The 56159-nt window shown below is 68.9% G+C and carries 54 protein-coding genes and 1 pseudogene (1 of these 55 running past the window's edge); 30 read left to right on the top strand and 25 right to left on the bottom strand.

The window, feature by feature from the left end; genetic code table 11:
* Positions 1-565, bottom strand: the 5' portion of a protein-coding gene (locus tag EV644_RS29620; RefSeq protein WP_241998971.1) for a TetR/AcrR family transcriptional regulator. Its footprint begins 194 nt before the window's first position; only the first 565 of its 759 coding nucleotides appear in the window; the start codon lies at positions 563-565; the stop codon falls past the left edge of the window.
* A 72-nt stretch (positions 566-637) separates the two neighbouring features.
* On the opposite strand from EV644_RS29620, the gene EV644_RS29615 reads away from it, so the two are divergent.
* From EV644_RS29615 to EV644_RS29595, 5 genes are read left to right on the top strand one after another with little or no spacing between them, the layout of a single operon-like run.
* Positions 638-1522, top strand: coding sequence for an SDR family oxidoreductase (locus tag EV644_RS29615; RefSeq protein ID WP_132192262.1), 885 nt, complete (start codon positions 638-640; stop codon positions 1520-1522).
* The gene (locus EV644_RS29610) at positions 1519-2691 is read left to right on the top strand and encodes a saccharopine dehydrogenase family protein (protein ID WP_132192261.1); all 1173 of its coding nucleotides are present in this window, start codon (positions 1519-1521) and stop codon (positions 2689-2691) included. The genes EV644_RS29615 and EV644_RS29610 overlap by 4 nt, the downstream gene beginning before the upstream one ends.
* Positions 2692-2694: 3 nt before the next feature.
* On the top strand, positions 2695-3066 hold the full coding sequence (locus EV644_RS29605; protein ID WP_241998969.1) for a hypothetical protein: 372 nt from the start codon (positions 2695-2697) through the stop codon (positions 3064-3066).
* Between the two features lie 60 nt (positions 3067-3126).
* On the top strand, positions 3127-3519 hold the full coding sequence (locus EV644_RS29600) for a YccF domain-containing protein (protein WP_132192260.1): 393 nt from the start codon (positions 3127-3129) through the stop codon (positions 3517-3519).
* A gap of 2 nt (positions 3520-3521) precedes the next feature.
* A complete protein-coding gene (locus EV644_RS29595) occupies positions 3522-4265 on the top strand; it encodes an MBL fold metallo-hydrolase (RefSeq protein ID WP_132192259.1) in 744 nt (247 codons plus the stop codon).
* Positions 4266-4268: 3 nt separating this feature from the next.
* Here EV644_RS29595 and EV644_RS29590 read toward each other — a convergent pair whose 3' ends face one another.
* Positions 4269-5528, bottom strand: coding sequence for an MFS transporter (locus EV644_RS29590; RefSeq protein ID WP_199240056.1), 1260 nt, complete (start codon positions 5526-5528; stop codon positions 4269-4271).
* A gap of 135 nt (positions 5529-5663) precedes the next feature.
* A complete protein-coding gene (locus tag EV644_RS29585; protein ID WP_132192258.1) occupies positions 5664-6191 on the bottom strand; it encodes a hemerythrin domain-containing protein in 528 nt (175 codons plus the stop codon).
* 95 nt (positions 6192-6286) lie between these two features.
* On the opposite strand from EV644_RS29585, the gene ddaH reads away from it, so the two are divergent.
* Entirely contained in the window at positions 6287-7054 is a 768-nt protein-coding gene (gene ddaH, locus EV644_RS29580; protein WP_132192257.1) for a dimethylargininase, read from the top strand.
* A gap of 2 nt (positions 7055-7056) precedes the next feature.
* Here ddaH and EV644_RS29575 read toward each other — a convergent pair whose 3' ends face one another.
* Both EV644_RS29575 and EV644_RS29570 read right to left on the bottom strand, forming a co-directional pair.
* Positions 7057-7986, bottom strand: coding sequence for a tetratricopeptide repeat protein (locus EV644_RS29575; protein WP_158292957.1), 930 nt, complete (start codon positions 7984-7986; stop codon positions 7057-7059).
* Complete coding sequence (locus tag EV644_RS29570; protein WP_199240055.1) at positions 7979-9352, bottom strand: DNA polymerase IV; 1374 nt, start codon at positions 9350-9352, stop codon at positions 7979-7981. Before EV644_RS29570 ends, EV644_RS29575 begins: the two co-directional genes overlap by 8 nt.
* Before the next feature lie 57 nt (positions 9353-9409).
* On the opposite strand from EV644_RS29570, the gene EV644_RS29565 reads away from it, so the two are divergent.
* From EV644_RS29565 to EV644_RS29535, 7 genes are all read left to right on the top strand, one after another.
* Positions 9410-10183: an MBL fold metallo-hydrolase gene (locus EV644_RS29565; protein WP_132192255.1), complete on the top strand. Its 774-nt coding sequence runs from the start codon at positions 9410-9412 to the stop codon at positions 10181-10183.
* A 157-nt stretch (positions 10184-10340) separates the two neighbouring features.
* Positions 10341-11819 carry a glutamate-cysteine ligase family protein gene (locus EV644_RS29560; RefSeq protein WP_132192254.1) on the top strand — a complete coding sequence of 493 codons (1479 nt, stop codon included), beginning with the start codon at positions 10341-10343 and terminating at the stop codon, positions 11817-11819.
* 428 nt (positions 11820-12247) lie between these two features.
* Positions 12248-12661, top strand: coding sequence for a universal stress protein (locus EV644_RS29555; protein WP_131337975.1), 414 nt, complete (start codon positions 12248-12250; stop codon positions 12659-12661).
* Between the two features lies 1 nt (position 12662).
* Positions 12663-13280 (top strand): HhH-GPD-type base excision DNA repair protein, encoded by a 618-nt coding sequence (locus EV644_RS29550; protein WP_132192253.1) that lies wholly within the window; start codon positions 12663-12665, stop codon positions 13278-13280.
* A gap of 252 nt (positions 13281-13532) precedes the next feature.
* Complete coding sequence (locus tag EV644_RS29545; RefSeq protein ID WP_132192252.1) at positions 13533-14861, top strand: RNA polymerase sigma factor; 1329 nt, start codon at positions 13533-13535, stop codon at positions 14859-14861.
* Between the two features lie 10 nt (positions 14862-14871).
* On the top strand, positions 14872-15138 hold the full coding sequence (locus EV644_RS29540; RefSeq protein ID WP_132192251.1) for a DUF6412 domain-containing protein: 267 nt from the start codon (positions 14872-14874) through the stop codon (positions 15136-15138).
* A 66-nt stretch (positions 15139-15204) separates the two neighbouring features.
* Positions 15205-15882 (top strand): YidC/Oxa1 family membrane protein insertase, encoded by a 678-nt coding sequence (locus tag EV644_RS29535; protein WP_132192250.1) that lies wholly within the window; start codon positions 15205-15207, stop codon positions 15880-15882.
* Here the strand turns inward: EV644_RS29535 and EV644_RS29530 are convergent.
* A complete protein-coding gene (locus tag EV644_RS29530) occupies positions 15879-16067 on the bottom strand; it encodes a TetR/AcrR family transcriptional regulator C-terminal domain-containing protein (RefSeq protein WP_132192249.1) in 189 nt (62 codons plus the stop codon). The genes EV644_RS29535 and EV644_RS29530 overlap by 4 nt on opposite strands.
* Here EV644_RS29530 and EV644_RS29525 point away from each other — a divergent pair.
* The 5 genes from EV644_RS29525 (at position 16066) to ppk2 (ending at position 20550) form a co-directional block, all read left to right on the top strand.
* Entirely contained in the window at positions 16066-16278 is a 213-nt protein-coding gene (locus EV644_RS29525; RefSeq protein ID WP_132192248.1) for a hypothetical protein, read from the top strand. The genes EV644_RS29530 and EV644_RS29525 overlap by 2 nt on opposite strands.
* 87 nt (positions 16279-16365) lie before the next feature.
* Positions 16366-17706 carry an FAD-binding oxidoreductase gene (locus EV644_RS29520; RefSeq protein WP_132192247.1) on the top strand — a complete coding sequence of 447 codons (1341 nt, stop codon included), beginning with the start codon at positions 16366-16368 and terminating at the stop codon, positions 17704-17706.
* Between the two features lie 124 nt (positions 17707-17830).
* Positions 17831-18853, top strand: coding sequence for a hypothetical protein (locus EV644_RS29515; protein WP_132192246.1), 1023 nt, complete (start codon positions 17831-17833; stop codon positions 18851-18853).
* Positions 18854-18927: 74 nt separating this feature from the next.
* Positions 18928-19566, top strand: a complete 639-nt coding sequence (locus EV644_RS29510; RefSeq protein WP_132192245.1) for a class I SAM-dependent methyltransferase — start codon at positions 18928-18930, stop codon at positions 19564-19566.
* Between the two features lie 75 nt (positions 19567-19641).
* On the top strand, positions 19642-20550 hold the full coding sequence (gene ppk2, locus EV644_RS29505; RefSeq protein WP_132192244.1) for a polyphosphate kinase 2: 909 nt from the start codon (positions 19642-19644) through the stop codon (positions 20548-20550).
* Between the two features lie 2 nt (positions 20551-20552).
* On the opposite strand, the gene EV644_RS29500 is transcribed toward ppk2, so the two are convergent.
* The 4 genes from EV644_RS29500 to EV644_RS29485 all read right to left on the bottom strand — a co-directional run bounded on the left by EV644_RS29500 (position 20553) and on the right by EV644_RS29485 (position 24087).
* Entirely contained in the window at positions 20553-22097 is a 1545-nt protein-coding gene (locus tag EV644_RS29500) for a sensor histidine kinase (RefSeq protein ID WP_132192243.1), read from the bottom strand.
* Complete coding sequence (locus tag EV644_RS29495; protein ID WP_132192242.1) at positions 22097-22798, bottom strand: response regulator transcription factor; 702 nt, start codon at positions 22796-22798, stop codon at positions 22097-22099. The genes EV644_RS29500 and EV644_RS29495 overlap by 1 nt, the downstream gene beginning before the upstream one ends.
* Before the next feature lie 64 nt (positions 22799-22862).
* Positions 22863-23408 (bottom strand): hypothetical protein, encoded by a 546-nt coding sequence (locus EV644_RS29490; RefSeq protein ID WP_132192241.1) that lies wholly within the window; start codon positions 23406-23408, stop codon positions 22863-22865.
* 193 nt (positions 23409-23601) lie between these two features.
* Positions 23602-24087, bottom strand: coding sequence for a DUF456 domain-containing protein (locus EV644_RS29485; RefSeq protein WP_132192240.1), 486 nt, complete (start codon positions 24085-24087; stop codon positions 23602-23604).
* Between the two features lie 42 nt (positions 24088-24129).
* Between EV644_RS29485 and EV644_RS29480 the strand changes: the two genes are divergently transcribed.
* Complete coding sequence (locus EV644_RS29480; protein ID WP_132192239.1) at positions 24130-26163, top strand: amylo-alpha-1,6-glucosidase; 2034 nt, start codon at positions 24130-24132, stop codon at positions 26161-26163.
* An 80-nt stretch (positions 26164-26243) separates the two neighbouring features.
* Here EV644_RS29480 and EV644_RS29475 read toward each other — a convergent pair whose 3' ends face one another.
* On the bottom strand, positions 26244-26876 hold the full coding sequence (locus EV644_RS29475; protein WP_132192238.1) for a LysE family translocator: 633 nt from the start codon (positions 26874-26876) through the stop codon (positions 26244-26246).
* A gap of 85 nt (positions 26877-26961) precedes the next feature.
* Between EV644_RS29475 and EV644_RS29470 the strand changes: the two genes are divergently transcribed.
* Positions 26962-28440 (top strand): aminotransferase-like domain-containing protein, encoded by a 1479-nt coding sequence (locus tag EV644_RS29470; protein ID WP_199240053.1) that lies wholly within the window; start codon positions 26962-26964, stop codon positions 28438-28440.
* Positions 28441-28584: 144 nt separating this feature from the next.
* Here EV644_RS29470 and EV644_RS29465 read toward each other — a convergent pair whose 3' ends face one another.
* A complete protein-coding gene (locus EV644_RS29465; protein WP_241998965.1) occupies positions 28585-28833 on the bottom strand; it encodes a DUF7455 domain-containing protein in 249 nt (82 codons plus the stop codon).
* A gap of 440 nt (positions 28834-29273) precedes the next feature.
* On the opposite strand from EV644_RS29465, the gene EV644_RS29460 reads away from it, so the two are divergent.
* The 3 genes from EV644_RS29460 (at position 29274) to EV644_RS29450 (ending at position 32557) form a co-directional block, all read left to right on the top strand.
* A complete protein-coding gene (locus tag EV644_RS29460) occupies positions 29274-31358 on the top strand; it encodes a DNA gyrase/topoisomerase IV subunit B (RefSeq protein ID WP_132192235.1) in 2085 nt (694 codons plus the stop codon).
* The gene (locus EV644_RS29455; protein WP_132192234.1) at positions 31355-32026 is read left to right on the top strand and encodes an HAD family hydrolase; all 672 of its coding nucleotides are present in this window, start codon (positions 31355-31357) and stop codon (positions 32024-32026) included. Before EV644_RS29460 ends, EV644_RS29455 begins: the two co-directional genes overlap by 4 nt.
* Before the next feature lie 63 nt (positions 32027-32089).
* A complete protein-coding gene (locus EV644_RS29450) occupies positions 32090-32557 on the top strand; it encodes a VOC family protein (RefSeq protein ID WP_132192233.1) in 468 nt (155 codons plus the stop codon).
* Positions 32558-32598: 41 nt separating this feature from the next.
* Here the strand turns inward: EV644_RS29450 and EV644_RS29445 are convergent, their stop codons facing one another.
* The 9 genes from EV644_RS29445 to EV644_RS29405 form a co-directional block, all read right to left on the bottom strand.
* Complete coding sequence (locus EV644_RS29445) at positions 32599-33885, bottom strand: pyroglutamyl-peptidase I (protein ID WP_241998961.1); 1287 nt, start codon at positions 33883-33885, stop codon at positions 32599-32601.
* Positions 33886-34055: 170 nt separating this feature from the next.
* The gene (locus EV644_RS29440) at positions 34056-35126 is read right to left on the bottom strand and encodes a glycoside hydrolase family protein (protein WP_241998958.1); all 1071 of its coding nucleotides are present in this window, start codon (positions 35124-35126) and stop codon (positions 34056-34058) included.
* A 253-nt stretch (positions 35127-35379) separates the two neighbouring features.
* A complete protein-coding gene (locus EV644_RS29435; protein WP_132192231.1) occupies positions 35380-35943 on the bottom strand; it encodes a beta-class carbonic anhydrase in 564 nt (187 codons plus the stop codon).
* Entirely contained in the window at positions 35940-36881 is a 942-nt protein-coding gene (locus tag EV644_RS29430; RefSeq protein WP_199240068.1) for a ferredoxin family protein, read from the bottom strand. The genes EV644_RS29435 and EV644_RS29430 overlap by 4 nt, the downstream gene beginning before the upstream one ends.
* Before the next feature lie 46 nt (positions 36882-36927).
* On the bottom strand, positions 36928-38607 hold the full coding sequence (locus tag EV644_RS29425; RefSeq protein WP_241998956.1) for an MFS transporter: 1680 nt from the start codon (positions 38605-38607) through the stop codon (positions 36928-36930).
* Between the two features lie 100 nt (positions 38608-38707).
* The gene (locus tag EV644_RS29420) at positions 38708-39415 is read right to left on the bottom strand and encodes an LppX_LprAFG lipoprotein (protein WP_132192229.1); all 708 of its coding nucleotides are present in this window, start codon (positions 39413-39415) and stop codon (positions 38708-38710) included.
* A 4-nt stretch (positions 39416-39419) separates the two neighbouring features.
* Positions 39420-41870 carry a DNA gyrase/topoisomerase IV subunit A gene (locus tag EV644_RS29415; RefSeq protein ID WP_132192228.1) on the bottom strand — a complete coding sequence of 817 codons (2451 nt, stop codon included), beginning with the start codon at positions 41868-41870 and terminating at the stop codon, positions 39420-39422.
* Between the two features lie 201 nt (positions 41871-42071).
* Positions 42072-44048, bottom strand: a complete 1977-nt coding sequence (locus EV644_RS29410; RefSeq protein ID WP_132192227.1) for an FtsX-like permease family protein — start codon at positions 44046-44048, stop codon at positions 42072-42074.
* On the bottom strand, positions 44048-44815 hold the full coding sequence (locus EV644_RS29405) for an ABC transporter ATP-binding protein (protein WP_132192226.1): 768 nt from the start codon (positions 44813-44815) through the stop codon (positions 44048-44050). The genes EV644_RS29410 and EV644_RS29405 overlap by 1 nt, the downstream gene beginning before the upstream one ends.
* A gap of 109 nt (positions 44816-44924) precedes the next feature.
* Between EV644_RS29405 and EV644_RS29400 the strand changes: the two genes are divergently transcribed.
* From EV644_RS29400 to EV644_RS29385, 4 genes are read left to right on the top strand one after another with little or no spacing between them, the layout of a single operon-like run.
* The gene (locus EV644_RS29400; RefSeq protein ID WP_132192225.1) at positions 44925-46295 is read left to right on the top strand and encodes a sensor histidine kinase; all 1371 of its coding nucleotides are present in this window, start codon (positions 44925-44927) and stop codon (positions 46293-46295) included.
* Positions 46277-46930 carry a response regulator transcription factor gene (locus EV644_RS29395; protein ID WP_132192224.1) on the top strand — a complete coding sequence of 218 codons (654 nt, stop codon included), beginning with the start codon at positions 46277-46279 and terminating at the stop codon, positions 46928-46930. Before EV644_RS29400 ends, EV644_RS29395 begins: the two co-directional genes overlap by 19 nt.
* 46 nt (positions 46931-46976) lie before the next feature.
* Complete coding sequence (locus EV644_RS29390; protein ID WP_132192223.1) at positions 46977-47390, top strand: CoA-binding protein; 414 nt, start codon at positions 46977-46979, stop codon at positions 47388-47390.
* Positions 47391-47422: 32 nt separating this feature from the next.
* Positions 47423-47845: a TIGR03667 family PPOX class F420-dependent oxidoreductase gene (locus tag EV644_RS29385; protein WP_132192222.1), complete on the top strand. Its 423-nt coding sequence runs from the start codon at positions 47423-47425 to the stop codon at positions 47843-47845.
* A 125-nt stretch (positions 47846-47970) separates the two neighbouring features.
* On the opposite strand, the gene EV644_RS29380 is transcribed toward EV644_RS29385, so the two are convergent.
* The 4 genes from EV644_RS29380 to EV644_RS29365 form a co-directional block, all read right to left on the bottom strand.
* Positions 47971-48219, bottom strand: coding sequence for a DUF2630 family protein (locus EV644_RS29380; protein ID WP_132192221.1), 249 nt, complete (start codon positions 48217-48219; stop codon positions 47971-47973).
* Entirely contained in the window at positions 48216-48983 is a 768-nt protein-coding gene (locus tag EV644_RS29375) for an ABC transporter permease (protein WP_132192220.1), read from the bottom strand. The genes EV644_RS29380 and EV644_RS29375 overlap by 4 nt, the downstream gene beginning before the upstream one ends.
* A gap of 78 nt (positions 48984-49061) precedes the next feature.
* Positions 49062-50771 carry an AMP-binding protein gene (locus tag EV644_RS29370; RefSeq protein WP_132192219.1) on the bottom strand — a complete coding sequence of 570 codons (1710 nt, stop codon included), beginning with the start codon at positions 50769-50771 and terminating at the stop codon, positions 49062-49064.
* 172 nt (positions 50772-50943) lie between these two features.
* Positions 50944-52092, bottom strand: coding sequence for an ArsB/NhaD family transporter (locus EV644_RS29365; protein ID WP_132192218.1), 1149 nt, complete (start codon positions 52090-52092; stop codon positions 50944-50946).
* A gap of 44 nt (positions 52093-52136) precedes the next feature.
* Here EV644_RS29365 and EV644_RS29360 point away from each other — a divergent pair, with 44 nt between their 5' ends.
* The 3 genes and pseudogenes from EV644_RS29360 to EV644_RS46630 all read left to right on the top strand — a co-directional run bounded on the left by EV644_RS29360 (position 52137) and on the right by EV644_RS46630 (position 55627).
* Positions 52137-54854 (top strand): bifunctional acetate--CoA ligase family protein/GNAT family N-acetyltransferase, encoded by a 2718-nt coding sequence (locus EV644_RS29360; RefSeq protein WP_132192217.1) that lies wholly within the window; start codon positions 52137-52139, stop codon positions 54852-54854.
* Between the two features lie 43 nt (positions 54855-54897).
* A pseudogene (locus tag EV644_RS47885) lies at positions 54898-55338 on the top strand (aminoglycoside phosphotransferase/kinase family protein); the annotation flags it as partial.
* 46 nt (positions 55339-55384) lie between these two features.
* Positions 55385-55627: a hypothetical protein gene (locus EV644_RS46630; protein WP_241998954.1), complete on the top strand. Its 243-nt coding sequence runs from the start codon at positions 55385-55387 to the stop codon at positions 55625-55627.
* Positions 55628-56159: the final 532 nt, after the last annotated feature.

Here is a 56159-nt window from a genome sequence, read left to right as displayed (position 1 = left end):
AGCGGCTGAACACCTGCCGAAGCTCGGAATGCAGAGCCCGTACTTCGGGATCGCCGGCCGCCGACATCAGCAGAGTCGCCCGATACAGCTGAGGTGCTTCCAGAACAGCGCGGACGAACGCCCTGATCCCGCTGCGAAGTTGCTCGTCCGGCGGCAGCGACAGATCCGGCGCCGTCCGCAACATCACCTCGGCGGCGGCCGCCTCGATCACGGCGTACTGGAACTTCTTCTTCGAGCCGAAGTAGTGGAAGAGCAGAGCAGGAGACACGCCCGCCTCGGCGGCGACGACCTCGACGCTTGGTTCCCGATGCGGATCCGCCTCCAGCACCCGCCGTGCGGCCTGCAGGATCTGCGTCCGCCGCTCTTCCGGCCGCAACCGCCCCGCACGCTGCCCGACGCCCGCCTCGCCGACACCCGCCTCGCCGACACCCGCCTCGCCGACACCCGCCTCGCCGACACCCGCCTCGCCGACACCCACCTCGGAGGTACCGACCTGCACCTCGCCGGAGCGCGGCAGGGATGATCCGGAGTCCGGGTCGCGGGGGACGGACGAGGCGTAGGTCATGGGGAGAGTCTATTGAGTGTCAGCTCAATAAGCACTTACTGTTGAGTACCCACTCAACAGGCGGAGGTAGCGATGGCTGGCAAGGTCGTGCTCATTACCGGGGCGTCTCGGGGGATCGGGGCGGCTGTTGCCCGGCGGCTGGCGAGTGAGGGCGCGAGGTTGGCCCTGGTCGGGCTCGAGCCTGATGAGCTGAAGAAGGTGGCCGAGGACTGCGGTCCGGAGGCCGGCTGGTGGGAAGCGGACGTCACCGACACCGACTCACTGCGCACAGCGGTCGAGGCGGTGATGGAGAGGTACGGGCGGATCGATGTCGTCGTCGCGAACGCCGGGATCGCCGCACCGGGCTTCAGCCGGAGCATGGACCCGGCCGTCTGGGAGCGCGTTCTCGACGTCGACCTGTACGGCGTCTGGCGCACGGTCCACGTGACTCTCCCGCACCTGCTGGAGAGCAAGGGATACCTCCTGCTGGTGTCGTCGCTGGCCGCGGTCGTCCACATCCCCGGCCTCGCGTCGTACAACGTGGCCAAGGCAGGCGTCGAGGCGATGGGCAACAGCCTCCGCGCGGAACTGAAGCACCTCGGCGTGGATGTCGGCGTCGCGCACCTGACCTTCGTCGACACGGACATGGTCCGCGGTGTCGACGAGCACCCGGTCTTCGGCAAGGTCCGTACCGGCGTACCGCTGGTCAGCCGGGTCTACCCGCTGGAACTCGCGGTCGACAAGTTCGATCAGGGCATCAGGAAGCGCTCTCGCGTCGTTCACGTGCCCGGCTGGATCGGTCCCCTCAAGATGTTCCGCGCGCTGATGCCGCACCTGGTCGAGTTGAGCGCTCGGTTCAACGTGCCGAAGGCCGACCGCGCCGCACTGGCGGACATCGAGGCCCGCGGTGCCGCCGCATCCTCCCGCGCCTCAGGCGCCGGCGGCCTCGCCGACACCGAGAAGGCGGCCCGGCGATGACCGATGACGTCAAGAAGGACCGCCGGTACGACGTCGTGATCTTCGGCGCGACAGGCTTCACCGGAGCCCTCACCGCCGAGTACTTCGCCGAACACGCGCCGGCTGACCTCAGGTGGGCCCTGGCCGGCCGCAACCAGGCGAAGCTCGAAGCAGTACGGAAGAAGGTCGGCGCCGACGTCGATCTCCTCCATGCAGACGTCGAGGACCCTGCATCGCTGAAAGCGGTCGCCGAGTCTTCCCGGATCGTCGTCACAACCGTCGGCCCCTACGTCCGGTACGGCGAGCCACTGGTCGCCGCCTGCGCGCTAGCCGGCACCGACTACCTCGACCTGACCGGCGAATCGGAGTTCGTCGACCGCATGTACGTCGCCTATCACGCCAAGGCGGTCGAGACCGGCGCCCGGCTGATCCACTGCTGCGGCTTCGACTCGATCCCGTACGACCTGGGCGTCCAGTTCACCGTCGAGCAACTCCCCAAGAACGTCCCCATCCACGTCGACGGCATGATCCGGGCCGGCGGCAAGCCCTCGGGCGGCACGTTCGAGACCGCGATCACCGCCCTCTCGCGCGGCAAGCAGCACCTCGACGCTCACCGCGCGAGACGCCGGGCCCAGCCACGCCCCGAGGGTCGCTCGGTCAAGCTCGTCACCGGCAAGATCCGCCGCCTGCAAGGCTTCTGGGCGGTCCCACTTCCGACCGTCGACCCGCAGGTCGTCGCGTACTCGGCCGCGTTGCTCGACGACTACGGCCCCGACTTCCGCTACTCGCACTACGCCGCCGTGAAGCGGTTGCCGATGGTCGCCGGAGGCATCGCCGGACTCGGTCTGCTGGTGGTCGCCGCGCAGGTACCGCCGGCCCGCAAGGCGCTCCTGAACAGGATCAAGGCAGGCGACGGTCCGTCCGTGGAGCGCCGCGCGAAGTCCTGGTTCAAGGCGCGCTTCATCGGTTCGGGTGGCGGCAAGCGAGTGATCACCGAGGTTGCCGGCGGGGACCCGGGCTACGACGAGACCGCGAAGATGCTCAGCGAGTGCGCGCTCTCCCTCGCTCTCGACGATCTCCCGAAGACTGCCGGTCAGGTCACCACGGCGGCCGCGATGGGACCGGCTCTCCGCAAGCGCCTGGTCGACGCCGGCATCACCTTCCGGACCATCGCCACCGAGGACTACTGACCGATGCCCCGACGGGTGAGATCGGCGGACGGAACGGAGATAGCGCTCTACGAGTACGGCGACCGCGCCGCGCCGGTGCTCGTCTGCGTCCACGGCTACCCGGACAACGCCACCCTGTGGAAGGTGCTCGCGCATGACTGGGGTTCGATCCAGGCGTGGCAAATCGTCACCAGCGAGCGGTTGCGCGGCCGGATCGCGTCGTTCGTGTCGATCTCGGGACCGACCCGAGCCGCGGCACACCGACGTACCGGTGCTGGCGGTGTCGCCGGACGGCGATGCGTTCGTGACCACTCCGCTGCAGACCGATGTGGCGCGGTGGGCCGCGAACCTCAGCGTGCAGGTGATCAGGGGAGGGCACTGGTTGCCCCGGAATGATCCCGGACTCGTGGCCCGATTGACCGTGCAACACACCCGCCGGGTGGCAGGCTGGCAGGTATGAGAACGATTCTGAACCTGATCTGGCTGGTGCTGGCCGGATTCTGGCTGGCGCTCGGGTACGTCTTGGCCGGGCTGATCTGCTGCATCCTGATCATCACCATCCCGTTCGGCATCGCATCGTTCCGGATCGCGAACTACGCGCTCTGGCCGTTCGGCCGGACCATGGTGGACAAGCCCAGCGCCGGCGCCGGTTCGGTGCTCGGCAACATCATCTGGGTGATCGTCGCGGGCTGGTGGCTGGCGCTCGGCCACCTCGTCACCGGGATCGCCCTGTGCGTCACGATCATCGGCATCCCGCTCGGCCTGGCGAACTTCAAGCTGATCCCGATCTCGCTGCTCCCGCTCGGCAAGGAGATCGTCCCCAGCGACGCGCCGTTCGCCACCCGGTGACCGTGCCGGGAAGCGCACGGACACTGACGGTCCTGGGCTCGTGTGGCGCTTGGCCCGAACCTGGGAGAGCGTGTGCCGGTTTCCTGCTCGAGTACGACGGCTTCAAGGTCGTGCTCGATCTCGGGTACGCCGCGTTGCCGGCACTGCTGACTCACTGCCCCGAGGGTGAGGTCGACGCGGTGATCGTGACGCACCAGCACCCGGATCACTGCGTCGATGTCAGTGCGCTCGCTCGCGTGCGCTACTACCTCGCTCCCGACGCCGCCCCGATACCGCTTTGCTGCCCGCCCGGCGTTCTCGACGTACTGCGAGCGCTGGAGCCGCGGCCCGATCCGGCGACGGTGTTCGACGTACGGGATCTGGCGTCGACGCGGGAGATCGGGCCGTTCCGGCTGGAGACCGCTCTCTTGCCGCACTACGTGACCAACCTCGGGGTCAGGCTGAGTGCTCCGGATCTCACGGTCGCTTATACGGGCGACAGCGGTCCGGCGCCGGAGCTGGGGAAGCTCGCGAACGGAGCCGACATGTTCATCTCCGACGCGACTCTGCAGGGGGCATCGCCGCCGACGACGCCGCGTTATGTGATGACGGCGACCGAAGCCGCGCGAGGGGCCGCCGGTGCGAAACGATTGCTGTTGACGCACTTCTGGCCCGGCTCGGATCGTGCTGTCTCTGTTGCCGAAGCTCGCGCGGTCTTCGACGGCGAAGTACTGGCCGCCGAGGAAGGCCTGACGATCACCCTCTGACGGCTAGGTCTTGACCTCGAGGTCTTCGTCCGGGAGGCGGGCGTGGCGGAACTCGGAGCGTTGCAGCAGGACCGACTTGACCGCCATGCCGACGACAACGAACCACAGCGCCCAGTGCGGCCCGAAGAAGTCCGCGACCAGGCCGCCGACCGGAGCGCCGATCACGATCGCGGCGCGGTTCACCGACCGCATCGTCGCGTTCATCCGGCCGAGCAAGGCGGACGGGGTGATCGACTGGCGGTAGCCCATCTCGATCGGGCTGTCGATACCGATCGAGAGACCGAACAGGAACTGTCCGGCGCAGAGCAGGACCAAGCCGGTCGTGTCGCCGCCGGCGAGCGGGATCAGCAGATAGGCGATCGGCGTCAGCCAGCCGGCCGCGATGATGGCCGGTCCCACCCCCAGCCTGCGACCGACCCACCCGGACGCTGTCGCGCCGACCACAGAGCCGACGCCGCTGAAGGCGTAGGTGACGCCGAACAGGAAGGCGCTCAGGTCCAGGGTCTTCAGGACGTAGTTCACGTAGACCGCGGTGAAGGCGCCCTGGAAGAAGAACCAAAGGTGACTGGTCAATGCCAGCGGTCCGAGCGTGCTGTTGCGGTAGACCCAGGACAACCCCTCGCGGATCTCCCGGCGCAGGTTCCTCGGCTGATCGGTGCCGGGGGCAACTTCAGGCTGGAGTGGCCGGACGGTCGCCAGCAGGATCCCCGAGACGAGATAGGACGCGGCGTCGATCAGGATCGCGAGCGGTCCGCCTAGCAGCTTGACCAAGGCACCGGCCAGCACCGGCCCACCCGTCTGTGCCACGGCGCTCGACTGCTCGAGCCTGGCGTAGGCCGAGGTCAGCAGCGGCGCCGGCACCAGTGACGGTGGGAAGGACTGGTGCGCCGCGTCGTACACGAGGGACAACGCGCCGAACCCGAACACGATCACGAGCAGCAACGGCAGGCTGAGCAGGTCGAGCTCGGCAGCGATCGGTATCAGCAGCAGAACGAGCGCCCGGGCGAAGTCCGTGCCGATCAGCAACGGTTGCCGTCGGCGCCGGTCCACGTAGACGCCGACGATCAGACCGAAGAGGAGATAGGGCAACCATCGGGCCGACTGGAGCAGACCGAGCTCGGTGTTGGACGCGCCCAGCGTGAGGGAGGCGACGGTCTGCAGTGCGAGCGCGGTGACGGCGGAGCCGACCATCGAGACCGCGTCCGCCGACCAGAACCGCAGGTACGCGGGATAACCCAGCAACGGGAAGCGGCGGCGGCTCACCCACCAGAACCTATGCTCCCGGCAGTCCAGGCAGAGAAGCTGACCCCGCCTCCTTGGGCACGGGCCAGCCGCACTGACGCCGATTCTGGCGACTGGCCCGTGCTCAAAGGAGCAGGGTCACAACTCCGGTGGGACTCAGGACTTCCTGCGTGCCTCGGCCTCCTTGACGATGCGGCGGACGTTCTCGATCCGGCCGCAGTCCTCGTCGATCAACCGGGCCCGCTCCGCCGCGAACTCCGCACCGAGCTGCCGGCGGACCTCCTCGTCGACATCGGTCCTGGCCGGGTTCAGCACGTCGCGCTCTTCTTCGTCGAGGTGATGGGAGAGCGCTTCCGAGAGCTCGTGCTCCTTCTCGCTGAACTCCTCGCTGGCCGGGTCGTCGACCTCCAGCAGCGCGAGCAGCGCCTCGTTGCCCTCGTCATGCTCGTGTTCGGAGTGCTCGACCTCTTCCTCGTCGATCGCGTTCGTCCTCCGCAGCGCCGGATAGACCTTGGACTCCTCGGCCTCGGCGTGCGCGACCAGCACGGTGGCCAGATCCGCCAGTACCGCGGCCCGGTCGGACGTCTCGTCACGCAGCTCCCGCAGCGCCTCCTCGAACCACCGGTGGTCGGCGAGGATGACCTCGACCGCGTCACCGCCGGTGTGCTGCAGGATCTTCGGCACGTCTCATCCTCCAAAGTCGTCCACGGCGCTCGGGGAAGGCCGCCTGTGCCGCCGGTACCCGGATGGCGGCCGGCCAAACCAGTTAATCTGCGCTGATGACCTCCGATCGCGCGCTGATCCGCCGCCCGAGCCCCCGCCTGGCCGAAGGGCTGATCACGCATATAGAGCGCGTACCCGTCGATGTGGAGCTCGCCGCACGGCAATGGCAGCAGTACGTCGACGCGCTGGCCGAGGCCGGCTGGACCTGTGTCGAAGTGAGCCCGGTGGACGACTGCCCTGACGGGGTGTTCGTCGAGGACACGATGGTGGTCTTCCGCGACCTGGCCGTGATCGCCCGGGCCGGCGCGGACGAGCGCCGGCCCGAAGCAGCCGAGGCGGAACGCGCCGTGGCCGCACAGGGTTACCGCACCGCCAACATCACCGAGCCCGGCACGCTCGACGGCGGCGACATCCTCAAGATCGGAAGCACCGTGTACGCCGGACTCGGCGGCCGCACCAACCAGACCGGGATCGACCAGCTCCGCGGATTCCTCGAACCACTCGGGGCGCAGGTGATCGCAGTACCGGTGAGCAAGGTGCTGCATCTGAAGTCAGCGGTGACCGCGTTGCCGGACGGGACCGTGATCGGGTACGAGCCGCTCACCGACGACCCGGGCGCGTTCCCGAAGTTCCTGGCGGTGCCGGAGGAAGCCGGCGCGCACGTGGTGTTGCTGGGGGAGGGGCGGCTGCTGATGGGGGCGTCGGCGCCGAAGTCGGCGGAGCTGTTCCGCGAGCTCGGCTACACGCCGGTCGTCGTCGACATCAGCGAGTTCGAGAAGCTCGAAGGCTGCGTCACCTGCCTCTCCGTCCGTCTCCGCAGCTGATCTCAGAGCCAGCGGCGGCGAGCGCGGGCGGCGGCCTCGCGGTCCTTCCTGCTCTTGGAGTCCGCCAGCTCGCACGCTTCCTGCAGGGAGCCCCGCGCCACGTTGGTGTCCGGATGATTCGCGCCGAAGACGTCGATGCTGTCGGCAAGTGTCGTCTCGAGGATCTGGATCGACGGTACGAGCTGTCCCGCGAACAACGTCGCCCGGCCGAGGGCGCCGCGCGTCCGCAGTACCGAGGGATTCGTCCGGCCGAGGGACGGCTCGAGCTTGGCGAGCCGGGCCGTCAGCAGCTTGGCCTCGTCCTGCGGCCCGCCGACTGTCGACTGCGCGCTGGTGATGCCCTCGATCGCGATCCGGGTCAGCTCGTGGCCCGCGCCGAACACCCGGACCAACTGCGGCGTGATCAGCCCGAACCAGGCGATCGCCGCACCGTAGTCGCCGGTCGCCAGCAGCGCCTGCGCCAGCCGGAGCCGGACCCGCAACGTCGCCGGATCATCCGCCTTCAGCGCCTTCTCGCAAGCAGCCAGCGAAGTTTCGTACAGCGGTTGCGCCCTGGCGGAGTCGCCCGCCGCCCAGCGCGCTTCCGCTTCCTCGTACGTGGCGTCGGCCAACTCGGGATGGTTCTTGAACTCCGACGGCGGCTGCTCCGTCGGCGCCGTGACCGGCAGTGGGTACTGCAGGAGCTTCCGACCGACATAGCTGTGGCCGCCGGTCCGGATGATGCGATAGCGACCGACTCGCGAGATCGGCACCCACAGAAAGGTGACGTACAGCGTCCGCACCGAGGAACTGCAGTGCGGGCAGACGTCGTGGTGTCCGTAGAAGTGCGTGCCGAGGCCCTTCAGCCGGTTCGGATCGGGTGCCCGCCACGCCACGGACGACGCGGTGCAGGAGCGACAGAACGGGTACACCCCACCGCGGACCTCATTCATCTGGCCCATCCTGGCCGGTCGCCACGTCTTTGTCGCCCCCCACTTCGTCCGGTGGCGGTTTGACCGTCGTCACCTTGGTCAGCGCTGGGTCGTCGACCGCGAAGGTGCGCACCGGTCCGGCCGGCGTCGAGGCCGTCTCGAACCGCACCGTGACCCGCCCGCGCCCCGACCCCCAGACCCAGCCCTGCCCGTACTCCGGATGGGTGACGTCCTGGCCGGGGTAGTAACCGACCTGCCGTTCCCGCGGGCGCTCCGGCAGGTCGACGAGCTCGAGCGGAGCCTCCGCGTGCTCGCTCTCGGTGAAGAGGTCGTCCTGGATCCAGTCGGCCAGCGAGGAGACTCCGACGCCGAGCAGCCGGATCCCGCCCGAGATGTCGCTGTCCTCGAGAAGCCGCCGGGCGACGCGCGCGATCACCCGGGGGTCGTCGGTAGGACCGGCCAGTGTCGACGAACGGGTGTGAGTGGTGAAGTCGTGCATCCGCGTCTTCACCGTCACCGTCCGGCCGGACAGCTGGGCCTTCTGCAGGCGTTCGGAGACGCGGTGCGCCATCCGGTCACCGATTGCCGCCAGCAAGGACCGGTCGATGATGTCGGTCTCGAAGGTGTCCTCGATGCTGATCGACTTGGTCTCCCGGTCGCTCACCACCGGGCGGTCGTCCGAGGCCGTCGCCAGCCGGTGCAGGCTCGACCCGTGGGCCGAACCCACGTGCCGGATCAGCTCGTCCTCGTCGAGCTGCTGCAGGTCCGCGACGGTCCGCACGCCGGCCATGCTGAGTCGTTGGGCGGTCGCCGGACCGACGCCCGGGATCACCGTCACCTGCATCGGCGCGAGGAACTCCGCCTCGGTCCCCGCCGGCACCACGACGACGCCGTCGGGCTTGTCGAGGTCGCTCGCGATCTTCGCGATCAGCTTGGAGGTGCCGGCTCCGACCGAAGCGGTGAGGCCGCCGCTGGCCTCCTTGATCGCGGCCTTGAGGTCTTCCGAGATCGCCTGCACGTCCTCGACCGTCAGGTTGTTCAACCCGGCGGCGGCCAGATCGACGAACGCCTCGTCCAGCGAAAGCGGCTCGACCAGCGGTGACAGCGCGCGCATCTGCGCCATCACGGCCTGGCTCGTCTCCCGGTAGACGTCGAACCGCGCCCCCAGGTACGCCGCGTGCGGGCAGCGCGAGCGTGCCTCGGCCGTGGACATCGCCGAGCGCACGCCATACTTACGGGCCTCGTACGACGCGGTCGACACGACGCCGCGCAGGCCGATCCCACCCACGACGACAGGCTTGCCGCGCAGGGAGGGCTTGTCCCGCTGCTCGACCGCGGCGAAGAACGCGTCCAGGTCGACGTGCAGGATGGAGGGATCGGTACGCACTGTCACAGTCTCCCCGGCCGCACCGACAATCCCGCGCCGCCTGGCAGGATTCCTGCCATGACTAGCTTCCCGGCGCACTGGGACGACGGCACCACATCGACCGCGCCCGACCATCAGGTGCACTGGTACGACGACCGGACGGCGATCATCCGCCAAGCCCTGCGCACGAACTTCGAGGGCCCGTTCATCTACCTGCTGCTCGGCTCCGAACGCGCCCTCCTGCTCGACACCGGTACCGGTCATACCGACCTGCGCTCGGTGGTCGACGAGTTGCTGAAAGGCCGCGACCTCGAGCTCGTGGTGGCGCACACGCACGGTCACGGCGACCACGTCGGCGGCGACGACCAGTTCGACTCCGTCGTCGGGCGGACCGCCGAAGAGGTCGCCGAGTTCTTCGGGATCGCCTCCTGGCCGGAGCAGATCGTGCAGTTCGACCTCGGCGACCGGGTGCTCGACGTAATCCCGCTGCCCGGCCATCACCCCTCGCACCTAGCCTTCTACGACCGGGCGACGCGGTTGCTGCTGACGGGTGACTCGCTGTACCCGGGCCGGCTCTACGTCTTCGACTGGCCCGCGTTCCGGGCGAGCGTGGCGCGGCTGGCCGGGTTCGTTGCCGACGGCAATCCCGTCTCGCTGGTGCTCGGCACCCACATCGAGATGACGGACCAGCCGGGCGTCGACTACGAGATGGGAGCCGACCGGCATCCCGGCGAGCACGAGCTGCAGCTGGATCCCGCGGTGCTGACGGAACTCGCCGAGGTGATGGCGCAGGCCGGTGACACCCCGGTGCGGATCGAGCGCGACCACTTCATCGTCTATCCCGTCGGATGACCTGGTCGACCCCCTCGGACGACCTGCGCGCGGCCCACCGGCGTACCGGCGGGTGGGCCGCGACGCGACCTAGGTCACACGAAGGGCACTGTTCAGGCACACTGAGGCCAGGTACCGGCAGGTAGCGCACCACAGGCAGGCGACAGGGGAGGCGCAAATGGGCGAGGAAGTCGACCGGGTCGAGTTCACCCGGGCGGATCGGACCGCATTCCGGAACCAGGTGCACCGCAATCTGGACGCGTTCGCGCGGATGCTGCGCGAGGCGCGCTTCGCCGCGGAGCGGCCGATGACCGGCATCGAGATCGAGCTGAACCTGGTCGACGAGAACCACGACCCGGCGTTCAAGAACTCCGAGGTGCTGAGCGCGATCGAGGACGACGCGTTCCAGACCGAGCTCGGCCAGTTCAACATCGAGATCAACGTGCCGCCGGGCCAGATCGACGGCAGCGGCCTGGTCACGATGGAGGAGTCGATTCGCGACAGCCTGAACGCGGCCGAGGAGAAGGCGTCGCGGACCGGCTCGTCGATGGTGGTGGTCGGGATCCTGCCGACGCTGCTGACCGAGCACATCCACCGCGAGGCGCTGAGCACCAACCCGCGGTACGCGTTGCTCAACGACCAGATCTTCCAGGCCCGCGGCGAGGACGTGCAGATCGCCATCGACGGGATCGAGCGGCTGCAGGTCACCGCCGACAGCATCGTGCCCGAAGCCGCCTGTACGTCGACGCAGTTCCACCTGCAGGTGACTCCGGAGGCGTTCCCGCGCTACTGGAACGCGGCGCAGGCGATCTCCGGCGTGCAGCTCGCGATCGGGGCGAACTCGCCCTTCCTGTTCGGCAAGGAGCTGAACCGGGAGACCCGGATCGCGTTGTTCGAGCAGGCCGCGGACACCCGCACGCACGAGCTGAAGACGCAGGGGGTCCGGCCGCGGGTGTGGTTCGGTGAACGCTGGATCACCTCGATCTTCGACCTGTTCGAGGAGAACTCGCGCTACTACCCGGCGCTGCTCCCGGTCACCTCGGACGAGGATCCGATCGCGGTACTGGATCGTGGCGACACCCCAGCCCTTTCGGAACTGCGGCTGCACAACGGGACGATCTATCGCTGGAACCGCCCTGTGTACGACGTTGTCCGGGAGAAGCCCCATCTGCGGGTGGAGAACCGGGTGCTGCCGGCCGGCCCGACCGTGGTCGACACGATGGCCAACGGCGCCTTCTACTTCGGCCTGGTCCGCGCGCTCGCCCACGACGAGCGGCCGATCTGGTCGCAGATGTCGTTCAGCGCGGCGGAGGAGAACTTCCACGAGGCGGCCCGGCAGGGGATCGACGCCGAGGTGTTCTGGCCGGGCGTCGGCACCGCCCGCGCGACCGAGCTGGTACTGCGGCGGCTGTTGCCGATGGCATCGCGGGGACTCGACGAATGGGGAGTCGACGCGGCGGTGCGGGACCGGCTGCTGGGCATCATCGAGCAGCGCTGCCTGACCCACCGCAACGGCGCCTCCTGGCAGGCCGACGAGTTCCACCGGCTGTACACCAGGGGATCCCACGGCCGCCGGGACGCGTTGCGCGGGATGGTGCGGCGGTACTGCGAGCACATGCACGAGAACACCCCGGTGCACGACTGGCCCATCGATTAACCGAGTAAGTCCCGGACCGGCGGACCCGTTCGTCGGCCCGGGCGATTCCGGAGACAACGTAGGACAACGGCGGAACCGGGGTCAGCCGGGCGGAACAGTTTCCTTTGCCTAGAGCAACATCCGGCGATCCCTGCGCTGGTTGGAGCCTCGGCGTACCGGCTCCGGGCGCGTCCGGTGGCACGGTCGGGCCATCACTGCAAGGGTGTGAGCTCGCGAAGGTTAGAAGGTGCCTGCGCGGGTATTGAGTCGTGAACCGAAGTGCCCCTGACCGGTCGGTCCGGCCGCCCCGGCCCGGCCGTGTTGCGGGCACAACTGCCGGAGGGTCACGGTCGCGACACAGGTGGTGCTTTTCCACAGATGCCGGAGCGGGTTCAGGGCAGTATCGTTCGGAACGGGTCGACCGTGACACCCGGAGGTGAGGCAAGTCGATGACGACCATCGTCGTGGGTTATGTGCCGAAGGCCGAAGGGCGCGCGGCGCTCAGGCGGGCGGCAGAGGAGGCGACGCTTCGCGACGCCAAGCTGGTGGTGGTGAACTCGCACCGGGGCGGACGCAGCTTCGACAGCGACGAGGCCGCGGCGAGTGATGCCGCGTTGACGGAGGTACGGGAGCAGCTCGACTCGACCGGTGTGCCCTACGAGGTGCGGCAACTGGTGCGTGGACTCGATCCGGCGGAGGACCTGGTGGCCGTCGCCGAGCAGGTGCACGCGGAGTTCATCGTGATCGGCCTGCGGCGCAGGTCCCCGGTCGGCAAGCTCATCCTCGGCAGCAATGCCCAGCGGGTGCTGCTCGACGCTCCGTGTCCGGTGCTGGCCGTGAAGGCCGAGGAAGGGGAGGACTGAGGTGACTTCGACACGCAGCAAGAAGCTGTGCCTCGCACAGCAGCCCGACGCCGACGAGATGCTGAGCAGGGACCCGTTCGCGCTGCTGGTGGGCATGCTTCTCGATCAGCAGATCCCGATGGAGCGCGCCTTCGCCGGTCCGGTTGCGATCGCGCAACGGATGGAAGGCCCTTTCGACCCGTCCACGGTCGCCACCTACGATCCGGACGGTTTCGTCGAGGTGGTGGCCGGCCCACCGGCGATCCACCGCTTCCCGACCGCGATGGCCGCGCGGATCCAGACCCTGGCCAAACACCTGGACGAGGAGTACGGCGGTAACGCCTCGGCGGTCTGGGGCGATGTGAAGTCTGGGGACGACCTGCTGGCCAGGCTGTCCGCACTGCCCGGGTTCGGTGCGCAGAAGGCGAAGATCTTCGTCGCACTGCTGGGCAAGCAGCTCAAGGTCAGGCCGCGTGGCTGGCGTGAGGCGTCCGAGCCGTACGGGGAGGACGGCGCGTACAAGTCGGTGGCGGACGTGATCGACGTGGCGTCGCTGGTGAAGGTGAGGCAGTTCAAACAGGAGCAACAGGTCGAGAAACGGGTGGTCGCCCGGCCGTTGCGGCAGACCAGGAACAGTTGAAGATTTGATCGTGGCGGCGCCGGTACCAGTCCCGACAACGGTCTGGTACCGGTGGTGGCACGCCGTTCCGGGGGTCGCGCGGCGATCGGCCTTGGGCCGCGGATTACAATGTAGTGTTGCCGCCGCCTGACCAGCGAGCAGCCGCAGACATCGAAGCACAATCCAGGCAAGAACGCAGCACCTCAGCACCAACGCACCGCAGTACCGCTGTACAGAACCCTGCAGACTGAATCGTCAGACGAGAGGTAATTCGTGTCGTCCAGCTCGTCCGAGAACCTTCCCGCCGAGTCCGTCCGGGCCGTGGCCGCCACCGCCCGCAGCACGGCCCCGAGGACCAGCGCCAGAGTGTCCGACCCTGCCGCCAAGAAGGCACCCGTGAAGAAGGCCGCCCCCGCGGCCAAGAAGGCTGCTGCGTCCACCAAGGAGGACGGTATCCCCGCGAAGAAGGTCGCCGCGAAGAAGACGCCGGCGAAGAAGGCCGTGTCCGAGGCGGGTCTGTCCATCGACCCGAAGACCGGTAAGCCGCGCGCTCTGGACGAAGTCGACGAGGCGGACTTCTCGCCGGACGCGGTGAAGCCGCTGGAGAAGGAGCTCACCGAGGACCAGGGCTTCATCGTCTCCGAGGCCGACGAGACCGACGAGCCCGAGCAGCAGGTGATGGTCGCCGGTGCCACCGCCGACCCGGTGAAGGACTACCTGAAGCAGATCGGCAAGGTCCCGCTGCTGAACGCCGAGCAGGAGGTCGAGCTCGCCAAGCGGATCGAGGCCGGCCTGTTCGCCGAGGAGCAGATCGGCGACGAGGCGACCAAGCTGAAGGACAAGGTCAAGGACGAGTACGAGTGGATCTCGGAGGACGGCCGTCGCGCCAAGAACCACCTCCTCGAGGCCAACCTGCGACTCGTCGTCTCGCTGGCCAAGCGCTACACCGGTCGCGGCATGCTGTTCCTGGACCTGATCCAGGAGGGCAACCTCGGTCTGATCCGTGCGGTCGAGAAGTTCGACTACACCAAGGGCTACAAGTTCTCCACCTACGCGACCTGGTGGATCCGGCAGGCGATCACCCGCGCGATGGCCGACCAGGCCCGCACCATCCGGATTCCGGTGCACATGGTCGAGGTCATCAACAAGCTCGCCCGGGTGCAGCGCCAGATGCTGCAGGACCTCGGCCGCGAACCCACTCCGGAAGAGCTCGCCAAGGAGCTCGACATGACCCCGGAGAAGGTCATCGAGGTGCAGAAGTACGGCCGCGAGCCGATCTCCCTGCACACCCCGCTGGGTGAGGACGGCGACTCCGAGTTCGGCGACCTGATCGAGGACTCCGAGGCGATCGTGCCGGCCGAGGCCGTCTCGTTCACCCTGCTGCAGGAGCAGTTGCACGCGGTACTGGACACGCTGTCCGAGCGGGAGGCCGGCGTCGTCTCGATGCGCTTCGGCCTGACCGACGGCCAGCCGAAGACGCTGGACGAGATCGGCAAGGTCTACGGCGTGACCCGCGAGCGGATCCGCCAGATCGAGTCGAAGACGATGTCGAAGCTGCGGCACCCGTCCCGCTCGCAGGTGCTGCGGGACTACCTGGACTGATCGGGTCTTGATGGGCAGGGCACTCGCCGGCGTCTGGACGCTGGCGGTCCCTGCCCTCGGACCGGACTCCGGTCTGCTGGCCGTCGCCGTTCTCACGGCGGCGGCCGTTCTGTTCGCGGTACTCCAGGTCTCCCGCACGGCGGCGCAGCGTCCGCTCTCGTCGCCGCTGCCCGCGCGCGCCAGCGCCACCCGGGCCAACTCCCGCCGTACCGCGTATCTCTCCCTCCGCGATCCCGACGCCGCCGGCAGGCCGCGTCCGCGAGCACCGGGAAGGTAGCCGGCTGCCGTCTCTTCGGCAGCCCCTCTCGCGCTACCCATCCCTTCTCACTCGTGGAGTACTGCCATGCCTTCCTTCCTCGACGCGCCGATCAGCGGCGCATACCACCTCGTCAACGGACTCGCGACCGCGATCGAGCCCCTGACCGGCGGGTACGCCGCTGCCGTGGCGATCGTGCTCTGCACGGTCGCCGTCCGCCTGTTGCTCCTCCCGCTCAGCCTCGCCGCGATCCGCGGCGACAAGTCGCGGGCCGCCTTGATGCCAGAGATCCGCGAGATCCAGCAGCGGCACGGCAAGAACCCCGAGCGGGTTCAGCGTGAGGTGGCCAAGCTGCAGTCCGAGTCCGGGACCACCCTGCTGGCCGGATGCCTGCCGATGTTCGCGCAGCTGCCGTTCTTCTGGGTGATGTACAGCCTGTTCACCACGGCGATCGTGGCAGGCCAGTCGAACCAACTGCTCGCCGGGACGATCTTCGGTGCGCCGCTCGGCCTCCACTGGCCACTGTTCGCGTCGACCCCGGCGTACCTGGGGCTCGCCGTTCTGCTGGCGGTAGTCGCGTACTTCTCGTCCCGCCGGCAGTTGCGCCAGCTGGATGAGACGGCCTCGCCGATGTCTCGCGGGATCGCCCGCCTGCTGCCGTTCGGCACTCTGGCTACAGCCGCCTTCATCCCGCTGGCAGCGGGCCTCTACCTGCTGACCACCACGACGTGGACGCTCGTGGAGCGCACGATCCTGCTGCGTTAGCGCTCGCGGCGAGCCTGGAGGCCGTCGAGGATCCGGGCCAGGCCGTACTTGAAGTCGTCCTCGCTGCCGCCGACGATGTCGTGGCCGCGGTGGGCCGCGTAGAGCTCCTTCATCCTGGGGTAGTCCTGCGCGGCCTGGTCGGCCTCCAGCAGGCTGAAGCCACCGCCCTCATACAGGGCGAGCATGCGATCCGAGACGCACTCGCCGTCGCACCGGAGACAGCGCTCTCGCCGGTCCGCCAAGGTCGCCTTCGCCGAGGCCATGTCGAGCAGCCTCGTCATCGCCGCGGTCGCGGTGCTCGGCTCCGCAGTACTTGCCTTCGTTCTTCTTCGCGACCGCAAGCCTGAGGCGACTGCCGATCCGTCCAGCGACGACTCCGTCATCGTCGCGCACTGACGGCAGGACGCGGCCCCAGGTCACATTTGGCCGGTCTGTGTCGTCAGACCTGTGTATGCATCCGGATTTGTCCTGTGGAAGGAAGTCATGAGCTCAGCGCTTGAAACTCTTCGCCCCGACTTCAGCGGGGACATCATCGAACCGGGCGGAGCGGAGTACGAATCGGCCAGTCGGTCGGTCCTGGCTTCGGGTAGCCCGGCCTACGTTCTGCGCCCCAAGAGCCTCGGGGACGTGCAAGCAGGTGTCAGATTCGCCGCCGACGCGGGACTCGTGCTGTCCGTGCGAGGCGGCGGTCACAGCTTCCCGGGCTTCGGCACCAACGACGGCGGCGTCGTGATCGACCTGAGCAAGCTCGCGACCGTGGAGGTCGTCGACAAGGAACGGCACCTCGTGCGGATCGGCGGTGGCGCCACCTGGGGTCAGGTCGCGGCCGCCTTGGCCCCGCACAACCTGGCGATCTCCTCGGGCGACACCAAGAGCGTTGGCGTAGGTGGGCTGACGTTGACCGGTGGCATCGGTTGGAAGGTCAGGAAGTATGGTCTGGCCCTGGACAATGTGGTCGCCCTGGAGGTGGTCACGGCCAACGCAGAGGTCGTGCGTGCGACCGTGGAGGAGAACCCGGAGCTGTTCTGGGCGCTTCGCGGTGGCGGCGGCAACTTCGGGATCGTGACCGCCTTCGAGTTCGCGGCGCACCCGACCACCGACGTCTTCTATGGGAAGATCGCCTTCCCGGCAGCGGAGCTGGCTACCGTGCTCCAGGGGTGGGCGGACTACCTCCGCACCGCGCCCGAAGAGCTCACCTCCATCGCGGATTTCGCCAATCCGTTCGCCGGCGGACGGGAGGCGCCGGTCGAGATCCACGTCACCTTCGACGGCGACGACCCGGAGCTCGCCGCAAAGGCGATCGACCCGATCCGCCGGCTCGGCACGATACTCGAAGACGATGTCGCGCTGCGGCCCTACGCGGACACCCTCGTCGATGGTATGACGCCACCGCCCGGCATCCAGCTGGTGACCCGCAGCGCCTTCGTGGACAAGGATTCGGTGCCCGAGGTCCTTCGGATCCTTGCTGAGGTCGGGGCATCGGAACGGCCGCCGATCGTCGCCGTCCGAAGCGTCGGCGGTGCGGTGTCCCGAGTCTCCGACGACGCCACCGCCTACGCGCATCGCCAAGCGGAGCTGATGTTCGTGACCAGCATCATTGGTCCGAAGCCGGCCATCGACGCAGCTGGGCCGGCTCTGGAGGCGATCTGGGGGAGACTCGCACCTCACGTCAACGGCGCCTACGCGAACTTCCTCACTGCTCACACCGCGGAGGATGTCGCCGCGATCTATCCGGCCGGGACCTATCAGCGGCTCGCGGCGGTCAAGCGTCAGTACGACCCCGCCAATCTGTTCGCCGGCAACCACAACGTCCGGCCTCAGTGAGCCGGGCTGATCTGTAGGCGGTGGGGTGGGTGGTGTGTAGGTTGCTGCGGTGGGAAGTGAGTCGCAGCTCGAACCTCTGCCTGGTTCACCGAGGCCGACAACGGTCATGCCGTCGGCGTTGCGCATGGCCGCCGAGAGCGCTCCCTTGATGCTCGACCTGGTGGAGTTCGCGACCGAGATCGTAGCGAGCGCTTCCCCCAGAACCGACCACGAACACTGGCGTACTGCGGTGCTGGCCGGGCTGATCGACCCCAGCTCGGGCACGCCGCAGTACGGGCCGACCATGCGGGCGTGGTCGCCGGAGGATGACCTGGTCACGCCGCAGCGGGTGGAGCCGTGGATCGAGGTCTTCCAGGCTGTGCTCGGCGAGTCGCCCGAGCTCGTGCCCACGTTGCTCGTCGCCTTCCGTGATGGACAGGTGGCCGCAGAGAGCCTGCAGGGCTTTGAGCGACTCGAGCGGCTCGGCGCGGTGATCGTCGAGGACTCGCTGGTGCGGTTGACGCCGCTCGGTGTGCGCGGGCTGTTCGCGTGCGGTCGGTGGGCGGATCCGTCGTACTGGCTGCTCGAGCCGGGGGAGTGGTGGGCGAATCTCTCGACCGAGGATCTCGTCGCGTTCCTGCAAGCGGCGGCTCAACTGCGGCTGGTCGATCAGGCCGGAGCGGTTGGGCGATGGTTCGAGCAGGCGTCGCCGGAGCAGTTCGCGTACCAGTTGGTGCATGCCGGGCCGAGCCTGCACGGCGGCGCGCTGGCCACGGCCTTCGGTTACCTGCTGCGGATCGGGCTGGACGCGGCGCCGGCCGTCGAGGAGTGGCTGGCCAACGTCTCGCTGGCCTGCTGGGGCTTGCAGTGGTTCGACCTGATCGGCGCGCCACGAGCCGGTGCGCCGACCGAGCAGGAGCATGCGTGCCTGATCGCCGAGTCGAAGCGAGCAGTCGACGAATTGCGAGCCCTGCTGGACCGTTCGGCGCTCGAGCCACCTCAGCCTCCGTTGCCTGGAGCAACGATCGATCAGCTGAGCCTCGCCATCCCGCACCGGCTCGCCACGCCACGCGTCGGCGAACTCCTGCAGCGCCTGCTGAACTCCGAGGTCCCCGAGCAACCCGGCGATCGCGCCGAGCTCGAACAGCTACTCGCGGAGACCCGGTGACGTCCCGCTGAGTTGTTTGCCAAGGTGGCAACAAGGTTTGCCATCACCCATTGTGGTGACACACGATCGGGTCCATGACGACCGATGAGCTGTCCGACGAAGAGTCCTGGAACCACCGCTACTCCGAGAGCGCCCAGATCTGGAGTGGCCGGCCGAACGTCGTACTGGTGCAGGAGACCACCGATCTCACGCCGGGCCGCGCCCTGGACCTCGGCTGCGGCGAAGGCGCGGACGCGATCTGGCTGGCCGAGCAGGGCTGGCAGGTGACAGCAGTCGACATTTCCACTGTCGCCCTGGCCCGAGCAGCCGCCCACGCCACTATGTACGGTCAGGCTGTGGCCGGGCGGATCGACTGGCAGCACTGCGACCTCGGCAAGACCTTCCCCGAGGGGAGCTACGACCTCGTGTCGGCCCAGTTCCTGCACTCGCTCGGTGAAATGCCGCGTGAGGAGATCCTCCGCAAGGCAGCCGACGCGGTCGCCCCGGGCGGCATCCTGCTGATCGAGGGCCATCTGAGCTTCCCCTCCTGGGAGCACAACCATCACCCCGACATCCACTTCCCGACCCCCGAGGAGGTGATCGCCGACCTCGAGCTCCCCGAGGGCGAGTGGGAGATCCTGCTGAGCCAGACCCATCCCCGCGAACACCCATCCCCGGACGGCCAACCCAGCACCCGGCCTGACGCCACCGTCAAGGTCCGCCGCCTGCCGTAGTACGGGGTCGATGTTCATCCGTGCATCCGACCTCGTTCACCGCGGACCAGTCTGGTGCGGTGATTCTTGGGCGTTATGAACACCCCTGATCTGGTTCACGAGCTCGGCTTCCGCGTGCTGGACGAGGAGGACGACGACCCGGTGCTGCTGCGCGCTGACGGTACTCCGGTCGACACCTGGCGCGAGGGCTACCCGTACGGCGAACGCCTTGCGCGCGAGGTCTACGACCGGGACAAGCGGCTGCTCCAGATCGAGCTGCTCAAGTTGCAGTACTGGGTGAAGCGCTCGAAGCAGAAGCTGGTGATCGTCTTCGAGGGGCGCGACGCGGCGGGCAAGGGCGGCACCATCAAGCGGTTCATGGAGCACCTGAACCCGCGCGGCGCCCGGATCGTCGCGCTGGAGAAGCCGACCGAGCGGGAGCGGACCCAGTGGTACTTCCAGCGGTACGTCGAGCACCTGCCGGCCGCCGGCGAGATGGTGCTGTTCGACCGGTCCTGGTACAACCGCGCCTGCGTCGAGCGGGTGATGGGGTTCTGCACCGACGAGCAGTACGACGAGTTCATGCGGCAGGCACCGGAGTTCGAGCGGATGCTGCTGCGCTCCGGGATCAAGCTGGTGAAGCTGTGGTTCTCGGTGTCGCAGGCCGAGCAGCAGACGCGTTTCATGATCCGGCAGATCGACCCGGTCCGGCAGTGGAAGCTGTCGCCGACCGACCTCGCCTCGCTGGACAAGTGGAAGGACTACACCGAGGCCAAGGAGGCGATGTTCCACTACACGGACACGCGGCATGCGCCCTGGACCGTGGTGAAGAGCAACGACAAGAAGCGCGCCCGGCTCGAGGCCATGCGGCACGTGCTCAGCCTCTACGACTACGACAACAAGGACTTCGAACTGGTCGCGCACCCGGACGGCCAGGTCCTCGGCCCCGCCGCCCAGGTATTCGAACACGGCGAGTCCGCCAACCGCACCTTCCCCGCCCTCTGACCTCAGCCCAGGGGAGTGAGGGGCAGGTGGACGGTGAAGGTGGCGCCGCCCCCGGGAGTGTCGGTGACGGTGACCTTGCCGCTATGGGCGGCGACCAACGCAGCCACGATCGAGAGTCCGAGGCCGGAGCCACCAGTGGAGCGAGTACGGGCGGAATCGGCTCGGTAGAAACGCTCGAAGACCCGTGCCTTCTGTTCCGCGCTGAGCCCCGGCCCGGTATCAGCGACCTCGAGGATCGCCTCGCCGTCACGAGTCCCGACCGAGATGGTGATCGGCGCGTCATGCGGCGTGTAATGCACGGCGTTGCTCACCAGATTCCCCAGCACCTGCCGCAGCCGCGCCTCATCGCCCTCGACCACTGGGGCTCCTGAGTCGGGAAGGATCTGCAGTTTCACCGGACGCCCAGGCTGAACAGCCTGTACGTCGTGGACGGAGTCGCCCGCGAGCGTCAGCAGATCCACCGGCCGGTGCTGCAAGGGCCGCTGCTGGTCGAGTCGCGCGAGCAGCAGCAGGTCGTCGACGAGGAGCCCCATCCGCTTCGCCTCGTCCTCGATCCGCTTCATCGTCGCGGGATCGGCGGCGGAACCCCGCTGCCGGGTCAGCTCGGCGAACCCGCGGATCGACGTCAGCGGAGTACGGAGTTCGTGGCTGGCGTCCGCGACGAACCGCCGCATCCGCTCTTCCGACTGCCGGGCGTTGTCCTCCGACTGACGAGCAACCTCCTCGGACTGCCGGGCCACCTCGGCCGACCGCCGGGCCGCGTCCTCCGACCGGCGCGCCGCGAACTCGGAAGCGGTCCGCTGGGCGAAGGCCGTCTCGATCTGCCCGAGCATCTGGTTCAGCGCGAGCGACAACCGCCCGACCTCGGTCCGCGGATCCCGCTGCGGCACCCGCCGGCTCAGATCACCACCGGCGATGGCCACCGCCGTGTGCTCCACGTCCTCCAGCCCTCGAAGACTGCGCCGCACGACCCAGGTGCCGACGCCCGCGAGCAGCACCAGCAGGATGATCCCGGCCGCGATCTGCACTCCGACCAGTCGCTGGATCGTCTGATCCATGTCGCCGAGATTCTGCGCGACCATGATGTAGCCGTCCTGGTTCTGCAGCGGCGTGGCGATCACCCGGAACGTGCCACTGCCCGAGACGGCTCCCGTGTTGAACGGTTCGTCGCCCCGGGCAACCACCTGTGCCAGCGTCATCGTCGGGAGTTGAGGCTCGGCCTCGGTCGGCCGCAAGGGTTCCCGGAACCGTCCGTCGACCGACTTGGTGCCGTCCGCCTCGAAGGCCTGCAGGATGAACACACTGGGCAGCCTCGGCCCGCCGCGCTGGTTCGGCGGCGGCGGACCGTTCGGCCCGAACCCCTTCTGGGCGGAGATCATCTTGGCGGCGTCGCTCAACTGACTGTCCACGCGGTCGGTCAGGTACCCCCGCATGATCGTGGTTGCCACCAGGCCTGAGGCGAGCAGGGCCGCGGTCACCAGCGTCAGCAGTACCACGACGATGGTGATGCGCAGGGGATACCGGTCGGCCAGCCGGCGGTGCGGCATCAGTTGGGGCCTCGCGGGGTTCGCAGTACGTAGCCGACGCCACGGACCGTGTGGAGTAGCTTCTGGTCGCCGGTGTCGACCTTGCGGCGCAGGTAGGACATGTAGGACTCGACCACCCCCGCGTCCCCGGCGAAGTCGTAGTTCCAGACCGCCGAGAGGATCTGCCCCTTCGACATCACCCGCTCGGCGTTCTCCAGCAGGCAGCGCAGCAGCTTGAACTCGGTGAGCGACAACTGCACGGCCTCACCTGCCTTGAACACCTCGTAGCTGTCCTCGTTCAGCTCCAGGTCGGCGTACCGCAGTACCGCGGGCTCGGTCGCGCCCTGCTCGCGGTGGCCGGAGCGGCGCAGCAGCGCGCGGACCCGGGCGACCAGCTCATCCAGGCTGAACGGCTTGGTGACGTAGTCGTCGCCACCGGTGTGCAGGCCGAGCACCTTGTCCTCGACGGCGTCGCGCGCGGTGAGGAACAGCACAGGCACGTGCCGATCCTCACCGCGCAGCCGCCGGACCACCTCGAAACCGTCGAGGCCGGGCATCATCACGTCCAGCACCACCAGGTCGGGCTCCACCTCCCGGGCCTTCCGGAGCGCCTCGGCCCCGTGGGTCGCCGTGGTCACCTCGTACCCGGCGAAGCGCAGACTCGCGGACAGCAGCTCGACGATGTTGGGCTCGTCGTCGACCACCAGCAGATGCGGGCTCATGCCCACAGTCTTACGCCCGCACCCGTGCGATTCCTGGAAGGTTCCTGGCAATCGGCTGTGAGTGTCAGCGGGGTCCGCGCTTGAAACCCCACTTCTCCCGGGCCGCGTCGCGGACCGTTCCGTCGTTCACGCTGGTCGCGGTGGCCTTGCCGTCCGCCACGATGGCCGACACCGAGACGGTGTTGCCGGTCTTGACGCTGGCGATCCCGTCACGCGCCGCGTTCACCAGGGTGTCGGCGGTGACGACGTAGTCCTTGCTGTACCCGTCGGCGCTCTTCACCGTGATCGAGTCCCTGCTGACCGCCGTGACCTCGCCGGTCTGGGTGGCCACGGTCTGGTAGCCGCCGCCCTCCTTCTCGACGACGAACTCGCCGTGCAGCGCGCCGCCCATCCCGAACTCGCTGTGCCGGCCGGGTCCCCGGTCAGGTTTGGCGGGGTCGGCCGAGTTGGGTGCCGACGGTGAGGCGGACGGGCTGGCCGAAGGGCTGGGGGACGGGTCCGCGTTGGTGGTTGCCCAGGCGACTCCGCCGGCCGTGGTGGTCGCCAGGACGGCGGCCACGGTGCCGGCCACCCGCCAGCGCTTGTCGGTGAGCTTCTGGTTCAACGCCATGCTTGCTTGCCTCCCGGTACTGCGTACCAGGTGGTCACCTGGTACTGGTCGTCCCAACATCCCCGGTGGACCTGAGACGACCCTTCGCCGAAGCTGGCAAAACCCTGGCATTCGCTCAGCGAACGGGCGACGCAGCGGGCCCGGACGAGTGACTCAGGGTGGTGGCTCAGACCAGTGGCTCAGACCAGTGGGCTCAGACGAGGAAGAGGACGGCGGCGAGCCAGATGGCGGCGGCCAGGGAGGCGCCGATCAGCTCGATCAGGATCGACAGCCCGGTGGCGCGCAGGGCGTGTTTGGTCGAGGTCCAGGCGTGCGCGTGGGCTCCTAGCCGCTGCCGCTCGGACACGTAGACGCCGAGCGGGAACCCGATGAACATGCCGATCACCGGGATCACGAAGAACCCGACGATGCCGAGCAGCACGCCGATCAGTATCGATCTTCGCGGTACGCCGGACTCGCGCAGCCGCCGCTCGGGCACGATGTACTTGACCACCTGGCTGGCCCCGATCAGCACCACGGCCGCCGAGAGCACGATCCAGCCGGTGGGGCTCTGCTCCTCCAGCGCCCAGACCAGGATCGCCGCCAGGCTCAGGATCGCGCCGGGCAGGATCGGGATCACGATGCCGACGATGCCGACGAAGATCGCCACCCCGACCAGGAACGTCGCCACGCTGTTCACACCGCCACTCTGCCGCAAAACCGGTCGTCGTAGTGTCGGCACATGCCCTATCTGCATGATCTGGTCACCACACTCGCTGCTCCCTGGGTGGTGTTGTCGCCCCGGTCGGGACAGTTGACTGGCGTCGGCGCCGAGGGGGTCTACGCCCGGGACCGCCGCATCCTGTCCCGCCTCCAGGTGTCCGTCGACGGCCGCGCCCCGGTACCCGTCCAGGTCGACGAACGCCGCACCGCAACCACCCGGTACGACGCTGTGCTCGACGGCCTGGGCGATTCCGGCCACGACCCGACAGTGCTCCTCCGGCGTACCCGCGAGGTGTCCGGCGACGGCCTGACCGAGCGGATCACGCTGATCAACCGCTCCCACGTCAGCGTCGACTGCGAGCTGGTGGTTGCCCTCGGCACGGACCTGGCCGGCACCGCCGCCGTACGCAGCGAAGCCGCGGCAGACCTCCCCGCCCTGCCGCCGATCCCGGAAGCGGACCGCCTGCACTGGGAGGACGCGTCCGGAACCAGGGTCACCGCTCTCTTCGATCCAGCTCCTGATGGCCCAGTTCCAGATAGTGCGGAGGCCGAAGCCGAGCGCGGCTGGCAACTGAAGGTCGATGCCGGGCAAGAGGTGAGCGTGATCGTCCACGTCAGCGCGACCTTCCCGGTCACCGACGGCTTCAGCATCGAGCCGCCCGCGAGCAGGCCCGGGTACGACGAGGTCGAGGTCGGGTGCGACGACACGAGGGTGGACCGCTGGTTGCGGCGGTCCTTGGACGATGTCGCAGGACTGCAACTGGCAGCCGAGGAGGGAGAGCGCTATCTCGGCGCCGGACCGCCTTGGTACCTGACCTTGTTCGGCCGGGACTCCCTGATCTCCGCAGGCATGCTGATCCCGGTCGATCCGCAGTTGGCAGCAGGAACACTCCGTGCGCTGGCCCGCCACCAGGGCACCCGCGTCGATCCCGGTGCGGCGGAGCAGCCCGGCAAGATCCCGCACGAGCTCCGCGCGGAGGTGACCGACCACGGCCGCGGTCTCGTCCTGCCGGCCGCCTACTACGGCACCCACGACGCGACCCAGCTGTGGATCACCACGCTCCACAAGGCCTGGCGCTGGGGCATGCCCACGGACGAAGTACGGGCGTTGCTGCCTGCTCTGCAGGGAGCGCTCGCGTGGATGAGGGACTACGCGGACCCGGACGGCGACGGATTCCTCGAGTACATCGACGAGTCCGGCCACGGCCTGGCGAACCAGGGCTGGAAGGATTCGAGCGACTCCGTGCAGTGGCCCGACGGCACGATCGCCACCGCACCCATCGCGCTCTGCGAGGTCCAGGGCTACGCCTACGCCGCCGCGATCGCGGGCGCGGAGCTCCTCACGTCTTTCGGCCTCGAAGGCGCCGAGGAGTGGCGCGAGTGGGCGGCGAACCTCAGAGAGCGCTTCCGCGAGACCTTCTGGGTCGACGGCTACCCGGCGATCGCGCTGGACGGCGCGAAGCGACCCGTCGCCGGACCCGCCTCGAACATGGGTCACCTGCTCGGCACCGGCATCCTCGACCAGGCGGAAGAGGCCGTGGTCGCCGACGTGCTGGCGTCCGGTGACCTCGACAGCGGCTTCGGGCTCAGAACGTTGTCGAAGGCAATGACTCACTTCAACCCGCTCGGCTACCACACCGGCAGCGTCTGGCCGCACGACACCGCGATGACCGTCCAGGGTCTGTACGCCGCCGGTCAGTCCGCTGCCGCTACCTCCCTGGTCAATGGCCTGGTCAGGGCCGCCGAGGCCTTCGACTACCGGCTGCCCGAGCTCTATGGCGGAAGCGGTCTGCCGGAGGAGAACACCCCGACGCCGTACCCGTTGTCGTGCCGACCGCAGGCATGGGCCGCGGCCGCAGCCGTCGCTGTTGTGATCGCCGCACTGGGGATCTCGCCCGACGTGCCGAACGGGACGCTGCGGATCACACCGGCCGAGAACTTCCCCTGGAAGAACCTCCAGCTCGCCGGCCTCCGGCTCGGATCGGGCGAGCTGTCGCTCGCGCTGACCGACGGCGAGCTCGCAGTGCGGAACTCGCCCCTCGAAGTGCAGTGACTCGCCAGGTGGAGTGATTCCCGAGGTGGAGTGACTTGCCAGGTGGAGTGACTTGCGCGGCTCGGGGATGGTGCCGGGGCTCAGTGCAGGGTGCCGAGGGCGGCGACGGTTGCGATGGTGAGGTAGATGCCTCCGACGACGAGGCGTTGCGTCCGTCCGCCGCTCCGGCCCTGTGAGCGGAAGCGACGCCCGATCGCGTCCGCGCCGACCGCGTAGGAGAGATCCAGCAGCAGCCCGATCGCAAGCACGGCCACGCCCAGCAACAGCATCTCGTTCCGCAACTGCACCGGACCCGCACCGCGGCTGGTGAATTGCGGCAGGAACGCGAGGAAGAACAACGCGACCTTCGGGTTGAGCAGGTTCACCAGCACGCCCTCCCGGAACACCCGACCGAGCGGCGCGGTGCGTACGCCGCCGATCCCTTCACCGGCAGGCGCCCGCAGAGTCTTCAGACCCAGCACCGCGAGATAGGCCGCCCCGACCAGCGTGATCCCGGTGAAGATCGCGGGCGACGCCCGGACCACAGCCACCAGTCCGAGGGCCGCGACCACGATGTAGACGAGCGTGCCGGTCTCGATCGCGAAGGCGGAGACGACCCCGGCGCGCCGGCCCTGGGCGAGGCTCCGGAGCGAGATGTAGATGTTGTTCGGCCCCGGCATCCCCACCAGCACGACCGTCGCTCCGACGAACCCGAGCGCCTGCGCGATCCCCATCTGTCTCACCCTCTCGAACTGGACTGCTGACTGCCACTAGCCTGGCGGGATTGGAAGCAGTCCACCCGAGCCAATGAGGGGTGAAGTGGACCGTTCTGGAGATCCGTCCGCCCTCGCGGACCTGATCGGGCACCGCCTCACCGACCATTCCGGCGGCCTGTACCGTCGCCTGGCCGACGCGATCGCCGAGCTCATCGGATCCGCCGAACTCCCCGTCGGCGCGCGGCTACCGGCCGAACGCCCGTTGGCCGAGGCCCTGGCGATCAGCCGCTCGACGGTCGTCGCGGCGTACGACGAACTGCGCGGGCGCGGCCTGGTGGAAAGCCGCCGAGGCAGCGGTACGACGGTGGCGCGCTCCGCGAGCCGCGGCCGCTCGGGCGCCGACAAACGCATGCCCAAGGGGTACGGCGAGTCGCTGTTCCACCGGATCGCCGTCGGGCCTGGCGAGGTTATCGCGATGACCTACGCGGTCGACCCCGGAATCCCCGAACTGGCGGCCGAGGTGGAAGAACTGGCCCGCACCGAGCTACCGGTGCTCTTGCAAGGTGTCGGCTACCACCCGCGCGGCCTCGAAGTACTTCGGGAGCGGATCGCGGAACACTTCGACGAGTCGGGTCTGCCGACCAGCGCTGACCAGATCGTGGTGACGAGTGGCGCCCATCAGGCGATCGCGTTGGTGACCCAGATGTACCTGCGCTCGGGGGCGGCCGTGGCGATCGAGCAACCGAGTTGGCCGGGGTGCTTCGACCTGTTCGGAGCCGCCGGCGGCAGGGTGGTCGGCGTACCGCTGGATGACGCGGGGATTCGGCCCGATCTGCTGGCGGCGGCGTTCGCCGAGCATCATCCGGCGATGCTGTTCGTGATGCCGACCTTCCACAATCCGACCGGGCGGCTGATGTCGTCGGCGCGACGGCGTCAGGTGGCTGAGTTGGCAGCCAAGCATGGGGTTGTTGTTGTCGAGGACAACGCGTATTCGACCTGGGACCCGACCGGTCCGGAGATTCCACCGCCGCTGGCCGCCTTCGCGCCGGCGAACGCCGAGGTGCTGACGATCGGCTCGGTGTCGAAGGCGGTCTGGGGTGGTTTGCGGATCGGCTGGATCCGCGCCCCGCGTCCGCTCGCTGAGCGACTGGCCCGGCACAAGGCGCTGGCGGATCTAGGTAGCCCGGTGATCGACCAAGCACTCACCGCACGACTGTTGCCCCGGCTGACCGAATTGACCGCAGCCAGGGCGACCGCCGCGACCGAACGGAAGCGGTGGATGGGCCGGCTGTTGACGGAGCGACTGCCCGAGTGGGTCTGGGAGGAGCCTGAAGGCGGCTCTGCGCTGTGGATCCGGCTGCCGGACACCGATGCACGCGTCTTCGCGCAGGTCGCTCTGAGGCACGGTGTCGAGGTCGTGGCGGGACGCGCGATGGATCCGACGGGGGAGCACGACGATTACCTCAGGGTGCCGTTCAGCTATCCCGTCGACGTCATGGACGACGCGGTCGACCGGATGGCCCGGGCGTGGCAGGAACTGCGTCGCCACGGACCGCCGCCCGCAGTACCGGTGATCGTCTGAGGGATTGTCCGGAACCGGCCACGGCAGCAGTTACGCCGCAAGCTGAATGTGATGCATATAACGGATGGCGGCCACCCTTCCAGGTGACCGCCATCGGTGAAAGCTAGTAGGGGTAAGCGCCCTCGTTGGCGCTTCGAGGCCGGGTTACCGGTCGCCCTCCGCAGGGACCGACTCGGCGGGGGTGTCTTCGAGCCGACCCGTCTCGTCGTGAATGGTGATCGCGATGTTGCGCAGCTTCTCCGCGTGCTCCCGGCCGTGGTGGGCGCAGAACAGGAGCTCCCCACCGCTGGTCAGGGTGACACGAACGTAGGCCTGCGCACCGCAGCGGTCACAACGGTCCGCAGCCGACAGGGTCGAACTCGGGGCGAGTGCTGTAGTCACTTGAGGCCTCATCTCATCTAGTTCCGTACTCACCAGATAGCAACATCCTGACATGCGGATCGCTTCCCGGTAGGTGCAGCGTGTCCGTATGTGAGACGAACCACCTGTTCCCTTATGACGCATATTGACGGGGAATCGTTTCGGATACGGTCGATCTGGTGTTTCCGGCGAGTGTCGGGCGTGTCTTCTCTCACTGTGCGCCACGACCTCTTCACCGTGTGCGCGCGGTCGGAGTGTCGCGAAGACCACACAATCGAGTCCGGATCGATATCTGCCGGGACACCTTTCTTGCTTCGGCTTCGCTGCCTGTGAAGTACCCCGCAGAGATCATGGATACACCAGCGCCACAAGGCGACCCTGCCAGGTTTTGGGGGTCGGGCTGCGTAGGCTGTCTGCGTGCGGTGGTTCCGGCTGCCGCGCGTTGTCTGCTTGTGAACCAGTGAAGGAGCCCTGTGGCCGCCCCGACGCCTCGCAGTACCGAGCTCGACCCGACGTACAACGCCCGCCACCTGCTCGTCCTCGAGGGGCTGGAGGCGGTGCGCAAGCGGCCGGGTATGTACATCGGCTCGACCGACAGCCGCGGTCTGATGCACTGCCTGTGGGAGATCATCGACAACGCGGTCGACGAGGCACTCGCCGGGCACGGTGACCGGATCGACGTCGTGCTGCATCGGGACGGTTCCGTCGAGGTGCGGGACAAGGCTCGCGGCATCCCGGTCGACATCGAGCCGAAGACCAAGCTCAGCGGAGTCGAGGTCGTCTTCACCAAGCTGCACGCCGGCGGCAAGTTCGGCGGCGGCTCGTACAACGCCTCCGGTGGTCTGCACGGCGTCGGCGCCTCCGTCGTGAACGCGCTGTCCGCGCGGCTCGACGTCGAGGTCGACCGTGGCGGCTCGGTCTGGACCACGTCGTTCCGTCGCGGGGTCGCCGGTGAGTTCGACGGCGAGGGCGCGGCCGCGGGATTCACCGCGACCAAGGGACTGCGCAAGGCCGGCCGGGCCAAGAAGGGTGTCACCGGCACCCGGATCCGGTACTGGGCGGACCGGCAGATCTTCACCAAGGACGCCGCCTTCAACTACGACGAGCTGGTCACCCGGGCGCGGCAGACCTCGTTCCTGGTGCCCGGCCTCGAGCTGGTGGTGCGGGACGAGCGCGGCGACGAGCCGACCGAGGAGTCGTTCAAGCACGAGGGCGGGATCAGCGAGTTCTGCGAGTTCCTGGCCACCGACCAGAAGGTGAGCGACGTCGTCCGGCTGTCCGGGACCGGCCACTTCACCGAGACCGTGCCGATGCTCGACGATGCGGGTCACATGTCGCCGACCGACGTCGAGCGCGATCTCGAGGTCGACATCGCGGTCCGCTGGGGCGACGGCTACGAGACAGAGCTGCGGTCGTTCGTGAACATCGTGTCGACGCCGAAGGGCGGCACCCACGTGGCCGGCTTCGAGCGCGCGCTACCGAAGGTGTTCACCAGCGCGCTGAACGGCACCCGGCTGCTGAAGAACGGTGAGGAGATCATCAAGGACGACGTGCTGGAGGGCATGACGTCCGTGGTCACGGTCCGGCTGTCCGAGCCGCAGTTCGACGGTCAGACGAAGGAAGTCCTCGGTACTCCGGCCGCTTCGCGGATCGTCGCGAAGGTGGTCCAGACCGAGCTCGAGAGCTTCCTCACCTCGACGAAGCGCGAGCACAAGGCGCAGGCCCGCGCAGTACTGGAGAAGGTGGTCGCAGCCTCGCGGACGCGGGTCGCCGCCAGGCAGCACCGGGAGCTGCAGCGGCGCAAGACGGCGCTGGAGTCGTCGGCGTTGCCGGCCAAGCTGGCGGACTGCCGCAGCAACGACGTGGACCGCTCCGAGTTGTTCATCGTCGAGGGTGACTCGGCGCTCGGCACCGCGAAGCTGGCGCGGAGTTCGGAGTTCCAGGCGCTGCTGCCGATCCGGGGCAAGATCCTGAACGTGCAGAAGGCGTCCGTCGGCGACATGCTGAAGAACGCCGAGTGCGCCTCGATCATCCAGGTGGTCGGCGCGGGCTCCGGGCGGACCTTCGACCTGGAGCAGGCGCGCTACGGCAAGATCATCTTCATGGCCGACGCCGACTCCGACGGCGCCCACATCCGCTGCCTGCTGGCGACGCTCTTCTTCCGGTACATGCGGCCCCTGGTCGACGCCGGCCGGGTCTACACCGCCGTACCGCCGCTGCACCGCTTCGAGCTGACGAACCCGAAGAAGGGGCAGGACAAGTACATCTACACGTACTCCGACGCGGAGTACCAGCGGAAGTCGGCCGAGCTGATGAAGAAGGGCGTCCGCTGGAAGGAGCCCCCGCAGCGCTACAAGGGTCTCGGCGAGATGGACGCCGACCAGCTCGCGGAAACCACCATGGACCCGCGGCACCGGACCCTGCGCCGCATCACCGTCGACGACGGCGAAGCCGCCGCTGGTGTCTTCGACCTCCTGATGGGCAACGACGTCGCTCCCCGCAAGGAGTTCATCGTCCAGGGCGCCTACGAACTGGACGAGAACCGCATCGACGTATGACGGGCGGACCGGCGGGGCTGCCGCGGCTTGCCTGTTTTGATTTGGACAACACGTTGATCGATAGGGATGCGTCGTTCGTTGCGTGGGCCGAGTGGTGGGTTGCGCGGGCAGGGCTCGGCCGGGAGGTGGTCGAGTGGTTGCTGGCGAACGACGAGGGTGGGTTCCGGGAGCGGCCCGAGCTGTTCGTGGGAGTTAAGGCGCGGTTCGGGCTCGGCGGTGACGTGGGTGCGATGGTCGAGGCGTATGACCGGGAGCATCCGTTGTTCACCTCGGCCGAGCCGGCCGTGCTCAACGGGCTGACTTCCTTGCGTACTGCGGGATGGAGGGTGGCCGTGGTCACGAACGGTGGCACGCTCCAGCAGGCGATCAAGCTCGAGCACACCGGCATCGGGGCGGTCGTCGACTTCAAGTGCATCTCCGAGTCGGTGGGGGTGCGCAAGCCCGATCCCCGGATCTTCAAGATCGCGGCGGAGTACACCGGTGCGACCTTGGAAGGTGGCTGGATGGTGGGCGACCACCCGGCGTACGACATCGCCGGCGGGATAGCGGCCGGCCTGTCCACCATCCGGATCGGCAACCACCACCCGACAGAAGCTACCCCGGACCGCACGCCGACCTATCACTTCTCGTCCGTGCTCCAGACCTTCCCTGTCATCCTCGCCAGTTGACCTGTGGTCTTCCGCCGGTCCGCAGGGTAAGGATGGGCCCCACCCTGACGGAAGGCGCCGATCATGAGCGAGAAGGCCTATCTGCCGCCGGACGGCCAGGTGCTGACGCCGTACCTGTGCTGTCGTGAGGCCGCGAACGCGATCGAGTGGTACCGCGAGGTGTTCGGTGCTCGCTTGCGCGAGGATCCGTTCGTGGGGCCGGATGGCCGGATCGGGCATGCGGTCCTCGAGATCGGCGGCGCGCCCCTCATGTTGTCCGATGGCTACGCGGAGGCCGGCGTCGAGGCGCCGGCACTGGACCGCCTTCCGACGTACGCGATGAGTCTGTACGTGCCCGACGTCGACGCCACCACCGTGGCCGCCGAGCGTGAGGGCGCCACCGTCGAGAGTCCGCCCGCGGACGCCTTCCACGGCGCCCGGGCTGCCACGATTCTCGACCCCTTCGGCATCCGCTGGATGCTGGCCACCCAGCAGCGTCGGGTCAGCGACGCGGAGTACCAGGCCGCCCGTGCGGACTTCGCCGGCAGTTGACTGAGTGCGCTGCCTCCTCGGCGAGGAGGCAGCGCAGTGGCTCAGCCGAGGCCGTTGCGCAGGATTGCGCGGGCGCCGTTGACGATGGCGTCGCGGTTGGCTTCGTACGTCGGGTCGGTGATGGCGGTGGTGTTCGCCGGGTCGAACTGCAGGACGGGCACGTGGAGGTGGCCAGCCGGCATGGTCGGGTCGAGCAGGTTGCGTTGCAGGGTGTTCCGGTAGGCGACCTCGTTCGACAGGTAGCCGCCACCGGCGCCTTCGGAGGCGATGGAGCCGGGCGTCGGCCCGAGCGGACGCCGTACCGGGAGGGTTTCGCCGGCGGGGATCTCCAGGACCGAGGTGTTGACCCGGGTGCGGAAGGGTGTGACGTCCGTGGCCGCCATCGCGGCGGTCGGAAGACTCGTCGTCAGCCACTCCGGTCCGGCGGGCATGCTCGGGGAGACGACCGGCGCGTTGACGGTCCCGCCGCCCCACAGGTTGTTGTTGTCACCGATGGAACTGACCGAGCGGCGGCGCCCGTTGAACACCTCGAGGTCGAAGATGCCGACCCGGCCCTGGCTCGCGGTCATCACCAGGTCGGCGTGCTGAGCGCCCGGGCGGTAGTGCGGCGCGAGCGCGTCCTCGACCATGTTCTCGTCGAAGTCGGTGTAGCGGACCGGGAACACCACAGTCTGGATCTCGTACGTCTTCCCGTTCACCTTCCACCGCTGCCCGTCGAGGCTGAGCGCGTTCGCCCCGGACGGGTTGCCGATCCGGATGTCAGCATCCAGCGTGAACGGGTCGAACCCGGTCACCAGGACCTTCTGCACCCCGGACCCCTGTACTCCGGAGCTGAACCGGCTGCTGGTGATCCCGCGTGACGAGTACTCGAGGGTCCGGATCAGCGCCGCGCGTTCCGCAGTACTGAGGCTGAAGCGGGGTTCCCACTGCCGGAGCGCGTGGGCCATCGAGATGCGGGCCCAGTAGAGGCCGCGGTCATCGGTCGAGGGGAGTGCGGGTGCGGTCTGCGGGTGCTGCGCGCGGTAGGTCGCGGTCTTCCAGAGCACCTCGCCTTGGACGCGGACGAGGATCGAGGCGGCGGCGCGACTGGGCACAGCGCAGAGTAGGTGACCGAACAGGGCTACCTGGTTGTCGAAGCCGGAGCGGGCCAGGATCTCTGCGGGCACGGACGGATCGCCGCCGATGCCGTTGTCGAGACGCTGCTCCTCGACCGTCCCGGCTACGGTCTGATCGGAGCAGGTCTTTGCCGGGCGAGCCGTGGTGGACGAGGTGGCGGTGGCCGGTGGGGCGGCGGTGAGAGCGGTGCTGAGCACGAGCGCACCGGCCACCGCGGCACGAGAGAAAGAGCTTGGGCGGAGTCTCATTACGGCTGTCTATCAGATCTACCCGAGTCCGCCGAGAGATCGGAACAAGCTTGACTATGGCAGACAGTATGCAAGGGATTACCTTCTGAAGTGTGCTTCCAGGTGGCGTGCGGTTCTTCCCCGCCGATCCGCCGTCAGTCCTCGACCAGGGCCAGGGCGTACACCAATGGCCCGCGCTCAACGGTGATCGCACCGCTGGGTCGGGGGACCGCCTGGATCGCCGCGCCGAGGTGCAGGCGCAGAGTGTGGTCACCGGTCCAGTCCCGCTTGACCTCGTGGACGGAACCCGGGGTGACAGCGATCGGATTCTCCTCGTCGATCGTGAGGGATGCGTCAGTCGCCCAGCCAGGGATCCGAAGCCGAAGTGGAACGACCTCCGAGGCACGGACGCTGATCGTGACGTCGTCCTCGAAGGGATAGCCACCAGAGACGTGCACGCTCAGGGAGTCCGGCTCGACTGAGCACGGCGCGTACGACAGGGCGGTGAGACCTCCGTCGGCCGACCGCATCCAGAGGTAGGTGGTGTACCGGGGCCAGCCCTGGTGGCGGTTCGCAGTACAGCAGCCGAAGTGTGGTTCGAGGCCGAAGATGTTCGCGTCGGGACCGTTGTTCGTGTAGGTCCGGTCTTCGGTGACGTGACACACGACCTGGTTGGCCTGCTGCACGTACTGGTGGGTCCGCTCGTCCGGAGACACGCTCGCCGGCAACGCGTTGAAGGTGAGGCGCTCGAAGCGCTCCGCGATGACCTCGACCGCGCCCCACGACTCCAGCGCCACCTCGAGCGAGGCGAGGTACTCGACGACAGTGCAGGTCTCCGTCCCCTGGCTCGGATGCAGCCCGGCCAGGTGCTCGTCGCAACTGAACAGCCCGTTCGCCTGCCCGTGGTGCTCGTCCAGGGACGCGATCATCCGCAGCAGCCGGGTCTGCTCGTCGTCAGAGGGGGACTGCAGCCACCAGACCGGCATCGCCTTCAGCCCCATCGCGACGTTGACGCCGTGCGAGGATAGGTGGTGGCCGTCGTTCATCCAGGTGCCGCCGGCCTCTTCCTGGTAGGCCAGCAACGTTGCTTCCGGCACCTTCTCGGTGAACGGCAACCGGTCGGCGTAGGCGAACCAGTCGAATCCCTGAGCCTGGCACTTCGCTGCCAACGGCAACAACCAGTCCTCGCCGGTCAGGTCGTGGAGCTGGTGGATGACCCAGACCACGTCCGTCCACCGCGACCGGGCCCACTCGCGCAGCGCCCACTCGTCCAGCCCTCGGCGTCGCCACCGATCCAGCCGCTGCGGGCCACGTCCGGCCAGAACTCGTCGAGGTGCCCGGCCATGCCGTAGGCCTACTGGCGCAACCGCTCGAGCAGCCAACCCTCCGGGCGCAAAGTGCCGAGCGGAAGCGGCCGCAACTCGGGTGCAGCGAGCCACGACTCTTCGGGAGACTGTGCTGAGTCGTCCAGCCCCGGCATCAGCTGATCTGCCTCAGCCTGCCGGTGTCCACGTCGTACATGAAGCCGCCGACCAGTACGTCGTTGCCGATCAGCGGGTGTTCGCGCACCGCGGCGACGTCGCGGCGCAACGCCTCCAACTGGTCGGGCACGACGTTCAGCGGCAGGTATCCGGCGGGCTTGCCGGCCGCGAGCTCCACCTTCTCGCGCAGCTGGTCCTCGGTCATCGCGGCCATCGCACAGCGGGTGTGCGGGATCACCATGATCCGGCGGACCCCGAGCAGCTGCACACCGAGCACGAGGCCGGTCATCGTCAGCTCGGTGACCCGGCCGCCGGCGCTGCGCAGTACCTTCGCGTCGCCGGGCTTGAGCCCGAGCATCTCCAACGGCGGGATCCGGGAGTCCATACAGGTCACCACGCCGATGCCGGCGTGGGCGATGCCGTCGAAGCCGCTGTAGGCGAAGCTCGCCGCGTACTCCGAGTTGGCCGCGAGCAGGTCCTCGAACCCGGTCAGCGGGGTGTTCTGCCCGGACCCTTCACTGCTGACGGCGGCTTCGGCGCTCGTCGGCGGTTCGGCCTTCATCGGGGGAGTCCCGGGGTGATGGTTCCGGCACGCAGGATCGACATGGCGAACGGTTCCTTTCCGCAGGATTCCGGGCGGGGTGGATCAGCGGTCTCACTGGTGACCTGGACGGTCCAGGCCCGGCCGTCGGTGTGTCCCACCGTGACGGTCGCCAGGTCCTCCGCGATGACGCTGACCGCGTCCAGCGCAGCCTCGCCGATGAGGGTGCGGACGGCGATCTCAGCGACCTGCCCGCGCTTGGTCCAGGTGGACCGGCCGCGCAGGTTGTCCAGCACCATCTCGCCGCGGTCGGCGGCGGTCAGGATGGCCTTGGCCGTCTCGAGGTCGAGATGACCGTACATCGTCCCTGCCGGGAGCAGGGTGGCGGTGGGTGCAAAGCGGTGCCCGCCGAGGTGGTTCGACTCCCAGACCCGGCCCGGCGCCAGGGCAGCCATCGCCGCGACGATCGGGCGGCCGAGCAGGGCACAGCACTCGTCCCGCTTGCCGTTGGTGCAGACCAGCAGCACCGGCTCGGTCACCGGCGACAACTCGGGCAGGGATGCCACGACCGCGTCGAGGTCACCTCGACTGACGGCATCGAGGTCGAGCGAGTCGAGCTGTTTCGGGTCGTTGACGGAGCCACCGAGCAGCCACGTCCTGCCCTGCAGGGTGCACGCGACGTACACCTGATGAGCCCGCGGGACCGCGTCCGCGTGCTTCCCAGGACTGCGGATCAGCCCGAAGCGGAGGTCGGCCTTCTTGGCGGCGGCGTCGATCCCGGCGCCGAAATCGGGATCCAGGTGGCTCTGGGTCGGCGCCTTCGCACCCCACGGCCCGGGCTGCTCCACGACGAGCCAGCCGGCGGCGACGATCGCCGACCCCGGCAGAGGTTCCTGGAGCTGCCGGCAGATGGCCGAGCAGAGGCCTGGTGCGCCGGTCGCGTCGATACGTGCACTCACAACCGTTACGGTACGCGAGCTGAGACGGTCACCCGCATGATGATCATCACCTGTGGACGGCCGCCCGCCGCCCGAGCAGCAGAACCGCCAGTACCGCGGCCGCGAACGCGCAGACGGCCGCCCCGGCGAAGATCGTGTGCACTTGTGAAATGGCCGCTTCGCGGAGTGCATCGATGAACGGACGGCAGGTTCCGGGGTTCGCCGGGCACAGCTCGTTGGGCGACGGGATGTCGTCCACCAGCGTGTAGTAGCGGCGCAGCCCGATCGCGGTCAGGGCCGATACGCCTACGAGCATCCCTACCATCCGGGCGACCACGACCAGAGCGCTGACCAGTCCATGGCTGTCTGGCCGGGTGGCGGCGAGCATGGCGGTGTTCACTGGGGAGAGAGCCAGCCCGAAGCCGAACCCGCACAGCAGCAACGCGATGGTCGCCGGTGCGTGGTCGAGCGCGTCCCGCTCCCAGAAGGCCATCAGCACGAACATGGCACCGGCCAGAGCGAGTCCGGCACCAGTGATCAGTCCCAGCCCGTAGCGACGGGTCAACCAGCCTCCGACGACCGCGCCGACAGGCAGGGCGACGAGGAACCTCACCAGCACAAGGGCTGCGGCCAGTTGGCCGCCACCCTGCGTAGTACGGGCGAAGACGGGCACGTCGACCAATGCGGCGATCAGAGCGGCTCCCACCAGGAAGCTGACCAGGAGAGATCCCCAGGCCGCCTTGGAGCCGAGCAACCCGGGCGGAACGATCGCCTGCGCAGTACGGCGTTGCCACAGGGCGAAGGCGATCGCGAAGACGGCGGCGGCAACCAGCAGCCACGGTCCGGCGGGCGCCATCACCTCACGCTCGGGATCAGCTGTGGCGAAGGCCAGAACGATTCCTGCCAGCGCCAGCGCGAGCAGTGTCGCTCCGAGCAGGTCCACCTGCTTCAAGAGGCCGCGGAGACTCGAGCGGCTCTTCACCAGGACCAGCGCGAGCCACAAGACCGCGAGCACGAGCGTGACGAGGCCGATCGGGGTCAGGAGCCGTGATTCGCCGGTGAACGGGACGAAGGGCAGCCCAAGGGTCACGCCGTTCGCGAGCCGGTCGGGCGCTGTCAGGGTTAGTCCGAGCGCTATGCAGGCGAGCAACCCCACTGCAGCGGAGATCGGAGGGCGATGTCGGCCGCGGAGCAGCAGAGCAAGGACGACCGCCACGACGAGGTTCAGCCAGAAGATGTAGCGCCAATCGGCGATCGCCAGGACAACGGCACCCAGCAGTGGTCCTAGTACTGCGCCGAGCTCCTGGACCGCGCCGACGACGCCGAGGGGGAGTCCTCGCTTCTCTGGTGGCCAGAGATCGGCAACCAGGGCAAGCGTTGCGGGGACGAGCCCACCTCCGCCTACGCCTTGGAGGAACCGCCCTGTGACCACCAGCGAGAGGTCGTAGGCCGTGGCTGTGATCAAGGAGCCCACTGCGAACAGGAGCAGCGCGCCGACCAGTACCGGGGTCCTGCCGACGACGTCCGCGATGCGGCCGATCAACGGCAGCACGGCGATGTAGCCGAGCAGGAAGCCGGACACGATCGGCGCGGCCCGCTGCAACTGGTCCGCGGACAGGCCGACGCCGGCCATCATGTCCGGCAAGGCCAGGACGACGACATAGGTGTCCGCCGCGGCGAAGGCGACGGCGATCGAGGCAAGCGTCAGCCGCGCCCTCGACCCGGTCGCCACCTGACTATCCGCCACGGCCGGACCTCCACTCGCCTGCGCTGTGCAGCGCCATCGCCGCGGCCGTCCCGGCCCCTTGATCCGTCACGGCTCGAAGCTCATCACGGTGTGGGGGTCGTCACGGCTTGGTGATCACTACCTGCTCGCCGTACTTGTCCAGGGTCACGTCGTAGCTGCTGGTGGCGCCGTCGTAGAACGGCCCGGTGATCGTTGCCGACACCAACTGCTTGGTGTCCTTGTCGATCTTGAACGTGCTCGGGAAGTCCTGGTCGGCCGGCGCCTTCGGGAAGATGCCCTGCAGGTTCTTGCCCTGGACCGAGCCGGTGACCTCGGTGAGCACCTTCGCGCCGTCCCGCGTCTCGCCCTTGATCACGGGGTCCTTGAGGGTCGGCAGCACAGAGGTGAGGCCCTTCTCCGGGTCGAGCAGGACCGCCGGGTCGGGCGCGCCCAGCCCGGCCAGCTGCGACGGCGGGAGCTCGATGAACTTCGGGGAGAACGGGAGCTTGGCGTAGACCTTGCTGCCCACCGCGACCACCTCCGCGTCGATCGGCGCGCCGGCCGCGCGAACGGTCAGCTTCCCCTTGAACGCGGGGGCGTGCGTCGCCACGCCGTCACCACTGGCCAGCGTCTGCCCGCCGTCCGGGAGGTCCCGGCCGGTCAGCACGATGTGCACGCTGGCCGCCTCGTCGATGGTCTTCTTGACCTCGGTCAGCAGGGCGACCGGATCGTCGCCCTGCTTGGCCGCAGCGTCGTCCTTCTTGTCGCTGCAACCGGCCAGCGTCACCGTCAGCACCAGCGCCGCGCCGAGCGCGACCAGTCTCTTCATGTGCTCAGCCTGCCAGGTCCGCGGCCACCGCGGCGATCGGCTGAGCCACCGGTACGCCGGAGCCGTCGCGGCGGGCGTCCAGCGGGGGCAGGTCGACCGGGGCGCCGCTGTTCGCGCTGGCCCGGACCGGAGCGGCTCCCGCGAAGGCGAGCAGGAGCCCGTCCTCGCCCTTGAGCAGCCGGTGGCACCGGACACCGCCGGTCCCTCGGCCCTTGCCCGGGTACTCGCTGAACGGCGTCACCTTGACCGCTCCGACCTCGGTGCCCGGCAGGGCGTCCGAGGACCCGGAGATGGTCACGACGAAGTTGTCCTTGGCCAGGTCGACCGCGCCGAAGAAGGTCACCTTCGCGCCACCGGTGAGTCGCACCCCGGCCATACCGCCCGCAGTACGGCCCTGGGGCCGGACCACGGAAGCGTTGTAGTGCAGGAGTTGCGCGTCGCTGGTGATGAAGCAGAGCTCCTCGTCACCCGTGGTCAGCTCGACCGCGCCGACCACCTCGTCGCCGTCGTTCAGGCGGATGATCTCCCACGAGTCCCGGTTGCTGAGGTGATCCGGCAGGACCCGCTTCACCACGCCGGTCGCGGTACCGAGGGCGACCCCTACAGAGTCGGGGTCCATCGTGGTCAGCGCGAGCGCCTTCTCACCGGGCTCCAGCGAGACGAACTCGGCGACCGGCGCGCCACCCTGCAGGTTCGGCGCGTTGGCCGTCGTCGGTACGGCGGGCAGGTCGAGCGACTCCAGCCGGATCAGCCGGCCGGTGCTGGTGATCAGCCCGTACTGGCCGCGGGCGGTGCTCTTCACCGCGGACACGATCGCGTCGTGCTTGGCCCGGCTGTCGCCGGTGCCGAACGGCTCGACGCCGTTCGTCCTGGCCAGCAGGCCGGTCGAGCTCATCAGCACCCAGCACGGGTCGTCGGTGACCTCGAGCGGGACCGCGGCGGTCTTGGTCGCGCCGGACGACTCGAGCAGCACCGTACGCCGGGGCGTGCCGTAGGTCTTCGCGACCTCGGCGAGCTCCTCGGAGACGATCTTCTTCAGCAGCGTCTCGTCATCGAGGATCGCGGTCAGCTTCTCGATCTCGCGTTCGAGCTCGCCCTTCTCGGTCTCCAGCTCGAGCTTGGAGAACTTGGTCAGCCGGCGCAGCGGCATGTCGAGGATGTAGTTGGTCTGCACCTCGGTCAGGTCGTAGATGTCCATCAGCCGGGTCCGCGCGGCGGCCGCGTCGTCGCTGGTCCGGATGATCTGGATCACCTCGTCGATGTCCAGGATCGCGACCAGCAGACCGTCGACGATGTGCAGCCGGTCCTGCGCCTTCTTCCGGCGGAACTCGCTGCGTCGCCGGGTGACGTCGTACCGGTGGCCGAGGTAGACGTCGAGCAGCTCCCGCAGGCCGAGCGTGCGGGGCTGGCCGTCGACCAGGCAGACCGCGTTGACGTGGAACGAGTCCTCCAGCGGGGTCAGCCGGTAGAGCTGCTCCAGCAAAGCCTCGGGGACGAAGCCGTTCTTCACCTCGATCACCAGCTGGGTGCCGTGGCTGCGGTCGGTCAGGTCCTTGACGTCGGCGATGCCCTGCAGCTTCTTGGCCTGCACCAGCGTCTTGATCTTCTCGATCACCTTCTCCGGGCCGACCGTGTACGGCAGTTCGGTGACCACGATGCCCTTGCGCCGCGGGGTGACGTTCTCGATCCGGGCGGTGGCGCGCATCTTGAAGCTGCCACGGCCGGTGAGGTAGGCGTCCTTGATGCCTTCCAGGCCGACGATCTTGCCGCCGGTCGGCAGGTCCGGGCCCGGGATGAAGCGCATCAGGTCGTCGAGGTCGGCGCCCGGTGTCTTGATCAGATGCCGCAGCGCCTGGATCACCTCGACCAGGTTGTGCGGGGCCATGTTCGTGGCCATTCCGACGGCGATCCCGGCGGCGCCGTTGACGAGCAGGTTCGGGAAGGCGGCCGGCAGGACCGAGGGCTCTTCCTCACGGCCGTCGTAGTTCGGTTTGAAGTCGACGACGTTCTCGTCCAGGCCGTTGGTCATCGCGACCGCGGGCGGCGCCATCCGGCACTCCGTATAACGCATCGCCGCCGGACCGTCGTCCAGGGATCCGAAGTTCCCGTGGCCGTCGATCAGCGGGACGCGCATCGACCACGGCTGCGCCGTACGGACCAGGGCGTCGTAGATCGCGCCGTCGCCGTGCGGATGGTACTTACCCATGACCTCACCGACGACACGGGCGCTCTTCACGTGGCCGCGGTCGGGGCGGATGTTGTTCTCCGCCATCGAGAACAGGATCCGGCGCTGGACCGGTTTGAGCCCGTCGCGGGCGTCCGGCAGGGCCCGGGAGTAGATCACCGAGTAGGCGTACTCCAGGTAGCTGCTGCGCATCTCGTCGGAGACGTCGACGTCGAGGATGTGCTCCTCGAAGTCCTCGGGCTCGGCGGTGGTGTTGGTACGGCGTGCCATACGGGTCTACGTGCTCCTCGGTGCCAGCAACTCTTGCGAGCGCGCCGCGGCGGTCCGGCGGCAGCGCCATTGTCCCTGGTGAGCCCCAGGAACCGCGGCAGCGACCCGGCCTCCACGACGATTCGCCGCCAACCGTACGCCCATCCGCCGACAACAGCCGGTACTCCGCCACGCCCGGGGCGGGTGGAACATCATTCTGGTCTATTCCATTGCGGCGCCGGGGTGGGACCTTCTGAGGATGAACGCGGTCGGCGCCAAAGCGGCTCCGATTGCCAGGATCAGGCAGAGGCCGGCGATCCCGAGCAGTACGGTCCACGGCACGGTCGCGGGCACGTCGCTCATCCCGTCCGTCATGGCGCGGCGGATCAGCACCCCGACCGTGACGGTGATCGCAGTTCCGAGGCTGAGCGCGACCGCGCCCACCAGCGAGGACTCCCACAGCACCATCCGGCGGATCTGAGCGGGCGTCGCACCGAGCAACCGTGAGGTGACGAACTCGTGACGCCGCTGCAGGCTCCCCATCAGCAACGTGTTGGCGATCGCGATCGCGCTGTAGAGCGCGGCTGGCCCGAGCAGCAGGATCAGCCCGAACTGATTCCCTCGCCGCAACCCGTCGCCCTGCGCCTCCTCCCATTCAACAGCCGGTACTGCGCTCGCCCCGGTGCCGGTGAGGCGTTCGTTCAGAGCCGTCACGAGTGCTCCGGAGTCGACACCTTCCGCAGGCAGGATGAACCACTGGCTCGGCGTCGCCTCCGGCGCGTGCTGACGAGCCAGCTCGGGCGGGAGCACCATCGATGCGGTGACCCCCGGCGCGGCTGGGAGGATCGCGACCACCCGCAGCCGGTCCGCCGTACGGTCGAGGTAGGTGACGGTGATCTCGTCGCCGACGCCGTAGCCTTCGAAGCCGGACAGTTCCTTGCTGATGGCAACTGTTTTGCCGGTCAGGTCGGCCAGGTCGCCGGAGATCGGCGAGAGTGCTCGGGTGCGGGTGGCCGCGACGAGGTCGATGCCCTCGGCGGTCTCGACCTCGGCGGAGTCGCCGTCGGTCCGGATCAGGTCGATCGGGATCGCGCCGTCGGCCGCGGCGACGCCGGTCGTCCCGAGAATGCGCTCTCTCACGGCCGCTCCGTGCTCCGGCGCGGTGACGACGATGGGTGCTCGCAGCGTGTCCCGGATGGTCGCGGCGGCTGCGTCCGCGGCGAAGGACAAGGTGAGCACCATCGACCCGGCGATCGCCGAGATGGCGAGGATCGGCGCCGCCAAGGATGCACTGCGGCGGGGCGCCGCGACCACGTTGCTGCGGGCCAGACGCCCGGAGACCCTCGTCCAGGCGACCAGCGGCAGCGCCCACAACCGGCTGATCCACGGCACGACCAGCGGCGCCAGCAACGTCAGCGCGATGACGAGCAACATCGGCGTGAACATGGAGAGCGGTATCACCGCCTCTCCTGTGCCTGGCCGGATCAGAGCGAGCAAGACGACCGAGCCGGCCAGGAAGAGCAGCCCGAAGCCGATCCGCACGACCCCGATCCGTGTCGGCTCCAGCTCCGCCTCGCGGAGAGCGTCGACGGGGCCGACCTTCGCGGCGCGACGAGCGGCCGACCGCGCACCGAGCATGGCCACCACCAGTCCGGCCGAGATGGCGATCAGCAGGGGCACCCACGGGCTCGCCGGTTCGAGCTTCACCGGCGCGAGCTCGGTGTACGACGCCTTGGCGAGCAGCAGGGGAGTCGCCAGTTGGGCCAGTACCGCGCCGGTGACGGCCGCGGCAAGTGCTACCACCAGCGCCTCGCCGAGCACCATCCGGCGGACCTGCCTGGGTGTCGCGCCGATCAGCCGCAGCAGGCCGACCTCACGGCGCCGTGACGCCACTGCGAAGGCGAATGTGCTCGCGATGACGAAGATCGTGATGAAGCCGGAGATCACCGCGACCAGACTGAGTACGACCTGCAGGCCGGACACGTCCGCGCCGGAGAGCGGAACCCTCACCTGCTGCGGCGGATCCGCCTGTGGCAGGTCGACGGTGATGCTCGCGGCGGCCGGCCCGTCGTACGCGACAGTGGCGGCGGTCGCGGTGGCGGCGAGGCCGAGCAGGAAGACGCCGACTGCCAGGGCGACGAAGGATCCCGCGTAGAGAGAGCGGTGCCGGTGGACCGTCTGGCGGCTGAGGAAGAACATCAGCTCTCCAGGTCGCTCATGGCGGCCGCGATCCGGGCCGCGTCGCCGTGGTCGAGGGAGCCGGCGACCAGACCGTCGGAAAGGAACAGCACCCGGTCGGCGAAGGCGGCGGCGACCGGGTCGTGGGTGACCATCACCACCGTCTGGCCGGTGCGGTCGGTTGCCTCGCGCAACAAGGTGAGGACCTGCCGGCTGGTGCTGCTGTCCAGGGCGCCGGTCGGTTCGTCCGCGAAGAAGACGGCCGGTCCGGTGATCAGCGCCCGGGCGATCGCGACGCGCTGCTGCTGTCCACCGGACAACTCGGCCGGACGGCGCTTGGCCTTGCCCTCCAGTCCCACCTGATCGAGGACGCGGTACACGTCCTCGCGGCGCGGCCGGCGCCCGGTCAGCCGGAGGGGTAGAGCGACGTTGTCGTAGACGGTGAGCGAACCGAGCAGGTTGTAGGCCTGGAACACGAACCCCATCTGTTCGCGTCGCAGCTTCGTCAGCGCGACCTCGTCGAGGCCGCCCAGCTCGACACCGCCGAGCATGACCATGCCCTTGGTCGGCTGGTCGAGCCCCGCCGCACACTGAAGCAAGGTGGACTTGCCGGAGCCGGACGCACCCATCACCGCGGTGAAGGAGCCACGGGTGAACTGGTAGGTGACCCCGCGCAGCGCGTCGACCGCGCCGGCCTTGGAGCGGTAGGTCTTGGTGATGCCGTCGAGCAGCAGAGCAGGCGATTCGCTCTGGACGACGAAGGGGCGCGTCGGCGCGGTGCTGGTCATGGTTCCAGCAAAGCCGGATCGGCGCTGCGGATCGCGGGCCTGCGAGAGAGACCAGGGGTAGCGCTCGCGCTACCGACGACGGCCCGCCCGCGGCCCTAGGGTTGGGCGCGTGGAGAGACCGGACGCCGCGTGGGGAGCGCTGGCCTCGAGGCGGTACCTCGTCTCGGCCTGGCCGTGGCGGAGCTATGCCTACCTGCTCAGCTCGGTCCCGGTGGGCGCCCTGACGATCGCCGTGCTGCTGGTGTCCGTGGTGGTCAGCATCGTGCTGAGCCCGATCGTGGTCGGCGTCCTGCTGATGGCTTCCATCCCGCTCTACGGAGTACTGATCGGCATCGTCGAGCGCTGGCGTGCCCGACTGGTGGTCCCAGCGGGGATCGCGAGCCCGCATGCGGCCATTCCCTCGACCTACTCCCGGCGGCAGCGACAGACCTTCCGCCGACGGGAACGCGCCTCGCTGCGCGCCCTCGGCTACGGCCTGCTGCTCGGCGTCTTCCTGTGGCCGCTCAACGTCCTGATCGCCGGAATCTGCGGTACGACTCTGCTTCTCACAGTTGGGGCTCCGGTCATCGCAGCCTACGACCAGATGGGTATGGGGCCGTGGGTTCTCGACAACCCGCGCGAGGGCTTCATCTTCCTCGTCTCGTTCGGGCCGGTGTGGTTCGTCGTCAGCTCGTACGTCGTCGGCGTCCTCGCCGCGGCGGAGTCCGAACTGGCGAAGGCGTTGCTCGGAGCCAGGGAGGAGGAACTCCGCCGCAACCTGGCCGAGCTCCGCCGGTCGCGGCTCGACCTGGTGGACGCGTTCGAGACGGAACGAGCCCGGATCGAGCGGCATCTGCACGACGGGGTTCAGCAGCGACTGGTCGGGCTGACGATGACGCTGGGCCTGGCCGAGCTCGACCTGCCGGAGGGGGAGGGGCGCCGGTTGGTCGTGAAGGCGCATGGTGAGGCCGAGGCTGCGCTGGCGGATCTGCGGGAGGCGGTCCGGGGGATTCATCCGCGCGTCCTGGTCGACCACGGGCTCGAGGCCGCCGTACGGGAGGTGGCGGATCGGAGTCCGCTGCCGGTGACTGTGCGGATGTCGCTGCCGGACAGGTTGCCGGCGCCGATCGAGGCGGCGGCGTACTTCGTCGTCAGCGAGGCGCTCGGGAACGTGGCCAAGCACGCCGCGGCGACGCGGTGCGAGGTGGAGGGCTCGATCGCAGGGGATCGGCTGGTCGTCACGATCACCGACGACGGCATCGGTGGCGCGGTCCTGGGCACCGGGAACGCGACCGGCAACAGCAACGGAGCGGGTCCGGCCGGTGGTGCGGGTCCGGCCGGTGGTGCGGGCCCGGCGGGTGACGCGAGGCCGGCGGGTGGGACGGGGCTGGCTGGGTTGGTGACGCGGTTGGACGCGTTGGGCGGGACACTCGAGCTGACCAGCCCACCTGGTGGACCGACCCGACTGAGGATGGGGTGCCCGTGCCGGCTCGACGACTGAGCATCGTGCTGGCCGAAGACTCGCTGCTGCTCCGCGAGGGTCTCGCGAGCATCCTGGATCGTGCCGGCCACGAAGTACGGGACGCGGTCGGCGACGGGGACACCTTGCTGGCCGTCGTCCGCAAGCAGCCGCCGGACGTCGTGATCACCGACGTCCGGATGCCGCCCGGGCACAGCGACGAGGGGCTGCGGGCCGCGGCCGCGATCCGGGCGGAGTTTCCCCGCATCGGCATCCTCGTGCTGTCCCAGTACGTCGCCGACGCCTACCTCTCGTCGTTGCTCGAGACAACGACCGGGGGGATCGGCTACCTGCTGAAGGACCGGGTCGGGCACGTGACCGAGTTCCTCGCCTCGCTGGACCGGGTGGCGGAAGGCGGCACGGTCGTCGACCCGGAGGTGGTCCGGCAGTTGCTCGCCCGCCGCCGCGACGACGGGCCGCTCGCGGCACTGACCCCGCGCGAGCTCGAAGTACTCGCTCTGATGGCCGAGGGGCGGGTCAACGCCTCGATCGCCGAGCAGTTGGTGGTGAGCGAGGCCGCCGTCCGCAAGCACGTCGGCAACATCTTCGCCAAGCTCCACCTCGACGACGGCCTGGACCGCCGTGTCTCCGCCGTACTGACCTACCTGCGCGGCTGACCTGTCTGTGCGACTGATTCCTTGGGCGGTGGGGGAAGATCGCGGTATGACGTGGGCTGATGAGAGTGACATCCGCAAGGTGCTCGCCGACTGCCAGACCTGGGCGGTGGTCGGGCTGTCGAACAACACCAGCCGGGCGGCGTACGGGGTCGCGCGGTTCCTGCAGGGCCACGGCAAGCGGATCGTGCCGGTGCATCCGTCCGCCGAGACCGTGCACGGCGAGCAGGGTTATGCGTCGCTGGCCGACATCCCGTTCGAGGTGGACTGCGTGGACGTGTTCGTCCGGTCGGAGCTGGCCGGGGCGATCGCGGACGAGGCGGTGGGAATCAACGCGAAGGCGGTCTGGTTCCAGCTGGATGTAGTGGATCCGGACGCCTACTCGCGCACGACGGCGGCGGGGCTGACGATGGTGATGAACCGTTGCCCGGCGATCGAGTGGGGGCGGCTGGGTCCGTCCTGACCGAACGGCTCGACACGGATCGAAGGGTTCAGATGATCACGATCGACACCTCTACCGGCTTCGGCACCCGGATCACCCGGCAACTGGACGAAGAGCTGGTGCTGTGGCTGACCACCGTCGGCAAATCCGGTACGCCGGCTCCGAACCCAGTGTGGTTCGTCTGGAACGGCGAGCGGATCCTCGTCTTCAGCCAGGCCGGCAAGGCGAAGCTGCACAACATCGCGAACAACCCGCGGGTCTCGCTGAACTTCAACGCCACCCACACGGGCGGCGACGTCGGCGTGTTCTCCGGGGACGCGGTGATCGACGACAAGCCGGCCTCCGACGAGGAGCTCGCCGCCTACGCCTCGAAGTACGCCGAAGGCCTGGCGGGGCTGAACATGACGCCGGAGCAGTTCCACCGGGACTACCCGGTGCTGGTCCGGATCACGCTGGACAAGCTCCGCGGGTTCTGACCTCGCGGCCTGGCAGCAACCGGACAGTCCGCGACCCTGCGCGATCGACCGACCACATTCTGAATGCAGTGCTACACCTGGCCCGGGTTCGCCCGTCCTCGCGGCGGGCGAACCCGGTGGTGCGTTCAGTTGATGTAACCCTCGACCACGTCGGCCGAACGGGCCTGCGCGGACTCTGGGTCCTCGCCGTACTCGCGCTTGGCGCGGCGCTGCCGGAGCAGGTCCCAGCACTGGTCCAGCTCGACCTCGAGGGCGCGCAGGCGGGTCCGCTCGTCCTGGTCGTCGGTGCCGCCGGAGGCGTGCTTGGTGCGGAGTTCGTGCTCCTCGGCAACGAGCTCGTCGATGCGGTGGAAGAGGCTCTTGTCGTCGGTCATGGGGAAACGGTACGCCCGTCCGGCAGCGACGCCCGAGCCAGCAACTCGGTCATCATCAGGATCGCCATCGACTCCGCCGCGATCAGCCCGATCAGTACTACGAGCTGCAGCGCGGCGGCGGCAGTCGGTGAGGCTCCGCCGAGCACCATCCCGACGAAGGCGCCGGGCAGCGTCACCAGGCCGACCGTGCGGGTCTGGTCGAGCGCGGGCAGCAGGGCATCCCCGGCCGTCGGCCCTGCGACCAGTTTGAACGCGTCCGGTGGCATCAGCCCGATCGACAGCCCGGCCTCGTACTCCCCGAAGCGCCCGCCGTACTCCGACAGCAGCCGCCGCCCGGCCAGGGTGGTCGCGTTCATCGCGCCGCCGATGATGATGCCGCCCATCGGCAGCAGCGTCTCCGGGTTTCGCGGCACCACCCCGGGCAGCACGAGCAGGAGCAGGACAACGGTCGCGGCGCCGCCGATCGATACCGCGGAGAACGCGTACTGACCCGGGACGACCGCGGTAGACCGGACCCGCCGGGCGCTCGTGATGGTCGCGACCGACAGCATCACCGCGATGAACGCGAGCGCGCCCGGCGTCGACTGCAGTGCGAAGCCGACCACCAGCCCGACCACGGCGAGCTGGACGACCGCCCGCAGGGCCGCCGTGACGATGCCCTTGTCGTGCCGCAGCGCCGCGAATCGCGAGCTCACCACAGCGATCGCGATCAGCAGCGGCAGTACCACCACCGCCGCGATGCCCAAGCCGGTGTCGTAGGACATCCGCTCATTGCAGCACGGCGTACGGCCGAACCGGGTGAGCTCGGCCGGTCAGGCCTGTTCCGGTCAGGCCTGTTCCGATCAGGCCTGTTTGAAGTCCGCCTCGTCGTAGGAGTGCTCGGTCCGCTCGCCGCCGTCGACCTTGGCCGCCTCGTCCGCGCGCAGCTCGACCCGGCGGATCTTGCCCGAGATCGTCTTCGGCAGCTCGGCGAACTCGATCCGCCGGATCCGCTTGTACGGCGCGAGGTGGTCCCGGCAGAACTGCAGGATCTCCCCGGCCAGCTCGCGCGACGGCTCCCGCCCGGCGGCCAGTACGACGTACGCCTTGGGCACCGCGAGCCGGACGGGATCGGGCGACGGGACCACAGCGGCCTCAGCGACGGCCGGGTGCTCGATCAGGACGGACTCCAGCTCGAACGGGGAGATCCGGTAGTCGCTCGCCTTGAAGACGTCGTCGGAGCGGCCGACGTAGGTGATGTAGCCCTCCTCGTCCCGGCTCGCGACGTCGCCGGTGTGGTAGAAACCGCCGCGCATCGACTCCTCGGTGAGCTCCTTCGCGTCGCGGTAGCCGCGCATCAGCGGCACCGGCGGGGGAGCGAGCTCGATGCAGATCTCGCCGTCGTCGCCGACCTCGTCGGTGGTCGGGTCGACCAGGGCGATCGAGTACCCGGGCAGGGGACGGCCCATCGAGCCGAGCTTGACCGGCTGGCCCGGCGGGTTGCCGATCTGCGCGGTCGTCTCGGTCTGCCCGTAGCCGTCGCGGATCGTCACGTCCCAGGCGTTGCGGACCTGCTCGATCACCTCCGGGTTGAGCGGCTCGCCGGCCGAGATGCACTCGCGGATCTGGATCTCGACGGCCGACAGATCCGCCTGGATCAGCATCCGCCAGACGGTCGGCGGTGCGCAGAACGTCGTCACGCCGTACGTCGCCAGCACCTGCAGCATCTTCTCGGCGTCGAAGCGGGTGTAGTTGCAGAGGAAGACGGTCGCACCCGCGTTCCACGGCGCGAAGACGTTGCTCCACGAGTGCTTCGCCCAGCCCGGCGAGGACACGTTGAGGTGGACGTCACCCGGCTGCAGTCCGATCCAGTACATCGTCGACAAGTGCCCGACCGGGTAGCTCACCTGGGTGTGCTCGACCAGCTTCGGCTGACTCGTCGTACCGGAGGTGAAGTAGAGCAGGAGGGAGTCGTGGGCAGCGGTGTCCACCTCGGGCACCGGGCCGTCGTACCCGCGAGAGTCCTCGTAGTCGAGCCAGCCGTCCACGGGTCCACCGATGCCGACGCGGATGCAGTGATCGGCGATACCTTCATAGCGAGGCGCTTCCGAACTGCTCGTCACCACGGCCCGTACTCCGCCACGGGTGATCCGGTCGGCGAGGTCTGCGTCGGTCAGCAGCGTGGTGGCCGGGATCATCACGGCGCCGGCGCGGATACAAGCGAGCATCACCTCCCACAGTGGGATGGTGTTGCCGAGCACGATCAGCACCCGGTCGCCCGGCTGCAGCCCGGCCCCGGTCAGCCAGCCGGCCACCTGGCGCGAGCGCTCGGCCATCTCCGCATAGGTCAGCGAGTTGACCTCGCCGTCCTCCTCCACGATGGTCAGCGCGGCGACCCCGGGTTGCTCGACCGCCAGCGCGTCGAACCAGTCGCAGGCCCAGTTGAAGCGGTCGAACCGGGGCCAGTCGAAGTCGCGGTAGGCGGTCTCGTAGTCCTCGCGGTGCGCGAGCAGGAAGTCGCGCGCTTCGCGAAAGGCACGGGTGGGCTCGGACGTGCTCTGTTCCTCGCTCATGTCTCGCACTATTGCGGACCACCCTCCGAACGGCAACGCGACATCCGGTTGGACTCTGTCGGTGGGAGTGACTACAGTCGAACACATGTTCGATCCCTGGTCTTGTCCGTGGGTCCGATGGCCTCGCCGCCACCGGACGGCCTCAACCTCAGCTGGAGGTCCGCCTTCCCCGTCAGGTGAGGTTGAGGGCCAGGACCGTGCCGGTCAGGACCAGCGGGGTCAGCACCAGGCCGCGCCACAGGAAGGACCACCACGAGATGTGAACGCCGGCGGCGATGCAGCGATCCCGCCAGAGCAGGGTGGCCAGCGCCCCCCAGAGGGTGAGCAGGCAGCCGCAGTTCACCCCGATCAGCAGCAGCATCATCCGCCGGCCTTCCGTCGCGGCCACCGGTTCCATCGCGAGATACGCCGGCAGGTTGTCGACCGCGTTCGCGCCGAGTGCGCCGGTGCCGGTCAGGCGCAGGTCTGCGAGCAGGCCGCCGGGTGTGGTGCCCGCCACGTCGTCGAGTAGATGCTCCAGCCCGTGCGCCGTCAGCGCGGCGACGACCAGGAACAACCCGATGACCGTGACGACCAGACGCCAGGGCAGTAGTGCCCAGGTCAGTTCGGTCGGGCGGCGGACTGCGAACAGTAGAAGGAGCACGAGTGCGCCCGCGCTGGCCGGCCAGGCGACGTTGACACCCGTCACGAAGGCAGGTCCGAGGGCGAGGCAGACCCCGGCGGCTCCCCAGAACAGCACCTTGTCGTCGATCCCGGGCGTCGGCGGTACGACGTAGCTGCGGCGCAGGTCGCGGTGGAACAGCAGGGCCAGTACGACGACGGTGATCAGCACCGCCGCGACTGCCGGTCGCCAGCTCAGGCCCACGTAGTCGCGCAGTCCGAGGCCGAGCTGGTCGAAGCGGTGGAGAGCGAGGAGATTCGTGAGGTTCGAGACGGGGAGCAGCAATGACGCGGTGCCGGCCAGCCAGACGGTGGTGAAGGCGAAGAGCTTGGGCGGGATGTCGAGCTGGCGTGCCATCGCCAGGACCACCGGAGTGAGCAGCACCGCGCAGGTGTCGAGCGACAAGACGATGGTCAGCGCTGTGGCCAGGGTGACGACGAGCAGCCACAAGCGCCAGGTCTTGCCGCGACCGAGGTGGGCAGCCTCCCGGGCGGCGACCTCGAACACCTTGGCCGCGTCGGCGAGACCGGCGATCACCGTGACGGCGACCAGGAAGACCAGAACCGGGGCGATGCGTTCGATCACGGCGGCAGCGTCGTCGGCTGCCAGCAGTCGGGTGAGAAGCGCCACGGCTCCGCCGAGCGCGCTCAACCACCACATGGAATTCCAGGCCTCCGATGCCCCCGTTTGAGTACGCTGGCCGCGTGACCGCGCCGGAGCAGCCTCAGCGACAGGCCCAGTATGCCCCGGCGCACCCAGCGGGCTACCCGGTTGTGTACGAAGCCGACGTGGTGCTGCGCGACGGTGCGACCGCCCACCTGCGGCCGATCACCCCGGACGACGCGGACCTGCTGGTGGCGTTCTATGCGCGCGTCTCGGAGCAGTCGAAGTACTACCGGTTCTTCGCGCCGTACCCGGAGTTGTCCGACCGGGACGTGGCGCGTTTCACCCAGGTCGACTACGTGGACCGGCTGGCGCTGATCGTCCTGGTCGGCGACGACATGATCGGCGTCGGGCGCTACGAGCGAACCGGGCCGCACACGGCCGAGGTCGCGTTCCTGATCGAGGACGCGCACCAGGGCCGGGGCCTGGGACAGCTGCTGCTCGAGCACCTGGCCCAGGCGGCCCGCGAGCACCACATCGCCCGGTTCATCGCCGAGGTGCTGCCGGACAACCGCAAGATGATCACCGTCTTCACCGAGGCCGGCTACAAGGTCGCCCGCGAGTTCGAGGACGGCGTGATCATGGTCGAGTTCGACATCGCTCCCACCGACACCTCCTTCGGCGTGATGCAGGCGCGCGAGCAGCGTTCCGAGGCGCTGTCGATCGCCCGGCTGCTGACCCCCGCGAGCGTGGCGGTGATCGGAGCCAGCCGGCGCGAGGGCACGATCGGCAACGCCCTGCTGCGGAACCTGCGCGACGGCTTCCCCGGCCAGCTGTACGCGGTGAACACCGACACCACCGAGGACCAGATCGACGGCGTACCGGCGTACCCGACGATCCGGGACGTCCACGGGACGGTCGACCTGGCGGTGGTCGCGGTCCGCGCCGAGATGGTCGCGGACGTCATCATCGACTGCGCGGCCAAGGGCGTCCGCGGCCTGGTCGTGGTGTCGAGCGGCTTCGCCGAGGTGGGTGACGAGGGGCGCAAGCTGCAGCGGCAACTGGTCGGCCTGGCCAGGTCGTACGGGATGCGCGTGATCGGGCCGAACGCGCTCGGCGTGATCAACACCGCGCCCGGCGTCTCACTGAACGCGACGCTGTCGCCGCTGATGCCGAGCCGGGGCCGCGTCGCGTTCTTCTGCCAGTCGGGTGCGCTCGGCGTCTCGATCCTGGCGGACATGGTCCGGCGTGGGCTCGGCCTGTCCACCTTCGTCTCGGCCGGCAACCGCGCGGACGTCTCCGGCAACGACCTGATGCAGTACTGGTACTCCGACGAGGGGACCGAGGTCGTCCTGCTCTACCTGGAGTCGCTCGGCAACCCGCGCAAGTTCAGCCGGGTCGCGCGGCGGCTGGCCTGCCGCAAGCCGGTGATCGCGCTGAAGAGCGGCCGGGCCACCCAGGGCGTCCCGCTCGGCCACACCGTCCGGCGCAGTCAATTGCCCTCGGCAACTGTCGACTCGCTGTTCCGGCAGAGCGGGCTGATCGGCGTCGACACGTCCGGGGAGATGTTCGACGTCGCCCAGCTCGTCGCGCACCAGCCGCTGCCCAAGGGCCGCCGGGTCGCGATCGTCAGCAACTCCGACGCGTTGACTCTGCAGGCGCTCGACACCGTCGCCGGGTGCGGGCTGGAAGTCGCGGGCAAGCCGCACACGCTCAACGCGGAGGCCACCGCCGACGAGTTCCGCGATGCACTCGGTGAGGTCTTCGCGGATGACCAGGTCGACTCGGTCGTGGTGATCTTCACCCCGCCGGTCCTCTCGAATGGTGCCGAGGTCGCCCAGGTGCTCGCCGCTGCTGCCGCGGGCTCCGACAAGCCTGTCCTGTCGACGTTCCTCGCCTCGCGCAGCGTGCCCGAGCAACTCCGCGTCCCGGACGAGCACGGCGGCGCCGCCCGCGGCTCGATCCCGTCGTTCTCCTCCCCGCAGTACGCCGTGGGTGCGCTCGCCAAGGCCACCCAGTACGCCGAGTGGCGGCGTCGGGCGGACACCCGGATCCCCGACCTGCACGACATCGACACGGCCGGCGCCGAGGACTTCGTCGCGGAGTTCCTGCAGCGGCATCCTCGCGGCGCCGACCTGGACGACGCAGATCGGCAGCGGTTGCTCAGCTTCTACGACATCAGCGTGCTGCCGGCGTTCCCGGTGCTGTCCGCGGACGAGGCGGTCGCCCGCGCGGCCGACCTCGGCTTCGAGGTGATCCTGAAGGCGACCGCCGAGCAGTGGCGGATGCGCCCGGACCTGGCCGACATCTGGCGTCACATCCACGACGAGGAGGACATGCGGGAGGCCTGGGAGGAGATGACCCAGACCTTCGGCGTGGCGTCGGACCCGGCCCGAGCGCAGTTCGTCGTCCAGAAGATGGCGCCGCCCGGCGTACCGGTGGTGATCTCCGCGATCGAGGACGTGTCCTACGGCCCTGTGGTGTCGTTCGGCCTGTCGGGCGTCGCGACAGATCTGCTGGGGGACCGCTCGTACCGGATGCCGCCGCTGACGACGGTCGACGCCGCCGAGATGGTCCGCGAGGTGCGCGCCGCGCCGTTGCTCTACGGCTACCGCGGCTCGGACCCGGTCGACATCCCCGCCATCGAGAACCTCGTCCACCGAGTCTCCCGCCTGACGCTCGAACTCGAGGAGGTCGTCCGCCTGGACCTCCGCTCAGTCCTCGTCGCCGCCCAAGGAGCCACTGTCTTGGACACCTCCATCCGGATAGCACCCAACGAAAAGCCCCGGCAAGACGCGCCCGCCCGCCGCCTCACCTGATGCCGGCTGGAGTGAGCCGATCGCCACGGCCGATGGCGACTACGTGGTCGAGCATGACGGCGGCTGGTGGCGGTTGTACGAGTGGGTCGACGGCGAGCTGCCTGCCAGGGGAGATGTCAGCGCCACCAGTTGGCTGGCTGCGCAGCTGGGCCGCATCCATTCGCCCGACTGGCACGGCTCGGTTCACGAGACCGCTGACGTCGTGCCCTTCTACCACCGGGTCGATGTCGACTGGCCGGCGGTGGTGGGCGTGGCCGAGCGTGCCGAAGTCAGCTGGGCGTCGACTCTGCGCGGGCTGGTGCCGAGGCTGTGCGAGCTGACGGAGTCGGTGAACGGTGCGCCGATCGGCGAGCAGATCTGGTGTCACAGGGATCTGAAGAACATGAACGTACTGCGGGCAGTCAACGGCAAGGGTCACGCCTCCGGCAGTTCTGTTCACTGGCTCGTCGACTGGGACAACGTTGGTCTGCTAACACCGTGGCGGGAGCTTGGATCTGTACTGCTGCGGCATGTCGCCAACGAGAAACAGCGTGCGCCAGATCGTCGACGCCTACCGCTCGACCGACGGCACTGCCCGGATCGGCGGCCCGGAATGTTTCGCCACCGGTCTGGCGATCGCCCTCAACTTCCTCCACGGCCAGGCGAACTCGGCCATGAACGAGGACCTGGACGACTCCCACCGCCGGTTCGCAGCAGGCGAGGTGCCCCCACTGCTGGAGTCCCTCCCCGACCTGACCTCCCTCGAGCAAGCTATTCAGCCAACACGCTGGTAGTGGGCCAGGGCTGAGCCGAGCCGTGCAGTCACGGCGCCGCCAGCGTGCTGCCCGGAGTGCTCAGCAGCCGGCCAGCACCGTCACAGCGGCGGAGCTGCCTGGAGTGCTCAGCAGCCGGCCAGCTCCGTCACAGCGGCGGAAGGCTGTTGCGCCTCGCTGCACAGGTGGTTGCCGCTAGCATCAAACCGGCCGCGAACGCGACCGCCTGACTCGCCCCGCCGCAAACGCGACCGCCTGGCTCGCCCGCCGGGACCGCGGCAGCCAGCACACCTTCCCAGCTCAGCCGGCTGGCCCGCACCGCTGGGCCGACCGAAGATGTCGAGCTCGCCTTCCCCTGCCTCGCCCCCACCTCGCCCGATCCCGCCCCGCCCTGCCTCGCCCTCATTCGCCTCGGCTGATCCCGCTCCACACCGCCCATCTCACCCCTCCTCACGCCGCTGCGTCTCCCGACTCCCACGTGAACTGCCTATAGTCCCGTTCCGCCCAGCCTTCTCGCTGGGTCCACAGGTGCGGTGGGTTGTGGACAACTCGT

It is taken from the genome of Kribbella orskensis, assembly GCF_004342085.1.
Classification (GTDB): Bacteria; Actinomycetota; Actinomycetes; order Propionibacteriales; family Kribbellaceae; genus Kribbella; species Kribbella orskensis.
This window is presented reverse-complemented; position numbering and strand designations above follow the sequence as displayed.

Excerpts from the sequence above, each read along its gene's own strand:
- EV644_RS29520 (WP_132192247.1), top strand. The coding sequence starts at position 16,366 with ATGAGCTCAGCGCTTGAAACTCTTCGCCCCGACTTCAGCGGGGACATC.
- EV644_RS29450 (WP_132192233.1), top strand. The coding sequence starts at position 32,090 with ATGAGCGAGAAGGCCTATCTGCCGCCGGACGGCCAGGTGCTGACGCCG.
- EV644_RS29530 (WP_132192249.1), bottom strand. The coding sequence starts at position 16,067 with ATGCTCGCCCTGTATGAGGGCGGTGGCTTCAGCCTGCTGGAGGCCGAC.
- EV644_RS29605 (WP_241998969.1), top strand. The coding sequence starts at position 2,695 with ATGCCCCGACGGGTGAGATCGGCGGACGGAACGGAGATAGCGCTCTAC.
- EV644_RS29380 (WP_132192221.1), bottom strand. The coding sequence starts at position 48,219 with ATGACCGACGACAAGAGCCTCTTCCACCGCATCGACGAGCTCGTTGCC.
- EV644_RS29575 (WP_158292957.1), bottom strand. The coding sequence starts at position 7,986 with ATGAATGAGGTCCGCGGTGGGGTGTACCCGTTCTGTCGCTCCTGCACC.
- EV644_RS29490 (WP_132192241.1), bottom strand. The coding sequence starts at position 23,408 with ATGGCGTTGAACCAGAAGCTCACCGACAAGCGCTGGCGGGTGGCCGGC.
- EV644_RS29535 (WP_132192250.1), top strand. The coding sequence starts at position 15,205 with ATGCCTTCCTTCCTCGACGCGCCGATCAGCGGCGCATACCACCTCGTC.
- EV644_RS29375 (WP_132192220.1), bottom strand. The coding sequence starts at position 48,983 with ATGTCCTACGACACCGGCTTGGGCATCGCGGCGGTGGTGGTACTGCCG.
- EV644_RS29475 (WP_132192238.1), bottom strand. The coding sequence starts at position 26,876 with ATGGGGATCGCGCAGGCGCTCGGGTTCGTCGGAGCGACGGTCGTGCTG.
- EV644_RS29465 (WP_241998965.1), bottom strand. The coding sequence starts at position 28,833 with ATGAGGCCTCAAGTGACTACAGCACTCGCCCCGAGTTCGACCCTGTCG.
- EV644_RS29495 (WP_132192242.1), bottom strand. The coding sequence starts at position 22,798 with ATGAGCCCGCATCTGCTGGTGGTCGACGACGAGCCCAACATCGTCGAG.
- EV644_RS29560 (WP_132192254.1), top strand. The coding sequence starts at position 10,341 with ATGGGCGAGGAAGTCGACCGGGTCGAGTTCACCCGGGCGGATCGGACC.
- EV644_RS29365 (WP_132192218.1), bottom strand. The coding sequence starts at position 52,092 with ATGTGGTGGTTGAGCGCGCTCGGCGGAGCCGTGGCGCTTCTCACCCGA.
- EV644_RS29610 (WP_132192261.1), top strand. The coding sequence starts at position 1,519 with ATGACCGATGACGTCAAGAAGGACCGCCGGTACGACGTCGTGATCTTC.
- EV644_RS29410 (WP_132192227.1), bottom strand. The coding sequence starts at position 44,048 with ATGTTCTTCCTCAGCCGCCAGACGGTCCACCGGCACCGCTCTCTCTAC.
- ppk2 (WP_132192244.1), top strand. The coding sequence starts at position 19,642 with ATGAACACCCCTGATCTGGTTCACGAGCTCGGCTTCCGCGTGCTGGAC.
- ddaH (WP_132192257.1), top strand. The coding sequence starts at position 6,287 with ATGACCTCCGATCGCGCGCTGATCCGCCGCCCGAGCCCCCGCCTGGCC.
- EV644_RS29515 (WP_132192246.1), top strand. The coding sequence starts at position 17,831 with ATGGCCGCCGAGAGCGCTCCCTTGATGCTCGACCTGGTGGAGTTCGCG.
- EV644_RS29420 (WP_132192229.1), bottom strand. The coding sequence starts at position 39,415 with ATGAAGAGACTGGTCGCGCTCGGCGCGGCGCTGGTGCTGACGGTGACG.
- EV644_RS29370 (WP_132192219.1), bottom strand. The coding sequence starts at position 50,771 with ATGAGCGAGGAACAGAGCACGTCCGAGCCCACCCGTGCCTTTCGCGAA.
- EV644_RS29525 (WP_132192248.1), top strand. The coding sequence starts at position 16,066 with ATGCGATCCGAGACGCACTCGCCGTCGCACCGGAGACAGCGCTCTCGC.
- EV644_RS29435 (WP_132192231.1), bottom strand. The coding sequence starts at position 35,943 with ATGAAGGCCGAACCGCCGACGAGCGCCGAAGCCGCCGTCAGCAGTGAA.
- EV644_RS29455 (WP_132192234.1), top strand. The coding sequence starts at position 31,355 with ATGACGGGCGGACCGGCGGGGCTGCCGCGGCTTGCCTGTTTTGATTTG.
- EV644_RS29415 (WP_132192228.1), bottom strand. The coding sequence starts at position 41,870 with ATGGCACGCCGTACCAACACCACCGCCGAGCCCGAGGACTTCGAGGAG.
- EV644_RS29390 (WP_132192223.1), top strand. The coding sequence starts at position 46,977 with ATGACGTGGGCTGATGAGAGTGACATCCGCAAGGTGCTCGCCGACTGC.
- EV644_RS29385 (WP_132192222.1), top strand. The coding sequence starts at position 47,423 with ATGATCACGATCGACACCTCTACCGGCTTCGGCACCCGGATCACCCGG.
- EV644_RS29540 (WP_132192251.1), top strand. The coding sequence starts at position 14,872 with ATGGGCAGGGCACTCGCCGGCGTCTGGACGCTGGCGGTCCCTGCCCTC.
- EV644_RS29615 (WP_132192262.1), top strand. The coding sequence starts at position 638 with ATGGCTGGCAAGGTCGTGCTCATTACCGGGGCGTCTCGGGGGATCGGG.
- EV644_RS29555 (WP_131337975.1), top strand. The coding sequence starts at position 12,248 with ATGACGACCATCGTCGTGGGTTATGTGCCGAAGGCCGAAGGGCGCGCG.
- EV644_RS29480 (WP_132192239.1), top strand. The coding sequence starts at position 24,130 with ATGCCCTATCTGCATGATCTGGTCACCACACTCGCTGCTCCCTGGGTG.
- EV644_RS29510 (WP_132192245.1), top strand. The coding sequence starts at position 18,928 with ATGACGACCGATGAGCTGTCCGACGAAGAGTCCTGGAACCACCGCTAC.
- EV644_RS29500 (WP_132192243.1), bottom strand. The coding sequence starts at position 22,097 with ATGCCGCACCGCCGGCTGGCCGACCGGTATCCCCTGCGCATCACCATC.
- EV644_RS29565 (WP_132192255.1), top strand. The coding sequence starts at position 9,410 with ATGACTAGCTTCCCGGCGCACTGGGACGACGGCACCACATCGACCGCG.
- EV644_RS29405 (WP_132192226.1), bottom strand. The coding sequence starts at position 44,815 with ATGACCAGCACCGCGCCGACGCGCCCCTTCGTCGTCCAGAGCGAATCG.
- EV644_RS29600 (WP_132192260.1), top strand. The coding sequence starts at position 3,127 with ATGAGAACGATTCTGAACCTGATCTGGCTGGTGCTGGCCGGATTCTGG.